Source organism: Cellulomonas timonensis (genome assembly GCF_900046455.1).
Classification (GTDB): Bacteria; Actinomycetota; Actinomycetes; order Actinomycetales; family Cellulomonadaceae; genus Cellulomonas_A; species Cellulomonas_A timonensis.
Map to the genome: position 1 here is coordinate 113811 of NZ_FCOT01000011.1, position 55866 is coordinate 169676.

Sequence of the window (55866 nt, forward strand, 5' to 3'; positions counted from 1 at the left end):
TCACTGTCCTGGAGTGAGGCCCTCGCCGAGCACGGGAGCGCCGCGCTCCTCATCCTCGCGACGGGGCAGATCGCCGCGACACTGCCCCTCGTGCGGCTGCGTCGTTGGGCTGCTGTGGCGGCACTGCTCCTGGTCCTCGACATCACTCTGACGAGCGGGGCGCTGATCCCCGGGCACATGCTGTGGCTTCCCGTGTCGGAGTCGCTGCTCCGCGCCGGGACGCTCGTGATCGGTCCACTCGCAGTGCTCGCCACACCGGCCGCAGGACGGGCATGGCACGTCGCGTTTCGTCGAACCCGGCCCGACGGCGCCCGCGAGACGCTCGCCCCGGTCTAGACCGCGACGGCTGCCCGATACGCGCGTTCAGGCGCTCAACACCACCGTCGCCGTGGCCAGCGCGCCTTGCTCCCGGGCCCGCAGCACGACGGCGCCGATGTCGGCGAGTGATCCCTCGACGAGCACCGGCTGCCCGGCGGCCGAGTCGCCGGACCAGCGCACGGCGACGGTCGGCGGTGGCGCGAACGGGACGCCGGGCGGCATCTGCACCACCCCGGCGGCGCGCACGCGAGGGTCGGATGCGGGGCGGACGACCACCGACTGCACAGCGGACAGCCGCTCGACGGTCCGCACGAGGTGCTGCTGGCGGCGCAGCGACGCGTGGAACGTCACGGCGATGCTGCCTGATCCGCCGTCCACGGCGCCGGTCGCCAGGGAGTCGAAGCTGACGCCTCGCGTGGAGAACACGCTGGTCAGCGCGGTGAGGGTGCCGGGGCGATCGGCGCCGCGCACCAGCGCGACCCAGCGCGGGTCGGCGGTCATGCGGCGCCGCCGGCGAGTGCGGAGCCGGTGACCGCAGCGCCCTCGGGAGGTGGCCCGTCGGCGGCCACGCTGCGGGTGGGCGCCACGTCGGGCGTCGGGCCGTCCGCTGATGCCATGTCTCCACCGGCGCGGCCGAACCCGACGTGGGCGAGTGTCGTGTCGATGCGGTCGCGGCAGGCCAGCAGCCGTCGTTCCTCGTCGGGCGCGAGCTCGTCCAGCAGCACACGGGTCCATCCCTCGGGTCCGAGCACGACGGGGACCCCGAGCACACCGTCGAGGGGCGCGCCGGTGACCGTCACCTCGCCGTCGAGCGCGACCTGCGCGGCGACGACCGTGTCGCGGCCGTCGAGCAGGGTGTCGACGAGGCTGACCGTCGCGTTCGCGGTGCCATTCGCCGTCTTGGCGCCACTGGTGTGCGTCATCCACGGCCGGGCCACCACGCGCAGGTCCGGGGGCCAGGAGCCGATGAGGTCGAACGCCGCGCCGGTGTCGTCGGCCGCCACCTGGGTGAGCAGCTCCTGCGCGCGGACGATCTCGTCGGAGAACGTGTCGAGCGTCCTGCCGCGCCGCAGACCCGCTAGTGCGTTGCGGCGCTCATCGGCGTCGAGCCCGCTGATCCGCACGGTCGACCACAGCGGCACCAGGTCCTCGCCGTGCTGCCCGGCCACGAATCCGCCGATGCGATGACGCCGGAGGCCCAACGACACCGCGAGCTCCCGGCGGAACCGCAGCGTGTCGAGCCAGGCGCCCATGCCGATCACCCGATGCCGGCCAAGCGCCCGCGCCATGACCGCCACCCCCAACTCCACCGGGTTGGACACCACGATCACGACCTCATGCCCCGATCCGCGCTCCGCGATCGCCCGGGCGTACGACTCGAAGACCGGCAGGTTGTCCGCCGCGAGCTGGGTGCGCGGCGTCGCGGCCCCCGGCCGCGCGGGGGTGGTCCGGCCAGCCGCGACGACGATGACATCCGCGACGACATCGTCGGGGCTCAACGCGACGTCGAGCAGCGGGGCGTGCTCGTCGTACGCGTCGATCAGGTCCGCGCGCAGGCCATGGGTCGCCCGCGCGGACTCCCCGTCAGCCCGGCCGACAAGTTGGAGGCGTGACGACGTGGGGAGCACCCGCCGCTCGATGAGCTGCGTGCACACCTGTCGCCCGACATCTCCGGCTGCCCCCAGCACCGCCACGTCCATCTTCGGAGACTAGGGGTCCCACGTGAACCCGGCGTTTCGGACGAGTGCCGATGCCCGATAGCGTCCCCCCGTGAGCACTCACCTCGACAGCCCCGGGTCCGTCCTCGCAGTGAGCCGCAGCCCACTGCACGCGTTCAGCAAGGTCAACCAGCCCGAGGTCCGGCTCGCCGCAGGCGTCGGCATCGAGGGTGACGCACATGCCGGCAAGGACGTCCAACACCTCTCTCGCCGGGCGGATGTGCCGCCGCCGAACCTCCGCCAGGTCCACCTGATCCACGCCGAGCTGTTCGACGAGCTGGCACCCGCGGGATTCACCGTCCACCCCGGCGAGCTTGGCGAGAACGTCACCACCCGCGGCGTGGACCTGCTGTCGCTGCCGCGCGGCGCCCGGCTGCACCTCGGAGAGCGTGCCGTCGTCGAGCTCACCGGCCTGCGCAATCCGTGCAAGCAGATCGACGGCTTCCAGAGCGGCCTGATGCGCCTGCTGGTCGGGCGGGCCGCCGACGGCACGATCGTCCGCAAGGCCGGCGTGATGAGCATCGTGCTGGTCAGCGGCATCGTGCGCCCCGACGACGTGATCGGCGTGGAACTGCCCCTCGGCGCCCACGAGGCACTCGCCCCGGTGTGACCTAAAGCCTCGTTCGGCGCCCCCTGTCCACAGCGAGAGACCGCACAGTGACCGAGATGTGCTGTTCTCGCTAGGTTCATCCGCATGCTCCCGCCGCTGCGCCCACTCCACGCCGCCCGCGCCATGCATCGGCGCCGACCTCGGGGCTCGTGGGCGGCGGGGATCGCACTGGTACTGACGGCATCACTCGCCCTGACCGCCTGCACTGGAAGCGGCGGCGGTGACCCGTCGCCCGGCCCCACGGCGACCGACGTCGTCGCCACCCCGAGCCCGACGCCCACACCGAGTCCCACCCGGTCACCCAAGCCCGAACGCCCTGCCGCGATGGACGATGTCAGCATCGACGGCGCGATTGCCGTCGCGACGTACTTCATTTCGCTCTACCCGTACGTCTACAGCACCGGCGACCTCGCCGAGTGGACTGCGCTCAGCCACCCCGAGTGCCTGTTCTGCACGAGCGTCATCGACGGAGTAACGCAGATGCAATCGTCAGGGCATCGCGTGGAGGGCGCATTTGCCACAGTGATCTCATCGACGGGCGTGGATATCACTCCCGGATACTGGTACAGCGTCGAGCTCGAAGTCAGACAGGGGTCAGGCGTCCGGGTTAGCGACGCGAGCTCCCCTTCGCAGAGCGAATCGACCGACAAGCAGTACGAGATCGCTTTCGTGGTGCTGCACGAAGAAGGCGCGTGGCGAATCCGGGGGGTGGAGCCCCATGAGATCAGTGAGTAAGCGGCGGTTTCTGAGGTTGACGTCCAAGGCGCTGATCATCCTGGTGACCTCTTTCGCCGCGTCCACGGGGGGCGAGGGCGCCGGTGTCGAGATCGGATCTGAAGCGAAGGACAGCGCGCTTCACTTGACGGGTACGCAACTGAACAAGGCGCTCGAGGCTCTGGCCGCCGCGAGCGCGGCCGGCGATCCGGCTGCGAAGCTGGTGGAGTACAAGCGCATGGAGCAGTGCGAGTCCGCCGCCGGGCAGGCCTACCCCGCCGAGGGCACACCCTGCCCCCCAGCAGACGGCACAGTCCCCCTACCCGACTGCGGCGGATACCCACCGCTGCTGCACCTGTGGCGCCACACACGCCCCACCGCCGACCCCAACTCGGCACCTTCACCATCACCCTCACCACCACCTGGTCAGGTCAGTACCAAATCGCCGGAACCACCACCTGGCACCCCATCACCGGCACCGCCACCACCACCACCAGCCACCCACCCGTCACCATCCACGAATCCCGCTCCCACCTCGTCGCCGACACCTGCCACGACAACCCCACAGCACCCGGCTGCTGAGGACGGCACTCTCGGGGTTCGAGAGCCCTAGAGCCGTGCCTGCCAGGCGATGATCCGGTTGACCGCCTCGTCGACGACCTCCAGGGAGGACGCGAAGGACAGTCGCACCCAGTCGTGGCCGTCGACGGCGTCGAAATCGACTCCGGGGGTGAGGGCCACGTCGGCCTCGTCGAGCAGGCGAGCGCACCAGGTGGTGGAGTCGAGCCCCGAGTCGGAGATGTCGGCGTAGAGGTAGAAGGCACCGTCGGCGGGCGCGACGCGGGTCCAGCCGAGCTCGGGCAGCCGGGAGAGCAGGAGCGATCGGGCGGCGGCGTAGCGCTCGACGTTCGACGCGGCGGCGGCGTAGCCCTCGGGGCTGAACGCGGCGATGCCGGCGTGCTGGGCGAGCGCCGGAGGGCAGAGCGAGACGTTGGAGGCGAGGGCGTCGGCGGGGGCGAGCAGGTCGTCGGGCAGCACGAGCCACCCGAGGCGCCAACCGGTCATCGCCCAGTACTTGGAGAAGGAGTTCACCACCACGGCGCCTTGGTCGCGGTACTGGGCCGCGGTGGCGACCTGCGCGTCCGCGTAGGTGATGCCGTGGTAAATCTCGTCGCTGATCAGGCGCACCCCGTGGTCGGCGCACCAGCCTGCGAGGTCCGCGAGCGCGTCGGCCTCGATCATGGTGCCGGTGGGATTGGCGGGGCTCGCGACGACGAGGCCGGCGATGGGCTCGTCCAGGGCCTCGAGTTGGGCGACGGTCGGCTGGTAGCGGGTCTCGGGCCCGCAGGGCAGTTCGACGACGTCGCAGCCCAGCGACGTGAGGATGTTCTTGTACGCGGGGTACCCGGGCCTGGCCAGGGCCACCCGGTCGCCGACGTCGAACGCGGCGAGGAACGCGACCATGAATCCGCCGGAGGATCCGGTGGTGACGGCCACCTGCCCGGGGTGGAGGTCGAGCCCATACCAACGGCCGTAATGCGTGGCGATCTCGGCGCGCAGGGCTGGCGCCCCGAGCGACTCGGTGTAGCCGAGGTCTCCGGCCTCGAGCATCCGGGCGGCGCGCTCCCGCACGACGTCAGACGCCCCGGTGGACGGCTCACCGGCACACAGGTTGAGGACAGGCCGCCCGGCGGCTCGCCGCGCGTTAGCTGCGGCGATGATCTCCATCACGGCGAACGCGGGGACCTGGGACCGGCGCGAGACCTTCATGACGCCATCCTGCCGCTCAGCGCGGCTCCGACCCAGCACTTGGGTCGGGGCGATCAGGCGCGGTCAGTCGGGTCGGCCGCTGACGGCTCGGTCGGCCACCTGGTCGCGCACGTGGGCGACGATCGTGTCGGCGGCGAGCTCGATCATCGCGAGGCACTCCTCGAATCCGCGCATGTCCCCGTACCAGGGATCGGCCACGTCGAGCTCGCGGTCTGGCGCCTGGGGTGACACGGTCGGGTCGAACTCGCGGTAGCGGTGGATACGGCGGGCAACGTCGCTGGCCCCGGCGAGCCGCCGCAGCGACCGCTCGTGCACCGAGGTCATCGCGAGCACGAGGTCGCGTTCGCGCAGGTCGGCGGCGGTCACCTGCCGAGCTCGCCGGTTAGGGACCTCGTACCCGTGGGCGGCGAGCACGGTGGCGGCGCGGCGGTCGATGGGGTTGCCGTGCTCCTCGTCGCTGATGCCCGTGGAGTCGATGACCACCCTGTCCCCGAGCCCGGCATCCTCGAAGCGCTGACGCAGCACGACCTCCGCCATCGGGGACCGGCAGATGTTGCCGGTGCAGACCGTCATGATCCGGTACGGGGTGCTCACCGATCCATCATCGCCGACGGATGACCGCTGTGCCTGAGGTTCGCTGGTGGGCGCGGGAGCCGGAACGGTGGCCTCGGCGTCCGGTCGTAGGGTGGACGTCATGGCAACTGGCAGCGGCTCGGCGGAAGAGGCCGACGCTGGCGGCGGCTGCGGGGCGCCGCGTCCGGGGTTGCGTGCTGACGCGGAGCGCAACCGGCAGGCCATCGTGTGCGCTGCGGCGTCGAGCTTCGCCGAGCAGGGGTCGGATGTGCCGATGGAGGAGGTCGCGCGCCGCGCGGGTGTCGGCGTCGCGACGTTGTATCGCCGTTTCCCCAGCCGCGACGAGCTCATCGAGGCGGTGCTCGCGGCGAAGATGCGCGAGTTCGCCGATCGGGCGGAGGCTGCTGCGGAGCGTGCGCTCGTCGATCCGTGGGGTGGGCTCAGCGCGCATGTGAGGCAGGTCATGGAGATGCAGGCCGGTGATCCTGCCCTCGCGGACGCGCTCATCGGGCCGGTGGCTGGTTCGACGTTGTTCGCGGCTGAGCACCGCCGGGCGATCGACGCCACGGTGGTGCTGGTCGACCGGGCGAAGGCCGCGGGTGTGGTGCGGCCTGATCTCGACCACTCGGACCTGTTCCTGTTGGCGGTGGCGAACGCGGGCTTGGTGCATCTCGCCCGGACGGCCGCCCCGGAGGGCTCACGCCGGCTGGGCGCCTTGTTCCTGGACGCGATCCGCCCGCTCGAGGGCCGTGAGCCCCTCCCCCGGGTCCCCGCGGAGTGGGCCCGGATCGGCGGCCCCTGCAATAACCGGAATACACCCTCCACTTAGACGGTTGGGCCTCCGGGCGCGGTGATCCGCCCCGGTCGTTGCGATCCGCAGCCTGCGGACCGGCCGCACTGAGAGGGATGTCAACCGTGAATGTCTTCCTGTGGATCGTCCAGGGCCTCCTCGCCGCCATGTTCGTCATGGCCGGCCTGATGAAGGCCAGCCAGCCGAAGGAGAAGCTGGCCGCGTCCCTCCCCTGGGTCGAGAGCTTCCCGCTCGGCGTCGTCCGCTTCATCGGCGTGGCCGAGCTGCTCGGCGGCATCGGCCTCATCCTGCCCGCCGTCACCGGCACCGCCCCGATCCTCACGCCCGTCGCCGCCGTCGGGCTCGCGGTGACGATGGCACTCGCCGCGGTGTGGCACGGGCGCCGCAAGGAGTTCAGCTCGATCGGCATCAACGCGGTGCTGCTGATCCTGTCCCTCGTCGTCGCCTGGGGCCGATTCGGGCCGCACGCGTTCTGACCGCCGCCCGCGCCTGGTCGCCGCGGCCCACCCCGGCGCGTACGTTCGGCAGATGGCGACTCTCTTCGGCATCACCGGCGCGACGGGGCTGCTCGGCGGCCGGGTCGCGGAACGGCTCGCGGCGGCGGGCGCGGAGCAGCGACTCCTGGTCCGCGACGCCGCGCACGCCCCCGCCCTGCCCGGCGCCCAGGTGGCGGCGATCCAGGGCTACGACGACGACGCGGGTATGCGCGCGGCGCTGACCGGCGTGGACACCTTGTTCCTGGTGTCCGGCCGGGAGGCGCCGAACCGCGTCGCCCAGCACCTCGCGGCTGTGGACAGCGCCGTCGCGGCCGGGTGAGCCGCATCGTGTACGTCTCGTTCGTGGGCGCCGCGCCCGACGCGACGTTCACGTTCGCGCGGGACCACTGGGCCACTGAGGAGCACATCCGTGCGACAGGGCTGCGCAGCACGTTCCTGCGGGACAACCTCTACGACGTGATGCTCCCCCGGCTCGTCGGGGACGACGGCGTCCTCCGCGGCCCGGCGGGCGAGGGCCGAGTCGGCTGCGTGGCGCATGACGACGTCGCCGACGCCGCGGCCGCCGTGCTGCTCGACACCCGCCCGGACATCGACGCCGATCAGGTCTACGACCTCACCGGGCCCGAGGCGATCTCATTGGCCGAGGCCGCCGCCCAGATGTCCCGCGCCGCCGGGCGGTCGATCGTCTACGTCCCCGAGACCATCGAGGAGGCCTATGCCTCGCGCGAGTCGTTCGGCGCGCCGCAGTTCGAGGTGGACGGGTGGGTGACGTCGTACACCGCGATTGCGAACGGGGACCTCGAGGTGGTGTCCTCCGCGGTCCATCGGCTCACCGGCCACCCCGCGCAGACCTTCGCCGAGTGGCTGGCCGCGAACCCGGCCGCGTGGGAGAGGCTTCGCGGCCTGCCGTGACCCCGGTGGCGGGCCTGCGACGTCCGGGCAAGGATGGGCGAACGGGGACGAAGCAGTTCCCGACGGCTCGGGGGGCACGAGTGATCCACGTACGCACTGTCTATGACGCACCGGCCTGGCGGAACATGGTCGACGGGCTGCAGCAGGGCATCACCTACAGCAGCTTCGTCGCCGCGAAGGCCGCGGGGCGTGCCATCGCCATCGACCTGGGCGGGTCCCACGAGGTGCAGGACACCGACGGGTCGGTGCTGGAGCACCACGTGTACGGGTCGAGCACCGACACCTTCGGGCGGGCTCCGGGCTTCTACCTGCCCTGAGCGCCGTCGCGGGCGGTCAGCACCACGGGGCCGTCCTTGGTGATGGCGATGGTGTGCTCGGCGTGCGCGGCGAGGGAGCCGTCGGCGGTGCGGATCGTCCAGCCGTCGGAGTCGATGAGGTACTCGTCGCCGCCCGCCATGAACCACGGCCCGATGGCGATGACCAGGCCCGGCTTGAGCCGCATCCCGGTGCCCGCGCGGCCCAGGTTCGGCACATGCGGGTCCTCGTGCATCGTGCGGCCAACCCCGTGCCCGCCGAAGTCGGCGTTGATGCCGTACCCCGCGGCCCGGCCCACGGCGCCGATGGCCGCCGAGATGTCACCCATCCGATTGCCCGGCCGTGCCGCCGCGATCCCGGCGGCCAGCGCCCGCTCGGTGGTCTCGATGAGCTGGGTCGCGGCCGGGCTGGGCGTGCCGACCTGGAACGTGTTCGCGGAGTCCGCGACCCACCCCTCGACCTGGGCGGCGAAGTCGATGCTCAGCACGTCCCCGTCGACGAGCACATAGTCGGACGGCAGCCCGTGCAGGGCGGCGTCGTTGACCGACGTGCACAGCACCCCCGGGTACGGGATGGCGCCGAACGACGGGTGGTAGCCGAGGTACACGGAGTGCGCGCCCGCCTCGTCGATGAGCCGGTGGGCGTGGGCGTCCAGATCACGCAGGCTCACCCCGACCTTCGCGGCGTCGCGCAGCGAGGTGAGCACGCGGGCCACGAACTTGCCGGCGGGGCGCATCGCGGTGATCTCGGCGGGGGTCTTGAGCTGAGGCATGCGTCCATCTTCCCGCCCCGCGCCGTGTGCGGGGGACCTTCCCGCCTGTGAACCGCGCCGAGGACGGGCGGCCTCCGGGCAGGGAACAGCCCGTGGGCTGGACCCCTGACAGGGGCCCTGCCGCGAAGGACGAGGTCGCGGCTCCCACGGGCTGCGGTGACTGCCGGAGATTCGCTCGCCGCCCAGCCGGGTGGACCGGCAGGCCAGCGGGCGGATCAGCAATCCGTCCGACTGATCGGGCGACTAGCGGACAGTCACCTCACGCGTCCGAAGAGAATTCACTTCAGGACCACCTCCTCTCCCGTGTGTGAGACGACGCTACGACTGTCACCTGGGGGCAGTCCAGGGGTTTATCGGCCCACGCCGGCAGCCTCGGTCACTGCCTGCGGCCACGGCGCGCGAGGTGCTGCGCGTACGTGATCCGACCCTCCGCATGGTCCGACGTCAGGTGGCCCCCCGAGCGGAACGCGGAGGCCGTCTCGCCCGGGAACGGCACCGCCCACACCGCGCCGCGCCGGCCCAGCGCGTCGTTCCGCTGCCGCGCGATGTCGGCGATGTCGAGCACTTCGGGCCCGCCCAGGTCGGGGACCCGCCCCGACGGCCCGGCGCGCACGAGCTCCACCAGGCGCGCGGCGACCTCGCGCACGTCAATCGGCTGGTCGCTGGTGCGGGCCGGGACCACTGTCACCGGGCCGAGGGTCAGCGCCCCGAGCATCATGTCCACCAGGTCGTGGAACTGCGTCGCGCGCAGGATGGTCCAGGGCACGCCGCCGTGCTCGATGAGGTCCTCGACCTGCAGTTTCGTCTTGTAGTACGGGAAGGGCACCTGGTCGACGCCGACAATGGAGATGTAGACCAGATGCGGGACCTGCGCCGTGCGGGCCGCCATCAGCAGCCGGGCGGCCGCCTCGACGTCGCGGCCCTGGCGCGGGTCGGTCGCGCAGTGCACCACCGCCGAGACGCCAGCGAACGCGTCGTCCAGGCCCTCGCCGGTGAGCAGGTCGCCGAGGGCCCACTCGACCTCCGCCGGGACATGCGGGGACGGCGGCCGACGGCTGAGCACCCGCACCGGCAGGCCGGCGTCGAGCAGCGTGTGGACGACGGCGCGCCCGAGCGTTCCGGTGCCGCCGGTGACCAGGACGGGGTGTGAGTCGGCCATGAGCCCATCCTGGCCGGGCGGCGCCGACCCGACAATCGGGACGGCGCCGCCCGCCGGGCGCGCGGGTCAGGGACGCGCGACGAGGAACTGCGTGTACGCCGGGACGGTGAGGAACGTCGGGTACTCGTCTGCGAGCGCGACCTGCTGGAACAGGTCCGCCGCGTCGTCATACCTGTCGCCCTCGAAGCGCGCGAGCTCCGCGAGCACATCGCGCAGCACCTCGGTGACGTGGCCGCGCGTGACGACGGCCCCCTCGGCGGTGACAGTCCCCTGGTGCGCCCACTGCCAGATCTGCGAGCGGGAGATCTCGGCGGTGGCGGCGTCCTCCATGAGGTTGTCGATGGCCACGGCCCCCGATCCGCGCAGCCACGCCTCGAGGTACCGCAGCCCGACGGAGACGTTCCCCCGCAGCCCGGCGTCGGTCACGGCCCCCGGCTCGCCGCCCCCGGCCGACGTGATGTCGAGCAGCTCGGCGGCGGTGACGCGGACATCCTCGCGGAGCCGGTGGCGCTGGTCCGGACGCGAGCCGAGGGCCTCGTCGAAGACCGCGCGGGCGACGGGCACCAAGTCGGGGTGGGCCACCCACGTGCCGTCGTACCCCTGCCCGGCCTCACGCTCCTTGTCGGCGCGGACCTGCTCCAGCGCGCGCTCGGTGACCTCCGGGTCGCGGCGGTTGGGGATGAACGCCGACATGCCGCCGATGGCATGCGCCCCGCGCCGGTGGCACGTCGCGACGAGCAGCTCGGTGTAGGCGCGCATGAACGGGACGGTCATGGTGACCTTCGCGCGATCGGGCAGCACGAACCGGCTACCCCGGGACCGGAAGTTCTTGATGATGCTGAAGATGTAGTCCCACCGGCCGGCGTTGAGCCCCGCGCAGTGCTCGCGCAACTCGTAGAGGATCTCCTCCATCTCGAAGGCCGCCGTGATGGTCTCGATGAGCACCGTCGCGCGGATCGTGCCGCGCGGGATGTCGAGCCGGTCCTCGGTGAACAGGAACACTTCGTTCCACAGGCGCGCCTCGAGGTAGCCCTCGATCTTCGGCAGGTACAGGTACGGCCCGCGCCCGGCGTCGATGAGCGCCTGCGCGTTGTGGAACAGGTACAGCCCGGCGTCGACCAGGCTCGCCGACGCCGATGAGCGCTGCCCGGATCCGTCGGTGAGCTGCACGTGCCGCTCGGCGAGGTGCCAGCCACGCGGCCGCATGACGATGGTCGGCGTCGTCTCCCCCACCGTGTACTCGCGGCCGTCCTCAGCGGTGAAGTCCGCGCGGCCGCGGATCGCGTTCGCCAGGCTGAGCTGGCCGCCCACGATGTTCTCCCAGGTGGGCGACGTGGCGTCCTCCAGGTCGGCGAGCCACACCTTCGCGCCGGAGTTCAGCGCGTTGACGGTCATCTTGCGGTCGGTGGGGCCGGTGATCTCCACGCGGCGGTCCTCCAGGCCCGGGCCGGGGCCGGCGACGCGCCACGTCGGGTCATCGCGGATGTGCGCGGTCTCGGGCCGGAAGTCGGGGTCCAGGCCGTTGGCGAACCGCTCGCGCCGGCGCTGGCGGGCCAGCAGCAGGTCGTGGCGGGGCCCGGCGAACCGGGTGTGCAGCGCGGCGACGAAGTCGAGGGCCTCGGGCGTGAGGACCTGCTCGCCGCCCACCACTGCGGGTCCGGTGATCTCGAGCGTCGGGTTCGCGGCCGGGGCCAGGATGGTCATGACGTGCTCCTCTCGGGGGTCGTGCTCGGGCGTCGTGCGTGGGACGTTGTTGCTGGTCAGTGCGTCGCGTGGAACTGCGCGGCCTCGGTGGACCCGGCCAGCGCGAGCGTCGCGCTGTTCGGGTTGAGCGCCGTGGCGACCTTGTCGAAGTAGCCGGTGCCGACCTCGCGCTGGTGGCGGGTGGCGGTGTACCCGGCGGCCTCGGAGGCGAACTCGGCCTCCTGCAGCTCGACGTAGGCGGTCATGCCGTGCTCGGCGTAGCCGCGGGCCAGCGTGAACATCGAGTGGTTGAGCGCGTGGAAGCCGGCCAGGGTGATGAACTGGAACGCGTAGCCCAGGCCCGCGAGCTCCCTCTGGAATCGCGCGATCTGCGCGTCGTCCAGGGCCGCGCGCCAGTTGAAGGACGGCGAGCAGTTGTAGGCCAGCAGCTTGCCGGGGTGCGTGGCGTGGATCCGCTCGGCGAACTCGGCGGCGAGGCCGAGGTCCGGGGTGGACGTCTCGACCCAGATGAGGTCCGCGTAGTCGGCGTACGCCTCGGCGCGCGCGACGACGGCGTCCAGGCCGGGCCGCACCCGGTGGTAGCCCTCGACGGTGCGCTCCCCGGTGAGGAACTCGGCGTCGCGCGGATCGGCGTCGGAGGTGAGCAGATCGGCCGCGAGCGCGTCGGTGCGGGCGATGATGATCGTCGGGATGCCCGCGACGTCCGCGGCGAGGCGCGCGGCGGACAGGGTGCGCACGTGCTGGCTGGTGGGCACCAGCACCTTGCCGCCCAGGTGGCCGCACTTCTTCTCGGCGGCAAGCTGGTCCTCCCAGTGCACTCCCGCGGCGCCCGAGGCGATCATCGAGGCCATCAGCTCGTAGGCATTGAGCGGGCCGCCGAACCCGGCCTCGGCGTCTGCGACGATCGGCGCGAGCCACTCCCGGGTGCGCTGGCCACCGTTCTCGGAGGACTCGACCTGGTCGGCGCGCAGCAGCGCGTTGTTGATGCGGCGCACCACGGCGGGCACGGAGTTCGCCGGGTAGAGGCTCTGGTCCGGGTACGTCTGGCCGGAGAGGTTGGCGTCGGCGGCCACCTGCCAGCCGGACAGGTAGATCGCCTCGAGGCCGGCCTTGACCTGCTGGACGGCCTGGTTGCCGGTGAGGGCGCCCAGCGCGGGGACCCACTCGCGGCTGTGCAGCAGCTCCCACAGACGCTCGGCCCCCCTGCGGGCGAGCGTGTGCTCCTCGCGGACCGACCCGCGCAGCGTGATGACGTCCTGCGCGGTGTGGTCGCGGCAGATGCCGGCCCAGCGCGGGTCGGTGGCCCACTCCTGCTCCAGCTCGGCGGCCGTCTGGGTCTGGTCGCCCGGCGCAAGCGCGGCCGTGGCAGTGGTCCGTGTCGTCGTCGTCTCGGTGCTCACGATGCTCCTCCGGTGGATCTGTCGGGTGCCGATGACTCCACTTTCCGGGAAGGACAACCCCTCTTCACCGCCGGACGAAGCAGAAGAATCGGGATACTTCTGCTCGACAGAAGCAATGGCGTGCTGGGACGGTGGGGCGATGACGACGACGCCTCCGCAGGCCGCCGATGACGGGCTCGACACGCTCGTCCTGGGCCGTCGCATCCGCCATCTGCGCACCGCCCGAGGGCTCACCCTCGACGAGCTCGGCGCCGCCATCGGCCGCGCCGCGTCCCAGGTGTCCATGCTGGAGAACGGCCACCGCGAGCCGAAGCTGTCCCTGCTCCAGCAGGTCGCCACCGCGCTGGGCGTCCCGCTCGCCGAGCTGCTGCGCGACGAGCCGCCCACCCGCCGCGCCGCCCTCGAGGTCGAGCTCGAGCGCGCCCAACGCGGCCCGCTGTTCGCGTCGCTGCACGTGCCGACGGTCAAGGTCGGCCGGTCGCTGCCGAGCGACGCCCTCGAGGCGCTCGTCCGCCTGCAGGCCGAGGTGCAGCGCCTCCTCACCGAGAAGGCCGCCACCCCCGAGGAGGCCCGCCGCGCCAACGCCGAGCTGCGCGACACCATGCGCGCCCAGGACAACTACTTCCCCGACCTCGAGGAGCACGCGCGAGTGCTGCTGCGCGCCATCGACCATCAGGGCGGCCCGCTGTCACAGCGCGCCACCGCGGACATCGCCGCGCACCTGGGCTTCACGCTGCACTACGTCCACGACCTGCCGCACTCCACCCGGTCCGTGACTGACCTGGCGCACGGCCGCATCTACCTGCCGCACGGCCTTACCGCCACCAGCGACCCCCGGTCCACGCTGCTGCAGGCCCTGGCCAGCCACGTGCTGGGGCACACCGAGCCGCGCGACTACGGCGATTTCCTGCGCCAGCGGGTCGAGGCGAACTACCTGGCCGCCGCGCTGATGCTCCCCGAGGAGGGCGCCGTGGCACTGCTGCGCGAGGCCAAGGCGGAGCGGCGGGTCTCCATCGAGGACCTGCGGGACGCGTTCGCCGTCACCTACGAGACGGCCGCGCACCGGTTCACGAACCTCGCGACCCGCCACCTCGACGTGCCGGTGCACTTCATGAAGGTCCACGAGGGCGGCACGCTGCACAAGGCGTACGAGAACGACGGGGTGCGGTTCCCCTCCGACCCGCTCGGCGCCATCGAGGGGCAGCCCGTCTGCAAGCAGTGGACCGCCTGGACGGTGTTCACGATCCCCGACCGGTTCAGCCCGTATTACCAGTACACGGACACATCGTCGGGCACGTACTGGTGCACCTCACGCGTGCACGGCTCACCCGAGGGCGAGTACTCGGTGTCCGTCGGGGTGCCGTTCCAGCATGTGCGCTGGTTCCGGGGACGGGAGACGTCCGAGCGCGCGGTGTCGCGATGCCCCGACCCGGCATGCTGCCGGCAGCCGCCCGAGGCGCTGACGCTGCGCTGGGCCGACAAGTCCTGGCCGAGCGCGCGCCCGCACGCGAGCATGCTCGCCGCGCTCCCGTCCGGGGCGTTCCCCGGAGTGGACTCGACCGAGGTCTACTCGTTCCTCGACCGGCACGCGCCAGCCCCCCCCGCCGCCGCCGGCACCGCCTAGAAGCCCGCCCCGACGTAGGTGCCCAGGTTCCACGCGTTGCCCTCAGGGTCGAGGAACGTGAACCCCACGGCTCCGTACCCGGTGTCCGCGGGCGGCTGGCTGATCGTCCAGCCGGCGCCCGCCACCCGTCCGGCGACATCGGCCACCGTGGCCACCGGCGCCGCCAGGTAGGCGGTGGAGGTGCCAGGCCCGCCCACGTCACCCGACCACCGGCCATCCGCCTGATCGGTGCCGAGCATGATGCCGCCGCCATACGGCCACAGCAGCTCGGCGTGCTGCACGGGCCGATCCTTGTCGCCGCGCTCCACCACGCTGACCACGAACCCCACCACGTCCACGAGGTACGAGATCGCGGCCTCGGCGTCGCGATAGCTCAGGGTGGGCCACACACCAGGGGCGGGACGGAAGTCGTCGTCGTCGACAGGGCTCTCCGTCGCCTTCGCTTCTTCGCTCATGACACAGAGTGTGCCCCGTTTTGCGGCATTCGTCCTGCACGGAGTGGCCCTTGGTCCCACATCTCGGCGGGATGGCGCGGCGATGCTGGAAGACGCCCACCGATGGGCCCCGGTCAAGCCTCGGAGGAGAGCATGCCCCCCATGTCGACGCCACTCCCGATCGTCCCGCTGGGCCGACCCGGCGACGCTCCCGCCCGTTCGGGCTGCGGAGGCGGGGGCGGAGGGGGCCGAGGCCGTGGCGGCAAGGGCTGCGGCTGCGGCCAGCAGGGCCAGTCCGCCCAGCCCGAGGCAGCCGCCCATGAGCACGGCCAGCCCGACGCCGCCTCCGGCGAGATGGTGCTCGACGTCCGCAACATCCCGCTCGGCATCCGCGCCTCCACGGCACTCGCGGTGTTCGGCTCCGTGCCCGCCGACGGGAGCCTCGTCATCGTGACGTCCGGCGAGCCCATCAACCTGCTGCACCAGCTCGACACCGAGGCGCGGGGGGCGCTCGACGTGGAGTACCTCGACGACACCCCCGGCTCCTGGCGGGTGCGCGTCACCCGGCGGTAGGCGCTCTGTGACATGTGACGCGCCAGGTCTGGCCACGGTCGTCGTCGAGCGCGGCGCCGCCGAGCTGACGGTCAGCGGCCGAGCCGACACCGTGACCGGGTCGGCCGTCACCGAGCAGTCGGTCTTCCACGCCTGCTCCATGGCCAAGACCGTCACAGCGGTCGGGGTGCTCCGGCTCGCCCAGGCGGGGATGCTCGACCTCGACGCCGAGATCGACGCGTTCGCCCCCGTCGAGAACGACGGTTTCCCCTGCCCGACGATCCGTCAGCTGCTCGCGCACCGTGGCGGAGTGGTGGACCCGCCGGGCTCCTTCACGCCCCGACCACAGCCGGCGACGCCGCTGGCCGACATCTTGGCGGGCGCGAGCCCCGACCATGACGGGCCGATCCGGGTCTCTCGCGCCCCGGGTCAGGCCTTCGAGTACTCCGATGCCGGCTACTGCCTCCTGGAGGCGGTGATCGAGTCGGTCACAGGCGCCGCGTTCGCGCGGGCGATGGACGATCTGGTCATCCGGCCGCTCGGCCTGCGGAGCACTGCGTTCTGGGCTGGCGATGCGCCTGGCCCTTTCCAGGAGCCCGTGTCGGGCCATCATGCCGACGGGTCGCGTGTCGCGGGCAAGCGCATGCACTACGGCGGCCTGGCCGCCTCCGGCTTGTGGGCGACGCCGTCCGACCTCGCGCATCTGCTCGGCGACCTGGGACGCGCCTGGTCGGGGTCAGGCCCCTCCACCCTGCTGGAGCCCGAGTTCGCGGCCCAGATGCTCGCCTCGGACGAGCCCGGCGTCGGACTTGGGGTGTTCCTGGTCGGCGACCTCTCCACTCTGTGGGTGATGACCCAGGGGTGGGGCGTCGGCTTCCAGTGCCAGGCGCGTATCGATCCGCGCACCGGGAAGACGGTCCTGGTGATGATGAACGCCGACCCGGGCGTCCCGCAGGCAGAGTCAGCCGTCGGGGCGGCCATGCGTCGTCTCGCGGCGCCCTGACCGGCGCCGTGCGAGCCGCTCGAGCGGGTCGGAGAGGAAGAGCAGGAACAGCCAGAACAGGCCCACGGCGGGCGCGACGACCACGAGCACGAGCGCGATCAGCAACAGCACGAGCGCCAGGGCGGCTCCACGGACCTCGAGCGTGCCGCGGACCTCGGCGCGCTGGAGCTGGGGGTCACGCACGGCCAGCCACTCGATGAGCAGCAGGCTGCCGGTGGTGACGATCATGGTGGAGATGTACAGGGCGTTGACCGCGGGGTCATTCGTGCCCTGCTCGGCCAGGAGCTGCGTGGTGAACGGGATGAGCACGATGCTCGCGAGCCACAGGAAGTTGGCCCACAGCATCGCCCGCGAGTAGTCGCTCAGGTGCTCGAAGACCCGGTGGTGCCCCTCCCAGAAGTTCGCGATGACGACGTAGCTGATGGCGAACGCCAAGAAGGTCTGGCCGCCGTCATTCAGGAGCGAGGAGACCGAGTGCTCCGAGCCGTCCGTGAGCAGGTCGACGAGCGGCAGCACGAGCAGCGTGATCGCGATCGCGACGGCTGCGTCGGAAAAGTTGACGAGCCGGTCCAGGCCTCGTTCCGTGCGGATCACCGCCATCGACGCCCCCCTGCATCGGTCCCAGCCTAGAAACGGGTTGGCCGTCCGGCGAGGGCTCCACCGAGCTCGGTTGAGCGGACTAGATAGACAGCCAGACTAGATAGCCCTACTGTCTAGCGCGTGTCCACGTCTCCCTGGCCCAGCGAATGGCTGCGCGGCGCTCTCGAGGTATGCGTGCTCGCCGTGCTCTCCGAGGGACCCACCTACGGCTACGCGATCACCGCGCGGCTCGAGGCGCTCGGGCTCGGCACCGTCAAGGGCGGGACGCTCTACCCGCTGCTCGCGCGCCTCGAACAGGCCGGCCACGTCAGCGTCGAATGGCGCGCCGGCGAAGGCGGCCCGGGCCGCAAGTACTTCGAGCTGACCGAGGCGGGAAGGCTCGCCCGAGCGGAGCAGGCCGAGCACTGGCGCGCGTTCACCGCCCTGACCACCGCCATCACCTCGGGCGCCGCCACGAACGAGACGACCCCGGACCGAGAGGACACACCGTGACCGCGCAGCAGCTCGTTCCGCGCCAGTGGCGAGACGACTTCATCCTGACCCTGCGGCACAGGGACGCCACCGGGGCGCAGATCGGCGACGCGCTCGCTCAGGTGGAGTCCTACTGCGCCGAGTCGAACGAGACCGCCGGCGAGGCATTCGGCGACGCCCGCGAGTACGCGCAGTCCCTCCCGTTCCCGCCCTCCACCGAGTCCGGGACGAACATGTCCCGGGCACAACTGCTGCGACTCGGCGCCTCGCTGGCCGGGATGCTGGTGACGATCACCGCGGCATCCGGCTGGGCGTCGGGCACGAACCCCAGCCTCACGCTCGGGCTCGCGGTCAGCATCCCCCTCGTGCTGGGGCTCGCGGCGGCGATCGTCCGCATGGTCGACGCGCCGCACCGCTCCACCTGGCGCTTGGCAGCCACGCTCATGGCGGCGTTCGCGGCGGTGGGCGCGGCCCAGATCGCCCTCGACCAGACGCTCGTGACCGTGCCCGCGGCGCCGCTGCTCGCCGCCGGCCTAGCGCTGCTCCTGACGCCGCCCTGCTGGGAGGCCATCCGAGGTGGGCGCGTCGAGCCCGACGTGATCACGGGCCCCTTCGACGACCCTGAGGACGTGCGCCGCAGGAATGCCCGCGCCGCCGCGCTGATCCCGTGGATCCTGCCGGCGATGACCGTTCCCGCAGTCGCGATGGCCCTGGTCGTCGCCACGCTCGGCTGACTAGCCGCCCCCGCAGGTCATGCGGAGAGGCCGCTGACGTGGTCGAGGAGCGCGATGAAGTCGTCGACGGCCCACGCGGCTCGGCCGACGAAGAGCCCGTCGACAGCGGGCACCTTCAAGGTCTGCGCGGCGTTGCCCAAGGTCACAGACCCGCCGTAGAGCAGCCCCTCGACGGCTGATCCGAACTCTGCGCGCAGGGCCGCGAAGACCTCGGCGATGTCCTCTGGCCTGGCGGACCGGCCGCCGGCCCCGATGGCCCACACCGGCTCATACGCGATGAGCACCTGGGACGGGTCCCCGACACCGGCGAGCGCGGCGCGGGCCTGGCGTCGGACATGTTCGACAGAACCGCCCGAGCGGAAGACCTGGTCGGACTCTCCAACGCACACCAACGGGCGCACGCCGTGCCGCAGCGCCGCGCGCACCTTGAGGTTGACGGTGTGGTCCGTCTCGCCGAAGTGCTCACGCCGTTCCGAATGGCCGATCTCGACCAGTCGGGCCCCCGCGTCCGCGACCTGCGGGACAGAGAGCTCCCCGGTCCACGCCCCGGCGTCCTCCCAATGCGCGTTCTGGGCGCCGAGAAGCACCTGGCTCTGATGGCCGAGCGTGTCACGCACCGCCGCGAGCGCGGTGGCCGGAGGGATGATGAACGGCTGGGTCCCCGCCCACCGCGACGAGTCCACAGCCGCGAGCGCCCGCGCGTAGGCGACCGACTCGGCCAGGGTCTTCGTCATCTTCCAACTCGTGCCCACCCACGTGGCGCCCGCCGCCACCTCAGCGCTTCCGATCGGCGTCGTAGGAGTCGATCGCCGCGACCTTGTCCGCGGACCGCGACGTGCTGTCGAAGACGTGCCCGAGCCACTCACCGGCGAGTTTGCGCGCCAGTTCGAGCCCGATCACCCGCTGTCCGAAGGTGAGCACCTGCGCATTGTTGGACAGCACGGAACGCTCGACCGAGTAGGAGTCATGCGCGGTGACGGCGCGGATCCCGGCGACCTTGTTCGCGGCGATCGCCACGCCGAGCCCGGTCCCGCACACGAGCAGCGCGCGGTCAGCCTCGCCTGCCGCGACAACGCGGGCGGCTCGCACGGCGACGTGCGGGTAGTCGGTGTCGGCGTGGGCGTCCACCCCGACGTCGAGGACTTCAGTGACTCGCGGATCGGCCTCGAGGTCCTTCTTGAGGGCTTCCTTGTACTCGAACCCCGCACTGTCCGAGCCGACGACGATGCGGAAGGTCATGGCAGTTCTCCTGTGGGTGAGTCGATGGTGAGGGCCTCGCCGATGGCTGACATGAGCAGCGCGAAGGAGGTCGCGCCCGGATCGGGGTGGCCCAGGCTGCTTGTCCCGTGGGTGCGGGCACGGCCTCGGCGTGCGGCGAGATCCGCTGTGGCCTGCGCGGCCTGGGTGGCCGAGGAGGCGGCGGCGCACCACGCGTGCGGCAGGTGGACGCCGGCCCGATGCGCTGCCTCGAGGCCCTCCACGAAGGGGAGCAGGGCGTCGACCATGGTCTTGTCGCCCCGGACGGCGCCACCCAGGCGAGTGACTGCCTGCCCGCCGGCACGGGTCGCTGCGACGACCCGCGCGCTGCTCGCCGCCGCGCTGTCATCCAGGGCTCCCCCCACGGCGGTCAACGCCGCGCCCCAGAGGGCGCCGGAGGTCCCACCCGCGGCATCCGACCAACCCGCGCCGGCCTCGATCAGCACCGTGCGGGCCCCTGCGCCGGCCGCGTGGGCCCGTCGCGCCGCGCGCAGGCCGCCGTTGGCCCCGAGGACCATCCCTTGGCCGTGGTCGCCGTCCCCTGCGATGGAGTCCAGGGCGCCGAGCTGTTCCTCATGCGCCAGGGCGCACTGCGCCATGACCTCGAGGAGGCCGACGAGTCGACCTGCCCACTCGTGCGACTCGCTCGTTCCCGGCACGGTCGCCGCGTCGGCAGCCTGCTCCACGAGCTCCCGCCGCCGCGGCTCCTGTGCGGCGACGCGACGGAGCGCCGGGGTGTCCGCCGGCGCGGTCCACCATCGCTCGAGCTCGTCGTCCAGGAACATGAGCGACAGGGACAGCCCTGCCATGTCGAGGCTGGTGACGTGCTCCCCCACCTCGGGCGCCACGACTGTCAGCCCAGCCTGTGCGAGCCGTTCGACGACTCGGCCGAAGACGACGAAGAGCTCTTCGTGCTTGGTGGCCCCCAGACCGTTGAGCAGCAACGCGACCCGCCCGTGATAGCCGCCCTCCGCCCGCGGCGGCTCCTCGGCGAGCACGGCGTCGACGAGGAGGTCCGCGGTCGCGTCCGCGGTGCCGAGCGGCACGTCGCGGATCCCGGGCTCGCCGTGGATGCCCAGCCCGAGGGCCGTGACGTCCGACGGCACGGTGAACAGGGGCGCCGTCGCGCCGGGCAAGGTGCAGCCCGAGAAGGCCGCCCCCATCGAACGGGTCCGCTCGTTCGCGCGTCGTGCAGCCTGCTCCACGGCATCGAGGTCGAGGCCGTCCGCCGCGGCAGCGCCCGCGACTTTGAAGACCAAGAGGTCGCCGGCGATCCCCCTGCGAAGCCCTGTCATGTCGGCGGGAGCCGACGCGACGTCGTCGGTGACGGGCAGGACGCGCACATCGATCCCCTCGGCCCGCAGCCGTTCGGCGGCCTGCCCGAAGTGCAGCACGTCGCCCGCATAGTTACCGAACCCGAGCAGGACGCCACCGCCGTTATCCGCCGCGCGCACCACCGAGTAGACCTGCGAGGCGGACGGCGACGCAAAGACGTTGCCGCAGACGGCGCCGTGCGCCATGCCCTCTCCCACCCAGCCCGCGAAGGCTGGATAGTGCCCGGAGCCGCCACCCAGGACGATGGCGACCTGTCCCTGGTCTCCGGCGCTCGCCCGGACGACCCCGCCCGGCGTGGCCATGACCCTGTCGGCGTGTGCCGCGACGAAGCCGTGCAACGCGTCCGCCGCGAACCGCCGTGGATCGTTGACCAGCCGCGTCATCTCAACGCTCCAGCTTGGCCCGCAGGATGCGGCGCAGGTACTCACGGTTGGTGGCAGCCACGCTCAGGCCATCGCCCCCGTAGTGCTCGACGCACAACGGGCCGCGGAAGCCCGCGTCGAGCGCCATCGCGATGGCCGTGCGGTAGTCGATGAACCCCTGCTCGAGCGGGGCGGGGGCGGAGAAGTACGCGCCGGTGGCCGGATCGTGGTCGCGCAGGTAGTTCTTCACCTGCCAGTAGTTGGTGTGCGGCAGCACCCGCTCGAGCATCGTGCGCCAGTCCTCCACAGGACGGTGCAGGCGGACGATGTTCGCGATGTCGGGGCACAGGCCCACGTTCGCCAGACCGATCTCGCGGACAAGGTCGACGGCGCCCTGGGAAGTCCCCAGATAGGTGCCCTCGTACATCTCGAGCGACACCTCGACGCCGGCCTGTGCGGCGTGCTCGCCGATCCGCGCGAACCGTTCGACCGCCAGGTCGCGCACGGCGGGGTCGTCGGGGTCCTCGGCGCCGGGCACGAGCCAGAACCAGTGGGCGTCCTTCTGCGCGGGGGTCAAGGGCTGATGCAGGCCCAGGCACAGGGTGCCGACTCCCAGCTCCGCCGCCGCGTCCACCGTGCGCAGGGCGTACTCGACGTTGCGTGCCGCGACCTCGGGATCGGGGTCGATGACGCTTTGCCGTGTCACCGAGATCGCACTGAACGCCAGGCCCTGGTCCGCTGCCACAGCGGTGAGGTCGCGCAGCCCCGCGGGAGGCAGGTCGCCCGGACGCACCCATGAGTCGGTCAGGTCGACATGCTCGAAGCCGGCCAGGGCCACCTCGCGCAGTGCGGGACGCCATGCCGATGGCCCGGCGTCGGTGACGCGGGACCCGTCGGGCATCACGCCCGGGAACTGCAGCATGGCGGCTCCCACCGGCCAACTCATCGCGTCGTAGGGCGGGGTCTGGGCAGACTCAGGTTGGGACGTCATCGTGCTCTCCTGGGGTGGGTTTCTGGGTCGGTCAGGCGACTGGGGAGGGGCCAAGGTCGTGCAGCAGCGCAGCCATGCGCGCGTAGGCCTCGCTGCGATACGCGACGAGGGCCTCGACCTCCTCGGGCGTGTAGTCACGGGTCAGGCCAGCGCCGTTCTTGGTCCCGTGCCGACCGGCGTCGACGGTCGTCCGCAAGAGCCCCGGGATCGCCATGCGGGGGCCGAAGGCCTCCTCGAACGTCGCGAAGCCGTTCGCGTAGACGTCCAGGCCCGCCATGTCGGCGATCGCGAAGGGCCCGAAGAACGGCAGCCGGAAGCCGAAGGTGGACCGGACGATCGTGTCGACGTCCCCCGGCGTTGCGACGCCCTCCTCGACGATCGACATCGCTTCCTTGAGGAGCACGTACTGGAGCCTGTTGAGGACGAACCCGGGGACGTCCGCCACCTGGGCGCTCTGCCGTCCCGCTCGCGTGAGCATGTCCTTGACCAGCGGGATGACCGCCGGGTCGGTGTCGGCGCCCGCGACGATCTCGATGCCCGGGATGAATGGCGCGGGGTTGCTCCAGTGCACCGTGAGGAAGCGCTCCGGACGGCTCACCGCCACGGCCATCACGCTCACCGGGATGGTCGAGGTGTTGCTGCCGATGATCGCGTCGGGCCGGGCGGCGGCAGCGATCCTGGCCAACACCTCGTGCTTGACGGTCGGCACCTCGCTCACGGCCTCTTCGATGAAGTCCACTCCGGCGACGGCGTCCTCGATGGAGTCGGCGGCGCGGAGGTTGCGCCGCACCTCGGCCGCGCTCCCAGGGGCGAACAGCCCTTGGGCCTCGAACTGCTCCGCCTCGCCCAGGATCCTGTCCAAGTGCGTGCGAGCAACCTCCGCCGACACGTCAGCGATCGTCACCTCGAACCCGCTCTGGGCCAGGGAATGGGCGATGCCGCCGCCCATGTACCCCGCGCCGACCACCGCAACCGTGCGAATCTGCTCGATCATGATCTGTTGCCAGCTCCTTGTGCTGTGGGACTTCGGATCAGCGCCCGCTCAGGGCGTGACGGGATGGCCCGACGGCGTGGATCGCCTTCGGTTCAGGGGGTGAGTGCGAGCCCGCCGTGTCAGTGAGAGAGGACGTCGACGCGAGGCGTCCACACGCGCATCGTGGACTTGCCGCGGTTGGCCCACCGGAAGTACGGCACGAGGGTCAGGTCCGTCGCCGTCGAGGAGGCCGGCGGCGCCTGCTCCCCATACGGCCACGTCGCGGCCGAGACGGCATGGGCGACGCCCTTGACCGTCACCGGCGTCACGCCGTCGATTCCCACGGACGCGGTGCTGTCCACCGGCGCGTGCGCGACGTCGATGGCGACGAGGTCCAGGTCCAGGCCCGGCTGGTCGACCGACTCGATCGCGTACACCAGCGGCCCCCGCTCCACGGCCACGCAGCCACGCACGTGGTCGATGCGGGGGTCGGGGTGCACGAACCGCGGGCTGACGTCGAGCTCGAGGCGCACCTCGTCGCCCACCGCCCACGCGCGGCTGATCGTGACCTCGCCGTGTGGGACGGCGCGCGCCTCGCCATCGACGATCAGCGTCGAGGCGCGGGACCATGCCGGCACCCGCAGGCTGAGGTCCCACTCGCCGCCGTCCGTCTCGTCGACGCAGACGGTGATCGCCCCGTCATGGGGGTAGGAGGTCGTGACGGACAGTCGCACCCGGCGGCCTGCGCCGAACGTCGTCTCGAGGGAGCCCTCGGCGTACTGGTGCAGGTGGACCCCCGTGGCGTCGACGGAGGCCACGTACGCGCTCAGGCTGGACATCAGGCGGGCGATGTTCGTGGGGCAGCAGGACGTCGTGAACCAGGGGGCCCGGGTGCCGTCGGTGCGCCGCAGGCTCGGGACACCCGGCTCGGGGTCGATGCCCGGCGCACGGCGCTGCAGCGCGTTGACGTAGAAGAAGCTGCGACCGTCGACCGACGGCGACGACACCACGGAGTTGTAGAGCGTCCGCTCAATCACGTCGGCGTACCGAGCGTCGCCGGTAGCTAGCAGCAAGCGCCACGCGACGTGCACCGAGGCGACCGAGGCGCACGTCTCGGCGTACGCGCGCTCGCTCGGCAGCTCGAAGTCGTCGCCGTAGGTCTCGCCGTGATGGTTCGATCCCATGGCGCCGGTCAGGTAGGTGCGACGCTCCAGGGTGCGGTCGTACTGGGCCCTCACCGCCGTGAACAGCTCGTCGTCGCCCGTCTCGACGGCCACGTCGAGCGCGCCGGCCGCGAGGTAGAGGGCGCGCACGGAGTGGCCCACGAGCACCTCGGCTGTGCGGACTGGCTCATTGTCCTGGTAGTAGTCGCGCCCCTTGTACATCGTGTCGGCGAGGATCTGATGGCCGCGCCGCTCGACGAACAACGCCGCCTGGTCGAGGTAGCGGCGCTCCCCCGTGGCCCGGTACAGCTCGACGAGCGCCGTCTCGATCTCCGGGTGCCCGCAGAGGCTCTCGTGCCGGCCCGGCCCGAACTGGTCGCAGATGTGGTCGGCCAATCGGCGGGCCACGTCGACCAGCACCTCGGGGCCGTCGGTCCGCATCACCGCGACAGCCGCCTGCAGCAGGTGGCCCGCGCAGTAGAGCTCATGGCCCCACTCCATGTCGGAGTACCTCTCGGGCCCTCCGTCGTAGCCGTAGAACGTGTTGAGGTAGCCGTCCTCGGCCTGGACGCGGGCCAGCAGGTCGGCGTGCTCCGCCAGCCGGGCGACGAGATCGGGGGCGGCCTCGCGGGCGTTCTCCCAGGCCATCGCCTCCATCGTCTTGTAGAGCTCGGAGTCGGTGAAGAGCCGGCCCACGCGCTCCGTCGCGAGTGTGCCGCGCTCGGCCGCGCGGAAGTTCCCCACCCAGCCGACCCGCTCCAGCGACTCGTCGCAGTGCGGGATGATTGCGTCCCGGTTGAGCCGCTGGAAGTCGGCCCAGAACCCGGAGGTGATCCTGTAGTCGGTCAACGAGATCGGCGCCTGGGCGCCATGCCCGGGCGAGCTGGGCCGGGGCGCCACGGGGGCGACGTGCTGCGTGGTCATCGGGGAACTCCTTCGTTCGAGGCGGGTCAGCCGCGGACCGCGCCGGCCGTGAAGCCACGCACGTAGTGCCGCTGGAGCAGGGTGAACATGAGCAGGCAGGGGATCGCCGCGACGACGATGCCGGCCTGCAGCGCGCCGAGGTCGACGGTTCCCATCTCCCCGCTGCGCAGGCTGACCAGGGCGATCGGCAACGTGAAGTTGCGGCCCTCGGTCAGGAAGATCAGTGGGGTGAGGAACTCGTTCCATGAGGCGAGGAAGGCGAACATCCCCACCGTGACCATCGCCGGGGTGACAGCGGGCAGGAGCACCCGCCGCAGGGCGCCCAGGTTGCCGCAGCCGTCGAGCAGCGCGGCCTCCTCCAACTCCTTGGGGAGGGCCTCGAACGCGTTGCGCATCATGAACAGGCCGAACGGGAGCTGGAACATCACCAGCACCAGCGCGACGCTGACGAGCGAGTTCTGCAGGCCGACCCAGTTGAGCATCGTGTACAGCGGAACCAGGATCGTCGGGTGCGGCACCATGAGGATGGCCAGCGCCCCGATGAACAGCAGGTTCTTGCCCGGGAACTGGAACCTGGCCAGCGCGTAGCCGCCGAGGACTGTGACGAGCAGCGTGCCGATCACCGTCAGCACGGTGACGACCGAGGTGTTCCAGGTGTACCGGCCCAGGCCCGCGCCGTACTCGGCCAGGCGGATGTAGTTGTCCGGGCCGAACCCGCCCTTCCCGCCTGTGGCCCGGGGGCCGTGCACCGACGAGTAGAACGACCAGACCAGGGGGCTGAGGAAGAGCACCGCGAGCACCACGTTGGTGCTGTAGAAGCTCACCCCCCGCAGCCTCTTCACCAGGTTGCCTGTCATGCCCGGGGCCCTCACTTCTTGTCCTTGTCACGGAAGGCGTACATCTGCCCGAGGTTGATCGCGACGAGGGCCACGAGGATGACCATCGCGATGGCGGCCGCGCTCCCCAGGTCGAACAGGGTGAAGGCCTCGCGGAACATCGCGATCACCATCGTCACGGTGCTGTTGCTGGGGCCGCCCGCGGTGAGCACGTAGAACGGCTCGAAGGCCAGCAGGGACCCTGTGACGCTCAGGACGAGCACCAGCAGGATCGTCGGCTTGAGCAGCGGCAGGGTGATCAGCCGCAGGGTCTGCCACCAGCTCGCGCCGTCCATCCGGGAGGCCTCGTACACCTCGACGGGAATGGCTTGCAGGCCGGTGAGCAGGACGATCATGTAGAAGCCCGCGAACCGCCACGTCACCATGAGCACGGTGGAGGCGAAGGCCGCATTCGGCGTGCCGAGGAAGTCAGCGTCACCGCTGATGAGGCCCAGCGCGCGCAGCACGTCGTCGAGCGGGCCGTAGTCGTTGTTGTACATCGCGTAGAAGAGCAGCGCGGAGGACGCAACGCCCACGGCGGCGGGCAGCAGGAAGGCCGTGCGGAACAGCCCGACGCCGGGTCGGGTGCTCTGCACGAGCAGCGCCAACCCGAGCGCCACCGCCAAGAAGATCACCGTGACCACGGCGGTGTACTTGAGCGTGAAGAGCACGGAGTCCATGAACAGCTTGTTGTTGCTGATCGCCACGTAGTTGTCGGGGGCGTTGAAGCTCGGGTCGCCGATCAGCGGCCAGTCGTTCAGCGACATCCAGGCGGCCAGGACGAGCGGCACGATGAACAGGACCACGACGAACAAGATCGCGGGCAGCGAGAACAGAAGCCCTGATGTCGCCTCGGTCCTCGCCCGTCTACGCGCGCCGTCCGATCGCCTTGATCGTGGGGCCGACGTGATGGTCGACATGGTCCGTTCTCCTCGCGGTGAGGTGGGCCCGGGTTGCCCGGGCGGGGCGTTGGCTGGGCGCGCGGGGCGCCCCGTGGGGTCCCGCCCGTCCGGGTGCGGACGGGCGGGACCGTCGGACGGCGCGGAGCCGCCCTCCTGGTGGGTCAGCCGCCGAGCGAGCTGGTGATCGCGTCGTTGCCCGCGTCGAGGGCGGTCTTCGCGTCCGCGCCGAACATCGCGTCACGCAGGACGGCGAGTGCCGGGCCGTTCGGGTCGTTGAACGTCTGGCCGTAGTTGAGCGCCTTGGGCGTGTCGCCCAGGCCGACGAGCTCGTTGAGGCGCACGACGCGCGGGTCGGCCTGGGCGAACTCGTTCTCGGCCAGGTCGCTACGGACGGTGAGCTGGTTCATCTGGGCGTAGACGCCGACCTGGGCCTCCTCGCTCAGCGTCCAGGACAGGAACTCCCAGGCCGCGTCCACGTCGCCGCAGGAGACGGTGATCCCGATGGAGTCGCCGCCCACGTAGCCGCTGACACCGCCGCCGACGCCGGGGATGCCCTGCACCCCGATCTTGAGCCCGTCGGTCTCGGGGACCGTCTGGACCACCGAGTTGCTCGCGAGCACGTAGCCGACCTTGCCCGATCCGAACACCTCGTTGCGCGTGGCGCCGCTCTCGTTCCGGACGCTCGCGGGAGAGGCCCCGGTGCTGAACATCTTGTTGAAGACGTCGAAGACGGCGACCGACTCCTTCGAGTTGAGGAGCGACTCGGTCCCATCCGCCGAGATCGCCTGGCCGCCCGATGCCCAGATCGCCGGGAAGTGCGTGAAGGAAATGGAGCCGGCGTTGTTGCCGGTGTAGTAGAGCCCGTCGATGTCGTCGCCGAGCGCCGCGACCTTCGCCGCGTTCTCGGCGAGCTCCTCGAGGCTGCCCAACTCCTTGGCGGGGTCGATCCCCGCCTGCTCCAGGAGCACGTCGTTCTGGAAGATCGCCGAGACGGACACGTTGTGCGGCACGCCGTAGACGGCGTCCCCGTCGCTCGAGAGCCTGATGTGCCCCTGGGCGAGCGTGTCAGCGAAGCCGAGGGCCTCGATGCGCTCGGCGATGTCGACGTAGAGGTTCTTGTCGAGGAAGTTCGGCATGTAGATGACGTCGGACGCCATCAAGCACGGCAGGTCGTTGGAGCCGGCGGCGACGCCGACCTTCTGGAGGTAGTTGTCGGTGGGGACCACCGTGAGCTCGACCTTGCGGTCGTTCTCTGCGTTCCAGGCGTCGACGAGGGCTTGGCTCTGCGATGCCGTGGCTGCGCGCGCCCACATGGTGATGGGCTGCTGCGCGCCTCCCGTCGGAGTCTCTGAGGACTCGGCGGGGTCGGCGCTGCAGGCGGTCAGCGCGAGTGCGCCGAGCATCAGGCCCACCAGGTAGGTGCTGGGCCTGCGGGAAGGGTTACGCATCACGTCTCCGGTCCTCCGACGCGGCGACGTTGCCGGGTCGGGTCGCTGTGAGGCCGTCGCTTCGACATTGACGGCGAGTGGCCTCGGTCTGGCTGGTGAAGGTTTGCGGTTACTGCTGAGCGGTGACAGGAACGTACCTCTCATCTGATGAGTTGGGCAAGCACCATTGCCCTCGGTGTTCGCTTCTTCGAGCGAGAAGCGCGGAATAATGGGGATCTGCCGCGCGATCCCTCCGAAAACTCCGGATATGCGCCAGCAAACTCACCAGATGAATTGCGTGAGCGAGCGCTTCACATGCGACGAGAGGTCTGCCATGCTTCGCGTCATGGGCACCGTGGATCTTGAGGCCGAGCCAGGCGACGGCGGCGGCGACGGCGACGGCACACCGACGCGCGCCACCGGCGCCCGCGGACGCGACCGGCTCGCGACCGACACCGTGGTGCGGCATCTCGAGCAGATCATCTTCGGCGGCGAGGTCGAGCCCGGCGACTCGCTGCCCTCAGAGAGCGAGCTCTCCGCGGACCTCGGCGTCAGCCGACTCACCGTGCGCGAGGGCGTGCGGACGCTCCAGGCCCGCGCGCTGATCGAGGTCAGTCACGGCCGACGCCCCGTGGTGGCCCACCCCAACGCGGCGCCGCTCCATGACTTCTTCTCAGCGGCAGTGCGGCGCGACCCGCGCGGCCTCCTCGAGCTGCTAGAGGTCCGGCTCGCCATCGAGGTTCACACCGCCCAGCTCGCCGCACGGAACGCCACTCGGGCCGACATCTCCGCGCTCGAGGCAGCCCTGGAGGGCATGCGCCTCGGCGTTGACGACGAGGTGGCCTTCAACGCCGCAGACGTCCGCTTCCACGCGGCCATCGCCGCCGCCAGCGGGAACCGGATGCTCAGCTTCATCGTCGAGGGGATGGAGGAGCCCCTCCACACCAGCCGCATCGCGAGTATCCGCGGCTACCGGGCGCAATCCGCTGACCTCGGCGCGCTCATCCAACTGCACCAGGCGATCTTCGACTGCATCTCCGAGCGCGACACCGCAGGCGCCGCGGCGAGCATGCGCAAACACTTGATCGGCACGCGCAACGACCTGCGGGCCGCGTTCGCGCTCCAGCCGACGCCGATGGGACTGACCGACCCCTCGTGACCTGCCGGCGCTTGCGGACGTTCTGGGCGCGCCACCATTGACCCGGGCCAGGCCGTCGAAGTGTGCGTGCTCGCCGTGCTGGCCGAGGGACCCACCTACGGCTACACGATCACCGCGCGGCTCGCGCACCTCGACGTCCACCTCCGCTGATCGAGAGATGAGCCCGCGCCGGGGTTCACCCGGATGCCTCGGCCCAGTTCCTTGTCGCACGTCTCCGCAGCTGATGAGCTCACACCGTGAGCCCACGTCCCCGCACCGGCGGCCCCAGAGCATTGCGGTGAGCCGGTCCATCTGGAGCTGCCACTCCCGCGTCGCAGCCACGCCTGAGGACAGCTTGTACGGCGACGTCTTCGGCGGGCGGTACGAGTACGACTCCCATGTCATCAACCACCGCCAGGTCTCGGTGGGTGACTTGTTGGTGATCCGCGACCGCCACCTCATCCACGGGTACGGCGTCGTGGAGGACATCGCCATCCGGCCGGAAATCAAGCTCATGCAGCGATGTGTGAACGCGGAGTGCCGGTCGGCGGCGATTCAGCCCCGGAAGTCGCGCCTCCCCCGATTCCGCTGCAATGACTGCCACGCGGAGTTCGACGAGCCGGTCATCGAAGAGAAGGACGTCACGCTCTACTCGGCCTCGTACGAGACGTGGTGGCTGCCATTCGCGTCACCGGCACCCGTGCGCGCGCTCGACGGTGTCTACGCGGGACGTGACCGGCAGAACGCGATCCGCCGGCTCGACACGGCAGAGGCGCATGCAATGCTCCGGTTCCATGCCGGCCTCGACGCGGAGTTGCACCTGCAGCTCCTCGACCGGGCACAGCCCATCGTGGGTGGTCACGTCGACGCCTTGGTCAAGCGGCGAATCGGGCAGCAGCGCTTCCGCGAGCGCCTGCTCGACCGTTACGGGGCGACGTGCGCGGTGACGGGCAGCCAGCCGGATGCCGTGCTCGACGCCGCGCACCTCTACACGTATGCCGAGCGCCCGGTGCATGAGGAGGACGGCGGCCTGCTGCTCCGCGCCGACGTGCACCGGATGTTCGACCGTCTCCTGATCACCTTCGATCCGGCGACGTGGCGCTCCCGCGTGGCTCCCGGGCTCCTTGCCCGGCATGACCGGCTTCAGGTGATGGAAGACCAGCCCATCGTGGTGCCGGATCGGCTCCGGCCCTCCGTAGCGCTCGTCGAGCGGCATCATCGTGCCGCACGGGAGCGGTGGCGCGAGGACCGCTGACAGGGCGCAGGCGCAGTCCGGCGCCGAGGTCTCATGCGAAGGCGGCCACTCCGAGGATGGTCAGCGCGATGGACACCCAGGCGGCGGCTGGGATCCGCTCGGTCGTCGTCCAGGACCGCACCAGTGCGACGGTGGAGACGAGGAGCGCGACGCAGCCCGTGACGAGCGCGGTGGGCGCAACGCCAGGGCGGTACGAGGTCCAGGCCGCCAGCACCAAGAGCAGGCCGCCGAGGTCGCAGAAGAACGCGGCGGTCCGCCAGCGTTTGCCTCGGGTCGATGACCCCTTCACCGAGTTGATGTACTCCAGCGTCTGAGGCGTCGGAAGAGGAAGCGGGCCGACCGGACCTGACATGCTCACCCCCGAGGCGCATGCGTTCGTCGCTGACATCGAGCCTAATTCCGCTCGAGGACTGTCGTCCAGGGGGCCTAGAGCACCGGCAGGTACTCGAAGCGCTCCACGTGGGCGGTGGTCGACGTCGGGCGGGCGTTGCTGGTGGCGAAGACGCCGAGCCACAGCCCCAGGAACCCGCCGGTGGCGACGCTGTCGAGGGTGCGGCCGTCGGCCACGGCGACGGTGACGGGCTCCTCGCCGGGGGCGCCGACGAGGAGGCGGTAGTCCTGGCCGCGTGCGCTGACGGTCAGGGTGACGGGGCCCTGGTCGTCGAGCAGCCGCGCCTCGCCGAGCACGGTGTCGACGCCGCCCTGCCGGTGGACGGCGACGACTCGCCGGGCGCCGCCGGCGGCGGGGGCGTCGCGGGTGACGAACACCCGGACGTGGTCCTGCTCGGACTGCCGCACGGTGAGCCCGACGTCCTCGCCGACGCCAAGGTCGGCCTGAAAAGTGACGCGCACGTCGACGTCCATGTGCTGCTGCCGCACGCCGAGGAACGCGGGGGCGCCCGTGTCGGCGAGGGTGTCGGGTCGCAGCGGGAGGTCCCACCCGTCGCCGCGCGGGGTCGCGAGCTCTGCGGGGAGATGGCGCAGCGCCGTCCAGCGCGGGTCGTCGGGGCGGATGACGCCGCTCTCGTGGCCCTGGGCGATGCCGGGCTGCGCGTCCCCACGGGTCGGCACCTCGATCTGCGACGGGACGCGACCCTGCCCGGGGGCGAACACCGGCCACCCGTCTTCCCAGGTCACGGGCACCAGGAACGTCTCACGCCCGAGGTTGTAGTGGTAGCCGCCGTAGGGGCGCATGGCGAGCAGCACGGCCCACCAGGCGCCGTCGGCGTCCTGCACAAGGTCGGCGTGGCCGACGCCGACGACGTCGACCCCACGGCCCAGGTGCCGGTGCGTGAGGATCGGGTTGCCCTTGTTGCCGACGTAGGGGCCGGTGACGGACTCGGCGCGCGCCACGGAGATGGCGTGGTGGATCTCGGTGCCGCCCTCGGCGGCGAGCAGGTAGTAGGCGCCGTCCACCTTGTACAGGTGCGGCCCCTCCGCCCACACGGCGCCACGCACGGCGCCCGTCCACAGGATGTGCTCGGGCCCGGTCAGGGCCTTGGTCTGCGGGTCGAGCTCGCGCAGCCACACCTCGGTCTGGTGGAACCACTCGGGGTCGCGGGCCAGGCGCGTGCCATGCACCCACACCCGGCCGTCGTCGTCGAAAAAGATCGACGGGTCGATGCCGTCCACGTCGAGCCACACCGGGTCGGACCACGGCCCGGCAGGGTCCGTCGCCGTCATCAGGAAGTTCCCGCCACGCGACTCGTCCCGCTGGTCCACCAGCGTGCAGACCAGCCAGAACACCCCGTCGTGGTGCCGCAGCGTCGGGGCGTACAGCCCGCCCGACGACGCGATGCCGCTGTAGTCGAGCTGTCCGGCGCGGTCCACGACGTGGCCGATCTGCTCCCAGTGCGCCAGGTCCTTGCTGCGGAACACGGGCAGCCCGGGGAGGTACTCGAACGTCGAGGTCACCAGGTAGAAGTCGTCGCCGACCCGGCAGATCGACGGGTCCGGGTAGCAGCCGGGCAGCACCGGGTTCCGCACCACAGTCATGCCGTCACAACCTCCACATCGACGATGCGCGCGTCGGCGATCGTCACCGGGTGCACGTCGCCGACGATGCGGACCGTCGCGCGCGGGGTCGCGGCGCCGGGGATCTCCGTCTTCTCGATCGGCTTCTCGCTGACGATCGCGCCGCCCGTGGACTCCTCGACGGCGACGTCCGCCGCGGAGGCCGCCGCGTGCGAGCCGACCCACACCTCGACGTCGCCGGGCTCGACGACCTTGACCATGCGGCGGTCGGTGAACGCGAATCGGGTGGTGGGCACGCTGAACGTCACGCGCGCGGACTCGCCGGCCGCGAGCTCGACGCGCGTGTAGCCGAGGAGCTGGACGACCGGACGGGCGATCGAGCCCAGCACGTCATGCCCGTACAGCTGCACGACGTCCGATCCGGCCACCGAGCCGGTGTTGGACACCGTCACCGACGCTGCGAACGTGCCGTCGGACACGACCTCGCCGTCGACGGCCAGGTCGGAGTACTGGAACGACGTGTACGACAGGCCGAAGCCGAAGGGCCGCAACGGCGTCGGGTCGGTGGCCGTCACGTCGGACGGGCCGCCCAGGATCGGGTGCAGGTAGGAGTACGGCTGCGCGCCCGTGGAGCGCGGCATCGACACGGGCAGGCGCCCGGACGGGTTGACGGCGCCGGTGACGACGTCGGCGATGGCCAGGCCACCGCCCTCGCCGGGGAAGAACGCCTGCAGCACGGCGGCCGGGCGGGGCTGGTCGCCGTCGAGCGCCCAGCCGATGGCGTACGGGCGGCCGGTGAGCAGCACCATCACCACGGGCTTGCCGGTGGCGACCAGCGCCTCGACGAGCTCGCGCTGCACACCCGGCAGCTCGAGCGACTCCGAGTCGTTGCCCTCGCCCACGGTGCCGCGCCCGAACAGCCCGGCCTGGTCGCCGACCACCACGACCGTCACATCGGACCTCTGCGCGGCGTCGATCGCCGCCTGGAATCCGGAGGTGTCGGCGCCCTCGACGGTGCAGCCCTCGGCGAAGACGACCTCCGGCTGCGCGATCCCGGCGCCCGCGAAGGCGCCGCCCTGGAACGCCTCGAGCACCGTCGGGATGGAGAACCCGATCTCGTGGTCCGGGTACTGCCCGAGCACGTGGTTCGCGAACGAGTAGCAGCCCTGCAGGGCCTCGCTGCGATGGGCGTTGGGGCCGACGACCGCGACGCGCAGCGGCGCCGACTCCCGCCGGTTCAGGGGCAGCACGCCGTCGTTCGCGACCAGCACCACGGACTCCTCCGCGAGTCGGCGCGCGATGGCCTGGTGTCGCGGGGAGTCGAGGTCGATCTGCGTGGGGGGCTCGTCCTCGAACGCGTCGGCGTCGAGCAGGCCCAGCTCCTCCTTCTGCCGCAGCGCGCGCAGCACGGCCCGGTCCACGTAGGCCTCGTCGAACTCGCCGGCGCGGATGCGCTCCGCGAGCGGCTCGAGGTACGCGTCGCCGGTGGGCAGCTCGATGTCGATGCCGGCCTCGAGCGCCTGCGCGGCGGCCTCCCCGCGATCGGCGGCGATGGCGTGCATGACCTGCAGGAACGCGACGGCGAAGTAGTCAGCGACCACGACCCCGTCGAAGCCGAGCCGGCCGCGCAAGATGTCGGTGAGGTACTCGGCGCTGGACGCGATGGGCACGCCGTCCACGTCGGTGTACGAGTTCATGACGGACTTCGCGCCGCCGTCGACGATCGCCATCTCGAAGGGAGGCATGAGGATGTCGGCGATCTCACGGGGCCCGGCGGACACGGGCGCGTGGTTGCGGCCGGCCTTCGAGTCGGAGTAGCCGATGAAGTGCTTCAGGGTGGCGTGCACGCCGGACTCCTGGAGGCCGCGCACGTAGGCGGTGCCCACCGTGCCGACCAGGTAGGGGTCCTCGCCGATGCACTCCTCCACCCGGCCCCAGCGGGGGTCGCGGACCACGTCGAGCACCGGGGCCAGGCCCTGGTGGACGCCGAGCTGGCGCATGGACTCGCCGATCACCGCGCCCATCTCGTAGACGAGCTCGGGGTCGAACGCCGCGCCCCACGCGAGGGGCGTCGGGAAGGTCGCCGCCTTCCACGCGGCGAGGCCCGTCAGGCACTCCTCGTGGACCAGCGCGGGGATACCCAGGCGGGTCTCGCGCTTGAGCCGGCGCTGCTCGTTCCACAGCCAGGCCGCGCGCTCGACGGGCTCCACCGGGCGGGTGCCGTAGACCCGCGTGTAGTGGCCGAGCCCATGCTCGGTGATCTCGGCGACCGCGTCGGAGCCCTTCTGGCTGGCCCCCATCTCGCCCTGCATCGGGGCCACCACGTTGCCACCCTGGTCGAGCCAGTAGCCCACGATCTGGGCGAGCTTCTCCTCGAGGGTCATCTGGGCGTGCAGGGCGCGCACGCGCTCCGACACCTCGGGCATCGACGGGATGGATGCGGGGTTCGCGGTCACGGGGTCACTCCTAGTTACGCGGGTGTCATCGGGCAGCCCTGCCGCGAGGCTGCGGCAGGGCTGCCGAGGTGGTGCAGGGGGCGGGCTGCGGTCAGCCCTTGACGGCGCCTGTCAGGCCGCCGACGATCCGCCGCTCGAAGAGCGAGAAGAAGATCAGCGCGGGGATCATCGACAACGCCGTGAACGCGAGGACCCGGGCCGTGTCGACCGAGTACTGCGACGCGAACGACTGGACCCCGAGGGGCAGCGTGTACGACGACTCGTTGTTGAGCACGAACAGCGGCAGCATGTAGCTGTTCCAGGCGGAGATGAACGCCAGGATGCCCGTGGTCACGACACCCGGCATCGACAGCGGGACGACCATCCGGAAGAAGAACCCAAGGCGGCTCGTGCCGTCGATGGACGCCGCCTCCTCGAGCTCCTTGGGGATCGCCTGCAGGAACGGCACCAGGATGATGATCGTGGTCGGCAGGGCGAAGGCGATCTGCGGCAGGATGATGCCCGCCAGGTTGTTCGTCAGGCCCAGGTTCTTGATGAGGATGTACAGCGGCGTGATGGCCACCGTCATCGGGAACATCAGGCCAGCCGCGAACAGCGAGTACATCGCGCCACGGCCCACGAAGTTGTAGCGAGCGAGCACGTAGCTGGCCATCACGCCCAGGGTCACGACGCCCAGAGTCGTGCAGATCGCGGAGATCGCCGAGTTGCCGATCTGCTGCCAGAACACCGAGCTGCGCAGCACGTCGACGTAGTTGCCGATCTGCCACGGGCTGGGGAAGCCCGACGGGTCGGCGGTGATCTGCGCGTTCGTCCGGAAGCCGCCGATGATGATGTAGAGGACCGGGGCGATGCACAGGCCCACGAACGCGTACGCGATGACGTAGGTCATCGGGCCGGCGCGGCCGATCCTCGACTTCTTGACGTTGCCCGACTTCTTGCCCGACCGGCGGGCGGTCGCGGTGGCCGGGGCGGTGATCGTCGTCATCACTTCTTCCCTTCGGTGAGCGCGCCCTCGGTGTCCCGCCGGAGCACGTACCGCTGGTACACCAGCGCGATGATGAGCGAGATCAGGAACAGCACGACGGCGACCGCGTTGCCGTAGCCGTAGTTGCCGGCGTTACGGCCGTTGGCGACCATGTACGTCGCCATCGTCGAGGTGCCGGCCGTGGAGGCCACGTACTGGCCCCAGATGATGTAGACGAGGTCGAAGAGCTGCAACGAGCCGATGATCGACAAGAACGCCCAGATCCGCATGGTCGGGCCGAGCAGCGGCAGCGTGATGCTGCGCTGCATCTGCCAGTAGGAGGCGCCGTCGATCGACGCGGCCTCGTACAGCTCCTCGGGGATGGACTGCAGCCCTGCGAGGAAGAGGATCACGGCGAAGCCGACGTACTTCCAGCTGATGATGATCAGCAGCGACCAGATGGCCACATCCGGGTCGGAGAGCCAGTCGACCGCCCAGGTGGGCAACCCGATCTTGGCCAGCAGGTCGTTCACCGCGCCGGTGGTCTGGAGCATGAGGCCCCAGCCGGTGCCGACGATGACCTCGGAGACCACGTACGGCACGAAGATCATCACGCGGATGAACGAGCGCCCACGCATCTTCTGGTTGAGCAGCAGCGCCAGCACGATGGCGGCGGGGCCCTGGATCACCAGGGACATCACGACGATGAAGCCGTTGTGCATCAGGGCTTCGTGGAACGCGGTGTCCTTGAAGATGACCAGGTAGTTCTCGAATCCGACGAAGTCCGTCGGGACCCCGTAGCCCTTCCACTTGAAGAAGCCGTAGTACGCGGCCATCACCACGGGGAAGATCACGAACATCAGGAACATGACGATCGCGGGCCCGGAGAGGAGCGCGATCTCCATGCGCTTGCGCCAGTCAGCGCCTCCGCGTCGTCCGGTCCGGCGGGCCGGGGACGGCGCCGTGATGGCGCCGCCCCCTGCCGCCGAGCGACCCCGGGGCGGAGTCTGGGTGGCTAGCGAGCTCTCGCCCTGGGAGTCACTCATGGTTCCGCTACTCCTTGGCCGCGGCGTCAGCCAGTGACTTGACGATGCCGGCGGCGTCGCCCTTGCCCGCGAGCATGTCGACGACACCGGAGTTGAGGGCGTTGCCGATGTTCTGGCCGAACGTGGTGTCCATCCAGATCTCGACGTACGGCGCCTCGTTGTAGGCCTCGAGGATCGACTGGAGGGCCGGGTCGGTCACGACACCCTGGGCCTCCTTGCTAGCCGGCAGCGTGTGGAACGCCGTCGCGTAGCCCTCCTGGTACTCCTTCTGCATGAAGAAGTTGAGGAAGTCGGCGCACTCCTTGGGAGCGTCGGCCGAGCAGGAGAAGCCGTCGACGCCGCCCATCATCGCGCCGGGCTCACCCTCGCCGCCCTCGAGCTCGGGGAACGGGAACCAGCCGAGGTCGGCCAGCGGCTGCTCGTCCGGGGTGAGGGAGGCGATGACGCCGGTGTTCCAGGCGCCCATGAGCTCCATGCCCGCCTTGTGGTTGGCGATGAGGCCAGCGGACGAGCCAGCGCCCTGCTGAGCGGAGGTCGTGAGGAAGCCGTTGTTGAACGGGTTCGTCCCGGCGAACTCCTCGAGGTCCTCGCCAGCCTTGCTCCAGCACTCGTCGTCGAAGGACTTGGTGGTCCCGGCCTCGGTGATGGTGTCCTGCGAGCACTCGCGCAGCGCGAAGAAGTAGTACCAGTGCGCTGCGGGCCACGCGTCCTTGGCGCCGAGGGCGATCGGGTCGACGCCCGAGGCCTTGAGCGCGGTCACCGCGTCGTTGAGCTCGTCCATGGTCGTGGGGGTCGACGTGATGCCGGCCGCCGCGAACAGGTCCTTGCTGTAGTAGATGCCGCCGGGGAGGACCGCCGTCGGCATGCCGTAGATCTTGCCGTCGACGGTGAACGCGCTGAACGCGCCCTCGCCACCGAGGGCCGACATCGTCGCGTCGTCGATGGCGTCGGTGAGGTCCATGACCTGGCCGGCCTCGACCACGTCGGCGAGCTTGCCGCCACCGCGGGCCATGAAGATGTCCGGGGCGTCGCCAGAGTTGAGGGCGGTCTGGAGCTTGCCGTCCATGTCCTCGTTCTGGATGGCCTGGATCTCGATGGTGACGCCGGGGTTCGCCGCCTCGAAGTCGGCGACGGTGTCCTCCCAGAAGGCCTTGCCCTCACCGGTGGTGGAGTTGTGCCAGAAGGTCATGGCGGTGGAGCCGTCACTGGACCCGCCAGCGTCGCCGCCGGCACAGCCGGCGGCCAGGAGCGCGATCGTGGCGCTCAGCGCGACAGTGCCCGCCGCGCCGCGAAACTTCCTCGTCATCGTGGATTCCTTGTCATCTTTGACTACTCGACAGTTCGCCTGCCGCGCTCAGTTGTACGCGCGCACCCTGTGAGTGTCAAACGATATCGATACCGTTATCGAAATCGTGACCTGCGGGCATGCATCCGCTCCAGGGGTCGGTTTTGCCCATGACAAAGGGGTTGTTGCGACATGAACCGGGCTCGCCAGAATGTGCCCAAGTTGGAGGAAGTCCACAAACGTGAGGTAACGGGTCAACCACATCTCCCTGGGAGCCGCCTACCTCCCGCCTGGGGCCGTGACGGCCGGAATGAGAGCGGGGTGCGGGCCCGGCCATCGGCCAGTCCCGCACCCCGCTCACCTGCTCCCACCTGATGTCAGGGTCTCCACCGCTGCACCTGCCACCAAGGTCCTGCGCTCTGTCGCGGCTAGGCCGCCACCACGCTGACGGCGCGCCCGGCGAGCCAGCCCGCCAACCGGTCCGGGCGGTCCGTGATGATCGCGTCAACCCCCGCGGCCGTCGCCGCAGCCCACTGCTCGGGCTCGTTGAGCGTCCACACCATGACCACCACGCCCGCCTCGCGCAGCTCGTCCACCAGGCCCGGGTGGTCGCGCAGCAGCTGCCCATGCGGGTTGCACGCCACCACATCAAGTCCGCGGCACAGCCCGATCACGTCGTCATGGAGCTCCGCGATCAGGAGCCCCCGTCGCAGCGACGGGGCCGCCTCCCGCAAGGCCGCCACCGTGCCCGGCCAGAAGCTCTGCGCGATGGTGCGCGAGCCCAGGCCTGCGGCGGCCACGGCCTGCGTCACCGGGCGGACCTGCTCGGCCGTCCACTCCCCCTTGACCTCCAGCAGCAGGTCGAGGCCCGGGCGCTCGAGCATCAGGCCCAGCACCTCGTCGAACGTCGGCACCCGGTGCCCCGCGAACACCGGCGAGAACCACGAGCCGGCGTCCAGCCCGCGCACCTCGTCCCCCGTCATCGAGCGCACCTCGCCCGAGCCATCGGTGGTCGCGTCGACGGTGTCGTCGTGGATCACCACGACCTGGCCGTCGGCAGTGAGCTGCACGTCGATCTCGATCGCGTGGGCGCCCGCCCGCCACGCCGCCTCGAAGGCCGCGAGCGTGTTCTGAGGCGCCACCGAGGAGTTGCCCCGGTGCCCGATCACGACCGTCACAGGTATGGCTCCACATTCTCGCGGTACGCCGTCTCGAGCTGCGGGGTGATGCCCTCGAACGCCGTCTGCGGGTCCACGCCCTTGAGCACGATCTGCTCGATCGCCTCGGTGAGGATCTGGTCCGCGCCCGGCACGAACACCCGGATCCAGTCCTGCGAGCGGGCGCGGTCGGCGAGCTGGTCCACCGCCGTGCGGAACTGCGGGGTCGCCGCGTAGACCGCCTTCATGTCGTCGGACTCCACCGCCGACGTCCGCACCGGCATGTACCCGGTGTTCTGCGAGAAGTACGCCGTGGAGTCCGTGGACGTCAGGAACTTCAGGAACGTCGCCGCCGCGAGCTGGTTCTCCACCGGGCGCGACGACGGGATCGCCAGGCCGGTGCCGCCGGTGGGCGTGCCACCGCCATCCGGGCCCTGGGGCAGGTACGCCGTGCCGACCTCGAAGGACGCCGCGTCGAGGATGCCCTTGAGGCTGCCCGTCGAGCCGATCGTCGCGGCCACCACCCCCGCCGAGAAGTCCGCGTTCGCATCCGTCGAGACCGTCGCGACCTTGCTCCCGTGGAACAGGTCCCGCAGGAACTCACCGGCCTCCAGCGCCTCCGGGGAGGTCAGCGTCGTGTCCCACCCGTCGGAGTACTCGCCGCCGTGGCCCCAGATCATGTTCTCGAACCACCACGCCGCCCAGGACGTGCCGGTCGCCAGGCCCAGCGGCGCGCTGTCAGCGGGGACCTGCGCGTCGAGCTGGGCGCCCCACTGCGCGAACTCGGCCCACGTCTCCGGGCCACGATCGGGCAGCCCGGCGGCCGCCCACATGTCCTTGTTGTAGTAGAAGAGCGGTGTCGAGCGCGCGTACGGGGCCGCCCAGTGGGCGCCGTCGTACTCGTAGTCGCCGTACAGCGCCGGGTTGAAGTCCGCCGCGTCGGCGTCGATCGCCTCGAAGACCTCGTCGAGCGCCAGGATCTGGTCGTTCAGGTGGTACCGGAACCACCACACGTCCGACGCGATGACCAGGTCCGGCAGCTCGGAGGTCTGCGAGGCGGCCTGGAAGCGCTGCGCCACCTCGTCGTAGTTGGCGCCCGCCGTCACGAGCTTGACGGTGATGTCGGGGTTCTCCGCCTCGAACCGGCGGATGAGCTCCTCCTCGACCTTCTGGGAGGAGCCAGGGTGGTTGCTCCACCACGTGATCTCGCTGGCGGGGGTGACGCCGGACCAGTCGACCGCGTCGGCCGACGTCGTCCCGGCCGCCTCAGCCTGGATGCCCACGGTCGGCGTGGAGCAGGCCGCGGTCAGCGTCAGGGCGCCGGCAGCCGCCAGCGCGCCGAGGATGAGGGCAGGCCGACGACGCCGGCGCGCGAGGGGTTCGAACACGGGATTCTCCTAGGGGTGGGAGGTCGCACGGTGCTGCGGTCGCAGCCCGGACGTGTGAGGGGGCGCGTCACGTCAGCCGGTGACGGCGCCGGCGGTGAGGCCGGCCACGAGGCGGCGCTGCAACACCAGGAAGAGCAGCAGGACGGGCAGCGTCACCACGACGGTGGCCGCCAGCAGCACGCCCCAGTTGCTCATCCCGTCGATGTTCTGCAGCAGGGTCAGGCCCACGGGCAGCGTCATCTTCTGCGCGTCGTCGACCACCAGGAACGGCCACAGGTAGTCGTTCCACTCGGTGACCACGGACACCAGCCCGACAGCCGCCAGCGTGGGCGTGGACATCGGCAGCACCACCTGCCAGAGCCGCCGCAGATGCCCGGCGCCATCGAGCTCGGCCGCCTCGAGCACCGACGCGGGCAGCGACAGGAAGTGCTGGCGGAACAGGAACGTCCCGAACGCGCTGGCCAGGCCCGGCACGAGGATGCCCTGGTACGTGTTCAGCCAGCCCAGGCTCGCGACGAACGTGTAGTTGGGGATGATCGTGATCTGCGGCGGGATCATCAGCGTCGCCAGCACCAGCAGGAACACCGCCCGCTTGAACGGCACGTCGAGGAAGACGAGCGCGTACGCGCAGCACAGCCCGAGCAGCACCTTGAGCCCGGCGCCGGCGATCGTCAGGCCCACGCTGTTGAGCAGCAGCCGGCCCAGCGGGATCGTCTCGGCGGCCTGCGCGTAGTTCGACAGGTCGAACGAGCCGGGCAGCCACTGCAACGGCAGCCGGTACAGCTCGTCGGGCATCTTCAGGCTGGCCAGGCCCATCCACAGCAGCGGGGCGCCGATCACGACGGTCGCGGCGATCATCGCCAGGTAGCCGCCCGCGTCGAGCAGGCGCGGGCCGGAGGAGCGGCGGCCGGGCGGGGTCGGCTTGATGGCCGATGGCGTGCGGCGGGGTGGAACCCGGGTGGCGTCCGGGTCGATCACCGGGGCGGCATCGGGGCGCGTGTCGCGCACCACGACGTCGGCGACTGGGCGAGGGGCGATCGTGGTCATGCGTAGTGCACCTTCCGCTCGACGTAACGCATCTGGACCGCTGTGACGGCGAGCAGGACGAGGAAGAGGATCGTGGCCCCCGCCGACGCGTAGCCGGCCCGGCCGTTGACGAAGCCCTCCTGGTAGATCTGGTACATCAGCGTGGTGGTGCTGCCCAGCGGGCCGCCCTGCGTCATCGCCTTGATCACGTCGAAGGACTGCAACGAGCTGAGCATCATCGTCACGACCAGGAAGAACGTGGTCGGGGTGAGCAGCGGCAGCACCACCGAGCGCAGCGTCCGCGTCCGCGAGGCGCCATCGAGTGACGCCGCGTCGCGCAGGTCCTGCGGGATGGCCTGCAGGCCGGCCAAGTAGATGAGCGCGACGTACCCGACGTGCTTCCACAGGTAGACCACGGTGATCATCACCAACGGCCACGGCTCCGCGGTGTACCACTGCGGCGAGGACAGCCCCACCATGCGCAGCAGCGCGCCGATCAGCCCGTAGCGCGGATCGAACATGAACAGCCACAGCACGCCGACGGCGAACCCCGACAGCACGTACGGCGCGAAGGCCACGGTCCGCGCGAAGCCCCGGCCAGCCATCTTCCGGTTCAGCAGCAGCGCCAAGCCCAGGCCCAGCACCAGCGAGCCACCCACCGTCGCGACCGTGAACACCGCAGTGGTGGTGAGCACCTGCGCGGTGCCCGGGTCGGTGAACCACTCGCGGTAGTTGCCCAACCCCACGAACCGGGCCACCGGCGACCCGAGGTTCCACTGCATCGTCGAGAGGTAGAAGCTCTCCAGCAGCGGCCGGTACACGAACAGCAGCAGCAGGGCGATGTTGGGACCGGCCAGCAGCGCGAATGCCACCAGGTCACGTCGGCGGCGCCGGCTCGCGCGACGCTTCGGCCCGGGGGTGATCACCGTGGGCGGCGGGTGCAGGACTGTCGTCGACATGGCACTTCTCTTCGTGGGACTGGCGCTCCGAAGAGCTCGGCCACGACGAAGTTAAGGAGCCCTGTAGGGTGCCTGGCGCCAAAGCACAGAGAGTTGCCGGGCAGTTGGCGGAAGGTTCATATGCCGTCTCCCCAGTTCGCCGTCAGGCCTGGTTCTCGACACCCGCCGACTCCGGCGTTCGATGGCACTCCAGCGCAGGTCGGTACGATCGGGGCCGGTCAGCGCCGGGGGACGAGCCCCCAGCCATCGGACAACGGAGCGCGCAGCACGATGCAGCGGGGAAGTGTGGCGGCCGTTCTGGCCTGCTCAGCGGCGGCCCAGACGCCCGCCCAGCACGCCTGACACCCCTCATCGGGGGCGGTTGGCGGTGCTCGGCGGAGCGTGCCCTCCCGCCGCGGACAGCCGCCGGCGGGACCTGCCACCCGCGCCGTCACCCGAGAGCTGAGAACCATGAACCCCCTGACCGAGCAGCAGATCCGCGCGTCCTTCGTGAACTGCTCCCGTGGCGAGGCCACCCGCCTCAACCTCCCGCCCGACCTGGCCGACCTCGACTGGGACCGCCTCGACTACCTCGGCTGGATCGACCGCAAGGCCCCGCAGCGCGCGTGCGTCGTCCTCCCCGTCGACGACACGGTGGTGGGGCTGCTGCTCCGCTCCCCCGAGGGCGGCGCCAAGCGCCGACGCGCCCTGTGCGCCTGGTGCGAGGACGTCTACTCCAAGGACGAGGTGTCCCTCTACGTCGCTCGTCGCTCCGGCGCCGCGGGCCGCAACCTCAACTCGATCGGCACGCTGATCTGCACGCGGTTCGGGTGCTCGCGCAACGTGCGGCGACGGCCCACGATCATCGAGGCCGGCCAGGACCCCGAGGGCCTGGTGCAGCGCCGCATTGAGGGGCTGCGCGAGCGGTCCCAGCGCTTCGCCCGCGAGGTGCTGCAGGACGTGTGACCTCAGGCCCCGGGCGAGCACCACGTCTGTGCTGGCCCGGGGCCTCGTGTCCGTGCCCGGCGATGATATTCCTTGACAGGAATATTCACTGTGGAGAATCCTCGCGGGATGGATGCTCGCTTCGCCGCGCTGGCCGACCCCGTCCGATGGCGGCTCGTCACGCTCCTCGCCGAGCGGCCCCGGCCGGTCGGAGTGCTCGCCCGGCTCGCCGGCGCACGGCAACCCCAGACCACCAAGCACCTGCAGACCCTCGAGCGAGCCGGGGTGGTCGTGTCCCAGCGCTCCGGCCAGCGCCGGATCTACGCGCTGAACCCGGAGGCGCTGCGGGAGGCGTCGGCAGCACTGAGCGGCTTGGCGGACGACGCCGACCGAGCGGGCTCGCGCGAGGCCTTCGAGCGCTACGGGGTGGACCTCTCGCGGGAGCGGCTCGCCGCCCAGGAGCCAGGCTGGGCCGACGGGCGCTCCTTCGAGTTCTCTCGATCGCTCGCCGCGCGGCCCGAGGTGGCCTGGCGACACCTCACCGAGGCCCCCCTGCTCGCCCAGTGGTGGACGCCGGAGGAGCTACGCGTGTCCGAGCTCGTCTTCGAGGCACGCCCCGGCGGCAGGATCCTCCACGAGTACCGCGACGTCGAGGACGTGGACGGCTCGGACCCCGTCGCCGGGCGCGCACGGGGAGAGGTGGTCGAGGTGCGCCCCGGAGAGCGCTTGGCCTATCGGCTCTCCCCCGTCCTTCCCGACGACCAGGTCGCCTTCACCGCGCACGTCCGACTCGACCTGCGCGCCAGCGAGACCGGCGCCGACCTCGACGTCCATTTCCGGGTCGCCGACAGCACGGTCGAGTCTGCCGATTTCATCGCGGGCGTCGAGCTCGGCTTCGGGCAGAGCCTCGACAAGCTCGTGACGATCCTCTCCGCATCCCCCGACAGCGCCGACTCCCACCCGAGGAGCACCACATGACCGACCGCATCGTGACCGCGAACCTCGCCCTCACCCTCGACGGGCGCTACCACGGCCCCGGCGGCCGCGGAGACTTCGGCGCCTTCGCGCCCTACGTCGCCACCGACACCGCGCGCGACCACATGACCCGCATCTGGGAGAACGCGACAACGGCGGTCCTCGGCCGCGTCAACGCCGAGGGCTTCATGGGCTACTGGCCGTCCGTCGCCGACGACGAGAGCGCAGATCCTCGGGACCGCGGATACGCGAGGTGGCTGGTCACCACGGAGAAGGTCGTCTTCTCGACCACGTTGGCCGATGCGCCGTGGGAACGCACGCGCGTGGTGAACGCCCCCGCCGCTGACACCATCGCGGCGCTCAAGCACGCCGGTGACGGCGAGATCCTCGTCAACAGCAGCGCGAGCGTCATCACGTCGCTCCTGTCCGTCGACATGATCGACCGCCTCTACCTCATGATCGTGCCGGAGATCGCAGGCGGCGGACCGCGCCTGCTCGACGACGGCCTGCCCGGCACCCGATGGACGTTGACCCGGCACGAGGCCGGGGCATCCGGCGAGCTCGCGATGATCTACGACCGAGCCCGCTGAGGCAGCCGCGCCTGGTTGAGTGCCGCGCCCATCTCCGCGCCCGGCTAGCGAGAGTCGGCCATCATCTTCTGGGTGCCGATGGTCCCGAGGAACGCGAGCTTGCTCTCGGACTCGCTGCCCGGCTCAGCGGTGCACATCATGATCCGCAGGTCGTGGCGTTGCGTGATGAGGATGTCGCAGTCCAGGTCGAGGGTCCCGACCTCGGAGTGGACCACCCTTTTGATGGTCGGTCCGTGCTCGTCGATCTCGTGACGCGCCCACAATTCGCGGAACTGCGCGCTGGCCTGGTCCAGCCGTGCGACGAGCTGTCGCAGCTGGGGGTCGTCGGGGTAGCGCCCGGCGCTGCGTCGCAGGTCGGCGACGAGGGACGCGTCGAGGGACTCGGCACTTCCAGGGCCGTGCAGATGGCAGTCCGAAGCACCGGTGAAATGCAGCCAGACCAGGTTGCGATCGGATTCCCGCGAGGACGCGGGATCACCCATCAATGCCGCCCACATGGGGTTCCAGAGTAGAATGTTCCACATAGCGTCAAAAACCGCCTGAGGCCTTTCCCCGGTGCGTTCCACCAATCGGCGAATATTCGCCGGCACCATGCGGCTAATGCGCCCACCGCCGGTCGCGTGCCCGGCAAGCCGGAACAGATGCTCCTGCTCGGTGTCGCTGAGCTGCAACGCCTGGGCGAGCGCGACGCACACCTGCACCGACGGCGCCGCCGAGCGCCCCTGCTCCAGACGGACGATGTAGTCGACAGACACCGAGGCCAGCACCGCGAGCTCCTCACGCCGAAGGCCTGCGGTGCGCCTGGCGGCGCCCGACGGCAGCCCGGCCATGTGCGGAGCCAGGCGCTCGCGCCACACCCTCAGGATCGTTGCCAGCTCTCCTGGTTCACTCATGGCATTCACGACGCTCATCGTCGCAGTGAACCCTGGGAGACGGCCTGAATCCCCGAAGAATAGCCTGGTACTCCACTTCCTAGGATGCGTTTCCCCTGGCCCGGGCCGCTAGGAACGAGCCTCTCTGGATCGATCCCGTGATGCGCCATACGTTCATTCCATGGCCATCAGCCATGACCCGTGATCAGAAGGAACAGATTCATGATTGTCGTCACCGGAGCCACCGGTCAGCTCGGCCGCCAGGTCGTCCACCACCTGCTCGCCCAGGGCGTCCCCGCCGCCCAGATCATCGCCGTCGACCGCGATTCCGCCGACGCCAACGAGCTGTCCACCCTGGGTGTCGAGGTCCGCTTCGCCGACTACGACCTCCCCGAGACCCTGGCGCCCGCCTTCGCCGGCGCCGACAAGGTGCTGCTGGTGTCCTCCCCCGCAGGCACCGACGCCACGCGCGTCAAGCAGCACCAAGCCGTCATCGGCGCCGCCCTCGAGTCCGGTGTGCAGCTCCTCGCCTACACCTCGGTCACGCACGCACCGACCAACACGATGGGACTGGCGCCGGTGCACCGCGCCACCGAGCAGGCCATCGCCGCCTCCGGCCTGCCCGCTGTCATCCTGCGCAACGGCTGGTACGCGGAGAACCACACGGCAGCACTGCGCGGCGCCGTCACGTACGGCGCCCTCACCGGCAGCGCAGGCAATGGCCGGATGGCCGCGGTCAGCCGCGCAGACCTCGCCGAGGCCGCCGCCGTCGTGCTGACCCGCGAGGACCAGGCCGGAAAGACCTACGACCTGACCGGCGACACCACGTGGACCTTGTCCGATCTCGCAGCCGAGGCCGCCGCGCAGTCGGGCACGACGCTCACCTACACGGACCTTCCCGCCGAGCAGTACCGGCAAGTCCTGCAGCAGGCAGGGCTGCCCGAGCACATCGTCGAGCTCATCGTCGATGCTGATGTCGCGATCGCCGGTGGCACGCTGGACCACGTCACGAGCGACCTGAGCACGCTCCTGGGTCGCCCCACCACGCCGATGTCCGCCATCGTCGCCCAGGCTCTGCGCGCCTGAGGCCGCACCACGCGCCTCAGCCACTCGTGGTGCCGGAACACCTCAAGGGCGAACGCGTCGCCGGCGACGACTGCGCCGTGGAGGCCGCCGGGGACGGCGAAGTCCTCGTCAATAGCAGCGCCAGCGTCAGCGGACCCACGGATTCTGCCTCCGATGGGTCGATGTCTCCTCGTCCCTCGAGAGCGCGAGCCTCAGGCGCGAGACTCCATCGATCGCCCCGTCGATCGACTTCCACGACGCGTCCTTCGTCATGAGGCCGAGCATGTTGTTCAGATGCTCGCGATCCCGGGGCCCGGCGGTGTCGATGCGGTCGGACGGCCGGATCAAGGTGGTGAGCGTCGCGAAGTCATGCAGATGTCGAGAACTTCGCGGGTCGACCAGAATCCGCATCGCGGCTGCCTTCCCGACGAGCGCTCCCAGCAAGGTCGGGCGACGTACGCGGCCTTCCCGAGGCTCGACCGTGACACCGACCCCCTCGGCTCGGTCGACAGCCTTGCTGCGCGCCGAAGGTCTCAATGGTCGTTGCCCCGGTGACAGTCAGCCGCGCGGGACTGGCCTCTCGAAGGCCACGTGGAATGAGCACGTCGATCGCGGCGCGCTGTCGCACCCATCGATGCTGGTAGCCCTGTGGAGATGTCCCTGCTGGCTCGAATCCCAGTTCTCGAAGCACAGACGTGAAGGTGGCCAGTGCGCGGGGGTCGGCGCGAACGTCCACCGCCGTGTCAGCGTCGTTCGTCGGGCGGGTCGGCGCCACACCTCGTTCAGCGCAATGCAGGTGCACCATCTGGCCGCCTACGAGTGCCCAGCCGGTCGGCATCCTGTCGTGCAGGTCCATCAACGCATGCCAGGCGTCGCGCTGCGGGTCGGGCATCGGTGGGAGGACGATCACGGCGCAACCCGCCCCACGACGTCGTGGACCAACTCCCTCGCCCGCGACCGTTCGCGTGCCGAGCCGTGCTCGGCGAGGTCAGCCGCGACCTGCAGCCGCGTCGACGCCGCTGGCAGGTGCTCGGTCACGTGCAGCCAGACGTTCGGTCGGTTATCCGCCGGCTCGACGAGCAGGTGCCGGCGCATGACCTTGCGGAGGTCGTCGACGTGCACGTAGCCCTCAAATGAGGAGCCTGCCGAGAGGCCCGAGCGCTCGTCGCTGAGGCCTGAGACGACGACCTCGTCGTCTGCCGAGAGGCCTTGGGGCTCCGCGCCGTGAAGCGCGATCCGGTCGGCGCGGTTGACGACCAGTGCCTGGAGCAGAACCTCGGGCTCCGGGTCGACTCGCAGTCGCGCGAGGTGCTGGCGCAGCCGCGATCGCTCTGTGGGCGCCACCCACTCGACGGGCCTGCCGTCCGCGAAGAGGAGCAGGGCCCACGCCATGCGTGTGCTCATCGGCCGGCCGGATCGGCGTGGCAGCGCGGACAGCTCGGAGAGGTCGTCGATCACATGCTGGTGGCCGATGCGCCGCGACCGCACGCGGCCTGACCGCACGAGCGCGTCGACCCGCGACCGACTCAGCCCTAAAGCGTCCGCCGCTTGGGCCAGGCTCATGGCCGGCCCGACTCGCTCGGATGCGCTCATACACACAACCGTAGCGATGTAGCGATGATTGTGTATAGGGCTACAGGGAAGGCTCTAGGCCCCGAGCCCTGCCACCTGCGCCGCGGCCTCTGAGAGCAGCCGGTGGGCGCCGGAGCCCTCGGGCACGACCAGTTCGATGCGGGTGGCGCCGGCGCTCAGCGTGACCACCATGACGCCCAGGTAGTCGGGGTGTGGTGCGACGTCGATCCGGTCCGGGGCGTTGAGCGGGATGACCAGGCGCGACGCGGAGTGCATGGGCTTCTTGCCGCGCATCAGCCACTCGTGGCGCCCGAACACCTCCAGGGCGAACGAGTCGCCGGCGACGACGGCGCCGTGGAGGGTTGCCGGCGAGAGCGCGTGCCCGATGGCCTTGACCGGATCGGCGCCGCGCAGCGCGACCTGTCGTCGTCCGTGCCCCGACCACAAGGTCAGGCCGGGCAGGTGGCGGGACACGTCCTGGAAGTCCCCGAGCAGGGAGGCGTCCACTCGGCCGAGGTCCGGTGTGGCGCTGGCGTGCTGGGCGCCCGATTCGATCAGGGCGAACGCCAGGGGACGCGGGTAGCCCTCCGACGCGCTGGCCCGGAGCTCGTCGACGAGCGTCCTCATCGTGCTCCGGCCTGAGCCGTTGTACCGGACGGTGAGGTCGGAGCCGGTGCGCGTGTGCAGCGTCAGCGTGCCGTCGAGCAGGTTCATGACGTCACGGACCGCCACCACGTCCTCGAACGGGACGTCGCGCACGTCGAAGACGCCCGGCCCTGGCGCTCGCCGGGTCGCGTGGTCGTGCTCGGTGCGCCGTGACAGAACGGTGAGCCCGTCGTCGTCGAGCACGAGGAGGTGGTCGTACAGGTCCATGTCCGCCGTGGCGTCGCGGCGGGCGATGTTCCGGGGGACCTTGAGCACGAGGCGCGCGGCGTCGAGGTCGACCGGGTGTCCGCGGAACAGGCGGGGGATGTCCTCCGGGAGCCGTACCTCGTCGATCCACGGCCCGAAGCGGTCGTACTCGCTGGTTCCGGCCGCTGTGGTGTCCATGTCTCTCCGTCTGCCTCTCGGCGGGTCGCCCACTGCTGTGTGCTCAGACGGTGACGGCGCCCTCGCTCATCGTGGGGGGAATCTACTGGACCTCAGGGCGCGGCCTTGACCTTGACACCATGACAAGGTCTTGGCTGGGCTGCGGAGGTGGTGGAGATGGACACGCAGGTGATCGAGGCACTCGCGGCCGGGAACTCGTCCACGCGACTGCAGGCGGCACTCGCCGCAGGGACGCGGCCCGACCCGCGCCTTGTCGACGTGCTCGTGGAGCGCTGCGCCGTCGAGCCGGACTTCTACGTGCGGGACATGCTGACCTGGGCGCTCACCCGGGCGCCCGCCGAGCACACCGTGCCGCTGCTGCGCGCCGAGCTCCGGTCCGACCGGCCGCAGGCGAGGAGCCAGGCGCTGCACACGCTGTCCAAGATCGGCGACAGGTCCGTGTGGCCATCCGTCACCCGGTCCCTGCTGCACGACCCGGACGACGAGGTCGCCCGCAGTGCCTGGCGCGCCGCCGTCCTGCTCGTGCCCGCCGACGAGGAGGCCGCACTCGCCGCCGACCTCGTGACGCAACTCGGTCGAGGCGACCGCGAGGTGCAACTCAGCCTCAGCCGCGCCCTCGAAGCCCTCGGAGACGTCACCCGACCCGCCCTCGAGGCAGCGCGCACACATGCAGACGCGAGGGTGCGCGCCCACGCACGGGCCACCGAGCGGCTCCTCGACGACCCCGACGCGGGCTTCGACCTGGCGGTCAACGAGGCGAATCGGGCCTACGCGCTCGGCCCCGACCGGGCGCGCTGACGCATGCTCATCGGTGAGGCTGCCCGCCGCTCAGGGGTGAGCGCCCGCATGCTCCGGCACTACGACACCCTCGGCCTGGTCCGGCCGACGGGACGGACCGTCGGCGGCTACCGCGAGTACTCACCGCAGGACATCCGCAGAATCTTCCACGTCGAGAGCCTGCGGTCGCTCGGCCTGTCGCTGCGGGACATCGGACGGGCCCTCGACGACCCCGGCTTCACCCCGACCGCGCTCGTCGCCGATCTGGTCCAGCGCTCGGAGGAGCGCCTGCGACGCGAGCGGGAGCTCCTGGAGCGGCTGCGCGCCGTCGACTCCTCCGGGCCCGCCGAATGGGAGGACGTCCACCGGCTCGTCGAGCTGCTGCACGGCCTCGCGTCGCCCAGCCCTGCCCGCCGACAGCAGACGGCGCTGTCGTCGGAGGACACCCCCGCGACGGCCCGGATGCTCGCTGAGGCGCTCCTCGCCGAACCGGACACGAACGTCGCCGGGGCGCTGCGCTGGGCCCTTGCGCGTGCCGGTGGCGAGGGAGTGGCGGCGGGGGCCGCCGGGCTGGACTCCGACGACGTCGAAGTGCGCCGCCGTGCGGTCTTCACCCTCGCTGGAACCACAGGGGACGACGCTGCGGCGTCCCTCCTGCGGGCACTCGACGACCCCGACGTGGCGGTCCGCGAACACGCCGCCCTCGCATTGGGCGGCCGTGGCGAGCCGGCAGCCGTGCCAGTGCTCATCGCGATGGTGGTGGCGGGGACGAAGGACGTCGAGGCAGGCGAGGCGCTGGGCGTCGTGGCCCAGAAGACTGACGACACGGCGATCGTCGGCACGCTCGTCGACACCCTCGCCGCCCACACCGCCGACCCCGCGGTGCGGCTGCGTGTGGCGCAGGCCCTCGCCGAGGTGCCCGGCGCCGACGCCGCTGGGGTGCTCGCCGACCTCATGCGCGACCCCGATCGGGCGGTATCCCTCACGGCCACCGCTATCTCGCGAATGCGCGACCGCACCGGGCGCACCTCAGCCAACAATGCCAATGACCGGCTGGCACCCGGCCACTAGAGTCCCGCCTATGGGCTCCTGACCTGCGAAAACCCAGTGTGCCGCACCACCGCTGCGGCGCCTCCGCACGTCCTCTCGCACCAGGAGCACCCCATGCCCTCAGCCCTGCCCCGACCCGAGCCCTTCAGCGCCTTCACCACCCCCGAGTTCTGGGACGACGCGCACATCTCCGCCCGAATGCTGGCCCTGCATCTCGACCCCGAGGCGGCGCCGGCCTCCCGTCCCCACGCCTTCATCGATCGCTCAGTGGAGTGGCTGGTCGAGGCCCTAGTACTGCGCCGCGGAAGCCGGGTGCTCGACCTCGGGTGCGGGCCCGGCCTGTACGCCTGCCGCCTCGCCCGCCAGGGCATCGAGGTCACCGGGCTCGACGTGTCGCGTCGGTCGATCGCCCACGCCCGCTCGATTGCAGACGCCGAAGGGCTGCCCGCCGAGTTCCGCCGGGCCGACTACCTGCGAGACGACCTGGGCCACGGGTTCGACGCCGCGATCCTCATCTACGAGGACTTCTGCACCCTCAGCCCGGATCAGCGAGCGGGCCTGCTGCGTCGAACCCGGGAGGCGCTACGTCCTGGGGGCGCCCTCGTGATGGACGTGACCGCTGCCCCGCGCTTCGACCTCGAGAGCGCGGGAGTCGTGCGCGAACCCGACCTGATGGGAGGTTTCTGGGCTCGGTCGCCTTACATGGGAACTCATGAGACCTGGACGTACCCCGAGCTCCGGCTGGTGCTCGACCGCTACACAATCGACACCGGGTCCGAGGTCCGGCAGTTCTGGAACTGGCTGCACTGCCTGACACCAGCCCAGGTCACCGCGGAACTCACCGCCGCGGCCCTGACAGCGCCAGACCTGTTCGGCGACGTGACCGGCGCCCCGTTCGACCCGACCGCGCCGACGTTCGCCGTCCTCACTCGGGCTGCGCCACCCCAGCCCTGACTGCGATCAGGGCGCTCATCGACTCCCCCGCCCGACGGCGTCGAGCGAGCCCGTCGGGTGGTCAGCCGAGCGCTCGCTCCACCTGCTGCACCAGGTACAACGACCGCAGCAGCGACTCCGCCGGATCGATGCTCGGGTCCGGCTCGGCGAACACGGACAGGCCGACCGCTCGGGCGGCGGCATGGGCCCGCGCCAGCCGACGGTGGACCTCCCCCGGCACGGTCCCGCCGCACCCGCGCTGTGCGGCCTGCTCGACGACGGATCGCAAGGCCGCCACCGGGGCGGGGACCAGCCCGGCATCGTCGACCGGCGCGTCCGGTGGGGTCGGCCGGTCCGCGGCGCCGGCGGCCAGTAGTCCGGCCACGAGCGCAGACTCCGCGGTGGACCCGGGGTCGGGGTCGGGGTCGAAGTGCAGCGCGTCGATCGCACCCCGCTCGGGCAGCACAAGGCTGAGCGGCTCACCCACCAGCTGACCCCGCACTCGTTGGACACGTGCCACCACACCCGCGCCCTGCGGGAATGCCCCACCGAGCGCCTCGATGCGGCTGATCGCATGCGCGTGCAGCCGGGACCACGGCACCTCGAGCGTCAGGACGTCGCCGTCGCCGTCCAGCAGCGGCCAGCGCAGCGTCTGTGCCACGCCATCCCACTGCGCCGGCAGCGAGCCAGCCGCCCGCAGGACGGTCCACATCGAGGACTGATCGGCCGGGTCGCGCAGACCGGTGGCCCGGCGGACGGCCAGCTCGCCCCAGGACTCCCGCACCGGCAGCGCATCCAACAGGGCCGCTCCGCGCAGCTCGGTGACTGCGGCTGTCGTGGCCTCCACCCCGGACAGCCGCCCGTCCGGGCTGACCTGCGCATGCGTCAGGACGATCCGCCGGCCGGTCGCCGCCGCGGGTGTGGACAGGCCGGTCCACGGGCCAGGCTGCGTCCACCGCGCACGCGGGGCGAACCCCGGCAACGTGTCGGGGCGCGCGTCGGTCCACGTGAGCATCCGGGACCCCGCCGCATCCCAGAAGAGGCACGTCAGCCCTTGGTAGCCCGAGCCTGTGCGCCACGGACGCCCGCCAAGCCCCACCAGGTCGAGCCGGCGCACCTGGTCGTATGACGTGCGGGCCCTGCCGAGCAGGGCGGGCGGCTCCTCCCCGGCGGCGTTGTCGAGGGCGGCCACGAGGGCGTGCGCGACGGCCACCTCGTCGAGCAGGGCCAGGTCGTCCGCACGCGCCGAGCGGGCCAGCAGCAGTTCGACCTCGTCGGCGATCCGGCGCATCAGCAGGGCGAGCCGGTGGTACTCGACGCCCTGCGCCCACACGGCAGATGTCACCAGGCGCTCATGGATCGCGGGCGACAAGTGGGAGATGCCGACGCGGACCGTGTCGTGGAGAACGGCGGTGGCCGTGCCTCGCAGGCGCTGCCGGGACTCCACGCGCGACAGCGACTCCTCACTCGGCCGCGACTTCGGCGGTGGGGGTGGTGCCAGGACCAGGCCGTGCGCCCGCTGCCACGCGAGGACCACTGCCACCCGGAAGCGCTCGACGTGGGGCACCGCCTCGTCGAGCAGCAGGGCGTCGAGGCCCCCGCCCAGGTAGCGGGCCGTCAGGCCGCGGCGCGGGAACGTGACGCTCAGGTAGCCGTCACGCGTCAGCTCGGGTGGCTCGTCCGCGTCGTCCAGCGCCTGGCACGCCCACCGGTATCCGGGCAGCCCGGCGTACGCCGTCAGGGTCTCGACGTCGAACCCCATGAGCTCCGCGTGCAGGGCGTCCGTGGCGCCGCTCACTGACTCGTCCGTGTCCGGCGCGGCCGGCGCCACGGCTCCGGCGGCGAGCCACAGGCCGGCGGTGAGGATGTGCTGGCAGGTCACAGCGCTCGGGCAGGAGCACGTGGCCTGGCCAGGACCGGCCACCCCGATGCGCACCGTCGCCTCCCCGACGCCGACCTCGACGTCGGAGCCATGCTCCGCGACGACCCGCACGGTCGACGACTCGAGGTCCTTGCGGGCGCGCCGCAGCAGTCCACGGTTCGCCAGGGCCACCCACGCGTCCTCGTCGTACCGGGCCAGCACCGCTGCGACGTCGGCACTCCCACTCATCGTGCGGTCACCTCCGCGAGCCACTCGGCGAGCCGCCCCGGGGTCAGCGCGGAGACCGGCATCCCGACATCGGCGAGGTCCTGGGCCATCCGCTTGTCATAGGCCGGGTGCGCGGTCCCGTCGAGGGAGGCCAGGCCGATCGTCGTCACCCGCGCCTCGACGAGACGGCGGACGGCCGCGACAAGGTGGGACGGTGGCCCGCCCTCGCAGAAGTCGCTGACGAGCACCACGACGGCCTTGGCCGGGTTCTCGATGATCTGCTCGGCGTACGTGACCGCCTGGGCGATGTCGGTGCCGCCCCCGAGCTGAACTGTCATGAGGAGCTCGACGGGATCGCCGGCGAGGTCGGTCAGGTCGACGACGCTGGTGTCGAAGACGACCAGGCGCAATCGGTAGGCCG

General features: G+C 71.1%; 57 protein-coding genes (2 of these 57 running past the window's edge). 22 read left to right on the forward strand and 35 right to left on the reverse strand.

The window, feature by feature from the left end; all coding sequences use genetic code 11:
• A protein-coding gene (locus tag BN3788_RS06040; protein ID WP_066583076.1) for a hypothetical protein crosses the window boundary here: on the forward strand, positions 1-336 show its 3' portion. 636 nt of this gene lie to the left of the window's left edge; 336 of the gene's 972 nt are visible here — the last part of the coding sequence; the start codon falls outside the window, past its left edge; its stop codon occupies positions 334-336.
• A 27-nt stretch (positions 337-363) separates the two neighbouring features.
• Here BN3788_RS06040 and BN3788_RS06045 read toward each other — a convergent pair whose 3' ends face one another.
• Positions 364-819, reverse strand: coding sequence for an ACT domain-containing protein (locus BN3788_RS06045; RefSeq protein ID WP_066583079.1), 456 nt, complete (start codon positions 817-819; stop codon positions 364-366).
• Positions 816-2018, reverse strand: coding sequence for a lactate/malate family dehydrogenase (locus tag BN3788_RS06050; RefSeq protein ID WP_082812643.1), 1203 nt, complete (start codon positions 2016-2018; stop codon positions 816-818). Before BN3788_RS06050 ends, BN3788_RS06045 begins: the two co-directional genes overlap by 4 nt.
• A gap of 70 nt (positions 2019-2088) precedes the next feature.
• Between BN3788_RS06050 and BN3788_RS06055 the strand changes: the two genes are divergently transcribed.
• Positions 2089-2646, forward strand: a complete 558-nt coding sequence (locus tag BN3788_RS06055; RefSeq protein ID WP_066583081.1) for an MOSC domain-containing protein — start codon at positions 2089-2091, stop codon at positions 2644-2646.
• Between the two features lie 123 nt (positions 2647-2769).
• On the forward strand, positions 2770-3381 hold the full coding sequence (locus BN3788_RS06060) for a DUF6318 family protein (protein ID WP_261797909.1): 612 nt from the start codon (positions 2770-2772) through the stop codon (positions 3379-3381).
• Positions 3382-3969: 588 nt separating this feature from the next.
• Here BN3788_RS06060 and BN3788_RS06065 read toward each other — a convergent pair.
• Entirely contained in the window at positions 3970-5130 is a 1161-nt protein-coding gene (locus tag BN3788_RS06065) for an aminotransferase class I/II-fold pyridoxal phosphate-dependent enzyme (RefSeq protein ID WP_066583086.1), read from the reverse strand.
• 63 nt (positions 5131-5193) lie between these two features.
• The gene (locus BN3788_RS06070) at positions 5194-5724 is read right to left on the reverse strand and encodes a low molecular weight protein-tyrosine-phosphatase (protein ID WP_234346511.1); all 531 of its coding nucleotides are present in this window, start codon (positions 5722-5724) and stop codon (positions 5194-5196) included.
• A gap of 100 nt (positions 5725-5824) precedes the next feature.
• Here BN3788_RS06070 and BN3788_RS06075 point away from each other — a divergent pair, with 100 nt between their 5' ends.
• The 5 genes from BN3788_RS06075 (at position 5825) to BN3788_RS06090 (ending at position 8240) form a co-directional block, all read left to right on the forward strand.
• Positions 5825-6532, forward strand: a complete 708-nt coding sequence (locus tag BN3788_RS06075; protein ID WP_066583087.1) for a TetR/AcrR family transcriptional regulator — start codon at positions 5825-5827, stop codon at positions 6530-6532.
• A 77-nt stretch (positions 6533-6609) separates the two neighbouring features.
• Entirely contained in the window at positions 6610-6990 is a 381-nt protein-coding gene (locus BN3788_RS06080) for a DoxX family protein (protein WP_234346512.1), read from the forward strand.
• 52 nt (positions 6991-7042) lie between these two features.
• On the forward strand, positions 7043-7330 hold the full coding sequence (locus tag BN3788_RS20060; RefSeq protein WP_315969741.1) for an NmrA family NAD(P)-binding protein: 288 nt from the start codon (positions 7043-7045) through the stop codon (positions 7328-7330).
• On the forward strand, positions 7327-7923 hold the full coding sequence (locus BN3788_RS06085; RefSeq protein ID WP_315969742.1) for a Rossmann-fold NAD(P)-binding domain-containing protein: 597 nt from the start codon (positions 7327-7329) through the stop codon (positions 7921-7923). Before BN3788_RS20060 ends, BN3788_RS06085 begins: the two co-directional genes overlap by 4 nt.
• A 125-nt stretch (positions 7924-8048) precedes the next feature.
• Entirely contained in the window at positions 8049-8240 is a 192-nt protein-coding gene (locus BN3788_RS06090) for a hypothetical protein (RefSeq protein WP_066583090.1), read from the forward strand.
• On the opposite strand, the gene map is transcribed toward BN3788_RS06090, so the two are convergent.
• The 4 genes from map to aceA all read right to left on the reverse strand — a co-directional run bounded on the left by map (position 8228) and on the right by aceA (position 13273).
• Positions 8228-9010, reverse strand: a complete 783-nt coding sequence (gene map, locus BN3788_RS06095; RefSeq protein ID WP_066583091.1) for a type I methionyl aminopeptidase — start codon at positions 9008-9010, stop codon at positions 8228-8230. The genes BN3788_RS06090 and map overlap by 13 nt on opposite strands.
• A gap of 376 nt (positions 9011-9386) precedes the next feature.
• Entirely contained in the window at positions 9387-10169 is a 783-nt protein-coding gene (locus BN3788_RS06100) for an SDR family oxidoreductase (protein ID WP_066583092.1), read from the reverse strand.
• Between the two features lie 66 nt (positions 10170-10235).
• The gene (gene aceB, locus BN3788_RS06105) at positions 10236-11873 is read right to left on the reverse strand and encodes a malate synthase A (RefSeq protein ID WP_066583095.1); all 1638 of its coding nucleotides are present in this window, start codon (positions 11871-11873) and stop codon (positions 10236-10238) included.
• A 56-nt stretch (positions 11874-11929) separates the two neighbouring features.
• A complete protein-coding gene (aceA, locus tag BN3788_RS06110) occupies positions 11930-13273 on the reverse strand; it encodes an isocitrate lyase (protein ID WP_066583096.1) in 1344 nt (447 codons plus the stop codon).
• 139 nt (positions 13274-13412) lie between these two features.
• On the opposite strand from aceA, the gene BN3788_RS06115 reads away from it, so the two are divergent.
• Positions 13413-14897: an XRE family transcriptional regulator gene (locus BN3788_RS06115; RefSeq protein WP_066583097.1), complete on the forward strand. Its 1485-nt coding sequence runs from the start codon at positions 13413-13415 to the stop codon at positions 14895-14897.
• Here the strand turns inward: BN3788_RS06115 and BN3788_RS06120 are convergent.
• Positions 14894-15352 carry a VOC family protein gene (locus BN3788_RS06120; RefSeq protein ID WP_199824745.1) on the reverse strand — a complete coding sequence of 153 codons (459 nt, stop codon included), beginning with the start codon at positions 15350-15352 and terminating at the stop codon, positions 14894-14896. The genes BN3788_RS06115 and BN3788_RS06120 overlap by 4 nt on opposite strands.
• Positions 15353-15493: 141 nt before the next feature.
• On the opposite strand from BN3788_RS06120, the gene BN3788_RS06125 reads away from it, so the two are divergent.
• Positions 15494-15904: a DUF2249 domain-containing protein gene (locus BN3788_RS06125; RefSeq protein ID WP_066583098.1), complete on the forward strand. Its 411-nt coding sequence runs from the start codon at positions 15494-15496 to the stop codon at positions 15902-15904.
• 7 nt (positions 15905-15911) lie between these two features.
• Positions 15912-16886: a serine hydrolase domain-containing protein gene (locus BN3788_RS06130; RefSeq protein WP_066583099.1), complete on the forward strand. Its 975-nt coding sequence runs from the start codon at positions 15912-15914 to the stop codon at positions 16884-16886.
• Here BN3788_RS06130 and BN3788_RS06135 read toward each other — a convergent pair.
• On the reverse strand, positions 16845-17486 hold the full coding sequence (locus tag BN3788_RS06135) for a TMEM175 family protein (RefSeq protein WP_066583100.1): 642 nt from the start codon (positions 17484-17486) through the stop codon (positions 16845-16847). The genes BN3788_RS06130 and BN3788_RS06135 overlap by 42 nt on opposite strands.
• A gap of 120 nt (positions 17487-17606) precedes the next feature.
• On the opposite strand from BN3788_RS06135, the gene BN3788_RS06140 reads away from it, so the two are divergent.
• Both BN3788_RS06140 and BN3788_RS06145 read left to right on the forward strand, forming a co-directional pair.
• Positions 17607-17978 carry a PadR family transcriptional regulator gene (locus BN3788_RS06140; protein ID WP_066583102.1) on the forward strand — a complete coding sequence of 124 codons (372 nt, stop codon included), beginning with the start codon at positions 17607-17609 and terminating at the stop codon, positions 17976-17978.
• Entirely contained in the window at positions 17975-18691 is a 717-nt protein-coding gene (locus tag BN3788_RS06145; RefSeq protein WP_066583104.1) for a hypothetical protein, read from the forward strand. The genes BN3788_RS06140 and BN3788_RS06145 overlap by 4 nt, the downstream gene beginning before the upstream one ends.
• A gap of 17 nt (positions 18692-18708) precedes the next feature.
• Here the strand turns inward: BN3788_RS06145 and BN3788_RS06150 are convergent, their stop codons facing one another.
• The 9 genes from BN3788_RS06150 to BN3788_RS06190 all read right to left on the reverse strand — a co-directional run bounded on the left by BN3788_RS06150 (position 18709) and on the right by BN3788_RS06190 (position 28921).
• A complete protein-coding gene (locus tag BN3788_RS06150) occupies positions 18709-19464 on the reverse strand; it encodes a triose-phosphate isomerase (protein ID WP_315969743.1) in 756 nt (251 codons plus the stop codon).
• Position 19465: 1 nt separating this feature from the next.
• Positions 19466-19930: a ribose-5-phosphate isomerase gene (locus tag BN3788_RS06155; protein ID WP_066583107.1), complete on the reverse strand. Its 465-nt coding sequence runs from the start codon at positions 19928-19930 to the stop codon at positions 19466-19468.
• Positions 19927-21666: a dihydroxyacetone kinase family protein gene (locus BN3788_RS06160; protein WP_066583109.1), complete on the reverse strand. Its 1740-nt coding sequence runs from the start codon at positions 21664-21666 to the stop codon at positions 19927-19929. Before BN3788_RS06160 ends, BN3788_RS06155 begins: the two co-directional genes overlap by 4 nt.
• A 1-nt stretch (position 21667) precedes the next feature.
• A complete protein-coding gene (locus tag BN3788_RS06165) occupies positions 21668-22636 on the reverse strand; it encodes a sugar phosphate isomerase/epimerase family protein (protein ID WP_066583112.1) in 969 nt (322 codons plus the stop codon).
• A 31-nt stretch (positions 22637-22667) separates the two neighbouring features.
• The gene (locus BN3788_RS06170; protein WP_108723793.1) at positions 22668-23630 is read right to left on the reverse strand and encodes a 3-hydroxyacyl-CoA dehydrogenase family protein; all 963 of its coding nucleotides are present in this window, start codon (positions 23628-23630) and stop codon (positions 22668-22670) included.
• Positions 23631-23749: 119 nt separating this feature from the next.
• The gene (locus BN3788_RS06175; RefSeq protein WP_066583117.1) at positions 23750-25696 is read right to left on the reverse strand and encodes a glycoside hydrolase family 127 protein; all 1947 of its coding nucleotides are present in this window, start codon (positions 25694-25696) and stop codon (positions 23750-23752) included.
• Between the two features lie 26 nt (positions 25697-25722).
• Positions 25723-26553, reverse strand: a complete 831-nt coding sequence (locus BN3788_RS06180) for a carbohydrate ABC transporter permease (protein WP_066583120.1) — start codon at positions 26551-26553, stop codon at positions 25723-25725.
• An 11-nt stretch (positions 26554-26564) separates the two neighbouring features.
• Complete coding sequence (locus BN3788_RS06185; RefSeq protein ID WP_234346513.1) at positions 26565-27377, reverse strand: carbohydrate ABC transporter permease; 813 nt, start codon at positions 27375-27377, stop codon at positions 26565-26567.
• Between the two features lie 257 nt (positions 27378-27634).
• On the reverse strand, positions 27635-28921 hold the full coding sequence (locus tag BN3788_RS06190) for an extracellular solute-binding protein (RefSeq protein ID WP_234346552.1): 1287 nt from the start codon (positions 28919-28921) through the stop codon (positions 27635-27637).
• Positions 28922-29246: 325 nt separating this feature from the next.
• Between BN3788_RS06190 and BN3788_RS06195 the strand changes: the two genes are divergently transcribed.
• Positions 29247-30059, forward strand: coding sequence for a FadR/GntR family transcriptional regulator (locus BN3788_RS06195; protein WP_159066861.1), 813 nt, complete (start codon positions 29247-29249; stop codon positions 30057-30059).
• Between the two features lie 418 nt (positions 30060-30477).
• Positions 30478-31293 (forward strand): HNH endonuclease, encoded by an 816-nt coding sequence (locus BN3788_RS06200; protein WP_159066862.1) that lies wholly within the window; start codon positions 30478-30480, stop codon positions 31291-31293.
• 31 nt (positions 31294-31324) lie between these two features.
• On the opposite strand, the gene BN3788_RS06205 is transcribed toward BN3788_RS06200, so the two are convergent.
• The 10 genes from BN3788_RS06205 to BN3788_RS06250 all read right to left on the reverse strand — a co-directional run bounded on the left by BN3788_RS06205 (position 31325) and on the right by BN3788_RS06250 (position 43548).
• A complete protein-coding gene (locus BN3788_RS06205; protein WP_066583135.1) occupies positions 31325-31582 on the reverse strand; it encodes a hypothetical protein in 258 nt (85 codons plus the stop codon).
• A 137-nt stretch (positions 31583-31719) separates the two neighbouring features.
• Complete coding sequence (locus tag BN3788_RS06210; RefSeq protein WP_066583138.1) at positions 31720-33288, reverse strand: glycoside hydrolase family 43 protein; 1569 nt, start codon at positions 33286-33288, stop codon at positions 31720-31722.
• A complete protein-coding gene (locus tag BN3788_RS06215) occupies positions 33285-35693 on the reverse strand; it encodes a beta-xylosidase/alpha-l-arabinosidase (RefSeq protein ID WP_082812722.1) in 2409 nt (802 codons plus the stop codon). The genes BN3788_RS06210 and BN3788_RS06215 overlap by 4 nt, the downstream gene beginning before the upstream one ends.
• A 121-nt stretch (positions 35694-35814) precedes the next feature.
• Complete coding sequence (locus BN3788_RS06220) at positions 35815-36708, reverse strand: carbohydrate ABC transporter permease (RefSeq protein ID WP_066583148.1); 894 nt, start codon at positions 36706-36708, stop codon at positions 35815-35817.
• Positions 36708-37733: a carbohydrate ABC transporter permease gene (locus tag BN3788_RS06225; protein WP_066583152.1), complete on the reverse strand. Its 1026-nt coding sequence runs from the start codon at positions 37731-37733 to the stop codon at positions 36708-36710. The genes BN3788_RS06220 and BN3788_RS06225 overlap by 1 nt, the downstream gene beginning before the upstream one ends.
• A 7-nt stretch (positions 37734-37740) precedes the next feature.
• Entirely contained in the window at positions 37741-39039 is a 1299-nt protein-coding gene (locus BN3788_RS06230) for an extracellular solute-binding protein (protein ID WP_066583155.1), read from the reverse strand.
• Between the two features lie 407 nt (positions 39040-39446).
• A complete protein-coding gene (locus tag BN3788_RS06235) occupies positions 39447-40196 on the reverse strand; it encodes a glycerophosphodiester phosphodiesterase (RefSeq protein ID WP_066583158.1) in 750 nt (249 codons plus the stop codon).
• On the reverse strand, positions 40193-41563 hold the full coding sequence (locus tag BN3788_RS06240; protein WP_066583161.1) for an ABC transporter substrate-binding protein: 1371 nt from the start codon (positions 41561-41563) through the stop codon (positions 40193-40195). Before BN3788_RS06240 ends, BN3788_RS06235 begins: the two co-directional genes overlap by 4 nt.
• Before the next feature lie 72 nt (positions 41564-41635).
• Complete coding sequence (locus BN3788_RS06245) at positions 41636-42610, reverse strand: carbohydrate ABC transporter permease (RefSeq protein ID WP_082812648.1); 975 nt, start codon at positions 42608-42610, stop codon at positions 41636-41638.
• On the reverse strand, positions 42607-43548 hold the full coding sequence (locus BN3788_RS06250) for a carbohydrate ABC transporter permease (RefSeq protein WP_066583166.1): 942 nt from the start codon (positions 43546-43548) through the stop codon (positions 42607-42609). Before BN3788_RS06250 ends, BN3788_RS06245 begins: the two co-directional genes overlap by 4 nt.
• 450 nt (positions 43549-43998) lie before the next feature.
• On the opposite strand from BN3788_RS06250, the gene BN3788_RS06255 reads away from it, so the two are divergent.
• The 3 genes from BN3788_RS06255 (at position 43999) to BN3788_RS06265 (ending at position 46037) form a co-directional block, all read left to right on the forward strand.
• Complete coding sequence (locus BN3788_RS06255; RefSeq protein WP_066583173.1) at positions 43999-44493, forward strand: FBP domain-containing protein; 495 nt, start codon at positions 43999-44001, stop codon at positions 44491-44493.
• A 108-nt stretch (positions 44494-44601) separates the two neighbouring features.
• Positions 44602-45450: a metalloregulator ArsR/SmtB family transcription factor gene (locus BN3788_RS06260; RefSeq protein ID WP_066583180.1), complete on the forward strand. Its 849-nt coding sequence runs from the start codon at positions 44602-44604 to the stop codon at positions 45448-45450.
• On the forward strand, positions 45447-46037 hold the full coding sequence (locus BN3788_RS06265) for a dihydrofolate reductase family protein (RefSeq protein WP_066583182.1): 591 nt from the start codon (positions 45447-45449) through the stop codon (positions 46035-46037). Before BN3788_RS06260 ends, BN3788_RS06265 begins: the two co-directional genes overlap by 4 nt.
• Positions 46038-46081: 44 nt before the next feature.
• On the opposite strand, the gene BN3788_RS06270 is transcribed toward BN3788_RS06265, so the two are convergent.
• Entirely contained in the window at positions 46082-46948 is an 867-nt protein-coding gene (locus tag BN3788_RS06270) for a helix-turn-helix transcriptional regulator (RefSeq protein ID WP_234346515.1), read from the reverse strand.
• 183 nt (positions 46949-47131) lie between these two features.
• Here BN3788_RS06270 and BN3788_RS06275 point away from each other — a divergent pair, with 183 nt between their 5' ends.
• Entirely contained in the window at positions 47132-47995 is an 864-nt protein-coding gene (locus tag BN3788_RS06275; protein ID WP_066583186.1) for an SDR family oxidoreductase, read from the forward strand.
• Positions 47996-48121: 126 nt separating this feature from the next.
• Here BN3788_RS06275 and BN3788_RS06280 read toward each other — a convergent pair whose 3' ends face one another.
• The 3 genes from BN3788_RS06280 to BN3788_RS06290 form a co-directional block, all read right to left on the reverse strand.
• Positions 48122-48385 carry a hypothetical protein gene (locus BN3788_RS06280; RefSeq protein ID WP_066583189.1) on the reverse strand — a complete coding sequence of 88 codons (264 nt, stop codon included), beginning with the start codon at positions 48383-48385 and terminating at the stop codon, positions 48122-48124.
• 495 nt (positions 48386-48880) lie between these two features.
• Positions 48881-49567: a hypothetical protein gene (locus BN3788_RS06285; RefSeq protein WP_147525068.1), complete on the reverse strand. Its 687-nt coding sequence runs from the start codon at positions 49565-49567 to the stop codon at positions 48881-48883.
• 54 nt (positions 49568-49621) lie between these two features.
• Positions 49622-50596, reverse strand: a complete 975-nt coding sequence (locus BN3788_RS06290) for a hypothetical protein (protein WP_066583193.1) — start codon at positions 50594-50596, stop codon at positions 49622-49624.
• A 156-nt stretch (positions 50597-50752) separates the two neighbouring features.
• On the opposite strand from BN3788_RS06290, the gene BN3788_RS06295 reads away from it, so the two are divergent.
• The 3 genes from BN3788_RS06295 to BN3788_RS18950 all read left to right on the forward strand — a co-directional run bounded on the left by BN3788_RS06295 (position 50753) and on the right by BN3788_RS18950 (position 53377).
• Positions 50753-51394, forward strand: a complete 642-nt coding sequence (locus BN3788_RS06295; protein WP_066584305.1) for a HEAT repeat domain-containing protein — start codon at positions 50753-50755, stop codon at positions 51392-51394.
• Positions 51395-51397: 3 nt separating this feature from the next.
• Positions 51398-52444 carry a HEAT repeat domain-containing protein gene (locus tag BN3788_RS06300; protein ID WP_066583196.1) on the forward strand — a complete coding sequence of 349 codons (1047 nt, stop codon included), beginning with the start codon at positions 51398-51400 and terminating at the stop codon, positions 52442-52444.
• Between the two features lie 93 nt (positions 52445-52537).
• Entirely contained in the window at positions 52538-53377 is an 840-nt protein-coding gene (locus BN3788_RS18950) for an SAM-dependent methyltransferase (protein ID WP_066583197.1), read from the forward strand.
• Positions 53378-53438: 61 nt separating this feature from the next.
• Here BN3788_RS18950 and BN3788_RS18955 read toward each other — a convergent pair whose 3' ends face one another.
• Together BN3788_RS18955 and BN3788_RS06315 are read right to left on the reverse strand one after the other, a co-directional pair.
• A complete protein-coding gene (locus BN3788_RS18955; RefSeq protein WP_108723794.1) occupies positions 53439-55466 on the reverse strand; it encodes an SWIM zinc finger family protein in 2028 nt (675 codons plus the stop codon).
• Positions 55463-55866, reverse strand: the final stretch of a protein-coding gene (locus BN3788_RS06315) for a VWA domain-containing protein (protein WP_066583205.1). The gene runs 739 nt beyond the window's last position; only the last 404 of its 1143 coding nucleotides appear in the window; its start codon lies beyond the right edge, outside the window — the gene reads right to left on this strand; its stop codon occupies positions 55463-55465. Before BN3788_RS06315 ends, BN3788_RS18955 begins: the two co-directional genes overlap by 4 nt.

What these genes read in the sequence shown, in the direction of transcription:
- BN3788_RS06295 (WP_066584305.1), top strand. Translation starts at nt 50,753, where the DNA reads ATGGACACGCAGGTGATCGAGGCACTCGCGGCCGGGAACTCGTCCACG.
- BN3788_RS06275 (WP_066583186.1), top strand. Translation starts at nt 47,132, where the DNA reads ATGATTGTCGTCACCGGAGCCACCGGTCAGCTCGGCCGCCAGGTCGTC.
- BN3788_RS06260 (WP_066583180.1), top strand. Translation starts at nt 44,602, where the DNA reads ATGGATGCTCGCTTCGCCGCGCTGGCCGACCCCGTCCGATGGCGGCTC.
- BN3788_RS06300 (WP_066583196.1), top strand. Translation starts at nt 51,398, where the DNA reads ATGCTCATCGGTGAGGCTGCCCGCCGCTCAGGGGTGAGCGCCCGCATG.
- aceB (WP_066583095.1), bottom strand. Translation starts at nt 11,873, where the DNA reads ATGACCATCCTGGCCCCGGCCGCGAACCCGACGCTCGAGATCACCGGA.
- BN3788_RS06245 (WP_082812648.1), bottom strand. Translation starts at nt 42,610, where the DNA reads ATGACCACGATCGCCCCTCGCCCAGTCGCCGACGTCGTGGTGCGCGAC.
- BN3788_RS06285 (WP_147525068.1), bottom strand. Translation starts at nt 49,567, where the DNA reads ATGAGCGCATCCGAGCGAGTCGGGCCGGCCATGAGCCTGGCCCAAGCG.
- BN3788_RS18955 (WP_108723794.1), bottom strand. Translation starts at nt 55,466, where the DNA reads ATGAGTGGGAGTGCCGACGTCGCAGCGGTGCTGGCCCGGTACGACGAG.
- BN3788_RS06160 (WP_066583109.1), bottom strand. Translation starts at nt 21,666, where the DNA reads ATGACGCGGCTGGTCAACGATCCACGGCGGTTCGCGGCGGACGCGTTG.
- BN3788_RS06135 (WP_066583100.1), bottom strand. Translation starts at nt 17,486, where the DNA reads ATGGCGGTGATCCGCACGGAACGAGGCCTGGACCGGCTCGTCAACTTT.
- BN3788_RS06220 (WP_066583148.1), bottom strand. Translation starts at nt 36,708, where the DNA reads ATGACGACGATCACCGCCCCGGCCACCGCGACCGCCCGCCGGTCGGGC.
- BN3788_RS06215 (WP_082812722.1), bottom strand. Translation starts at nt 35,693, where the DNA reads ATGCCCGAGGTGTCGGAGCGCGTGCGCGCCCTGCACGCCCAGATGACC.
- BN3788_RS06175 (WP_066583117.1), bottom strand. Translation starts at nt 25,696, where the DNA reads ATGACCACGCAGCACGTCGCCCCCGTGGCGCCCCGGCCCAGCTCGCCC.
- BN3788_RS06080 (WP_234346512.1), top strand. Translation starts at nt 6,610, where the DNA reads ATGTCAACCGTGAATGTCTTCCTGTGGATCGTCCAGGGCCTCCTCGCC.
- BN3788_RS06270 (WP_234346515.1), bottom strand. Translation starts at nt 46,948, where the DNA reads ATGAGCGTCGTGAATGCCATGAGTGAACCAGGAGAGCTGGCAACGATC.
- BN3788_RS06120 (WP_199824745.1), bottom strand. Translation starts at nt 15,352, where the DNA reads ATGAGCGAAGAAGCGAAGGCGACGGAGAGCCCTGTCGACGACGACGAC.
- map (WP_066583091.1), bottom strand. Translation starts at nt 9,010, where the DNA reads ATGCCTCAGCTCAAGACCCCCGCCGAGATCACCGCGATGCGCCCCGCC.
- BN3788_RS06230 (WP_066583155.1), bottom strand. Translation starts at nt 39,039, where the DNA reads ATGACGAGGAAGTTTCGCGGCGCGGCGGGCACTGTCGCGCTGAGCGCC.
- BN3788_RS06195 (WP_159066861.1), top strand. Translation starts at nt 29,247, where the DNA reads ATGGGCACCGTGGATCTTGAGGCCGAGCCAGGCGACGGCGGCGGCGAC.
- BN3788_RS06250 (WP_066583166.1), bottom strand. Translation starts at nt 43,548, where the DNA reads ATGTCGACGACAGTCCTGCACCCGCCGCCCACGGTGATCACCCCCGGG.
- BN3788_RS06155 (WP_066583107.1), bottom strand. Translation starts at nt 19,930, where the DNA reads ATGACCTTCCGCATCGTCGTCGGCTCGGACAGTGCGGGGTTCGAGTAC.
- BN3788_RS06125 (WP_066583098.1), top strand. Translation starts at nt 15,494, where the DNA reads ATGTCGACGCCACTCCCGATCGTCCCGCTGGGCCGACCCGGCGACGCT.
- BN3788_RS06190 (WP_234346552.1), bottom strand. Translation starts at nt 28,921, where the DNA reads ATGCGTAACCCTTCCCGCAGGCCCAGCACCTACCTGGTGGGCCTGATG.
- BN3788_RS06280 (WP_066583189.1), bottom strand. Translation starts at nt 48,385, where the DNA reads ATGCGGATTCTGGTCGACCCGCGAAGTTCTCGACATCTGCATGACTTC.
- BN3788_RS06255 (WP_066583173.1), top strand. Translation starts at nt 43,999, where the DNA reads ATGAACCCCCTGACCGAGCAGCAGATCCGCGCGTCCTTCGTGAACTGC.
- BN3788_RS06115 (WP_066583097.1), top strand. Translation starts at nt 13,413, where the DNA reads ATGACGACGACGCCTCCGCAGGCCGCCGATGACGGGCTCGACACGCTC.
- BN3788_RS06045 (WP_066583079.1), bottom strand. Translation starts at nt 819, where the DNA reads ATGACCGCCGACCCGCGCTGGGTCGCGCTGGTGCGCGGCGCCGATCGC.
- BN3788_RS06060 (WP_261797909.1), top strand. Translation starts at nt 2,770, where the DNA reads ATGCATCGGCGCCGACCTCGGGGCTCGTGGGCGGCGGGGATCGCACTG.
- BN3788_RS06170 (WP_108723793.1), bottom strand. Translation starts at nt 23,630, where the DNA reads ATGATCGAGCAGATTCGCACGGTTGCGGTGGTCGGCGCGGGGTACATG.
- BN3788_RS06165 (WP_066583112.1), bottom strand. Translation starts at nt 22,636, where the DNA reads ATGACGTCCCAACCTGAGTCTGCCCAGACCCCGCCCTACGACGCGATG.
- BN3788_RS06065 (WP_066583086.1), bottom strand. Translation starts at nt 5,130, where the DNA reads ATGAAGGTCTCGCGCCGGTCCCAGGTCCCCGCGTTCGCCGTGATGGAG.
- BN3788_RS06290 (WP_066583193.1), bottom strand. Translation starts at nt 50,596, where the DNA reads ATGGACACCACAGCGGCCGGAACCAGCGAGTACGACCGCTTCGGGCCG.
- BN3788_RS06225 (WP_066583152.1), bottom strand. Translation starts at nt 37,733, where the DNA reads ATGAGTGACTCCCAGGGCGAGAGCTCGCTAGCCACCCAGACTCCGCCC.
- BN3788_RS06210 (WP_066583138.1), bottom strand. Translation starts at nt 33,288, where the DNA reads ATGACTGTGGTGCGGAACCCGGTGCTGCCCGGCTGCTACCCGGACCCG.
- BN3788_RS06265 (WP_066583182.1), top strand. Translation starts at nt 45,447, where the DNA reads ATGACCGACCGCATCGTGACCGCGAACCTCGCCCTCACCCTCGACGGG.
- BN3788_RS06090 (WP_066583090.1), top strand. Translation starts at nt 8,049, where the DNA reads ATGGTCGACGGGCTGCAGCAGGGCATCACCTACAGCAGCTTCGTCGCC.
- BN3788_RS20060 (WP_315969741.1), top strand. Translation starts at nt 7,043, where the DNA reads ATGGCGACTCTCTTCGGCATCACCGGCGCGACGGGGCTGCTCGGCGGC.
- BN3788_RS06180 (WP_066583120.1), bottom strand. Translation starts at nt 26,553, where the DNA reads ATGACAGGCAACCTGGTGAAGAGGCTGCGGGGGGTGAGCTTCTACAGC.
- BN3788_RS06050 (WP_082812643.1), bottom strand. Translation starts at nt 2,018, where the DNA reads ATGGACGTGGCGGTGCTGGGGGCAGCCGGAGATGTCGGGCGACAGGTG.
- BN3788_RS18950 (WP_066583197.1), top strand. Translation starts at nt 52,538, where the DNA reads ATGCCCTCAGCCCTGCCCCGACCCGAGCCCTTCAGCGCCTTCACCACC.
- BN3788_RS06075 (WP_066583087.1), top strand. Translation starts at nt 5,825, where the DNA reads ATGGCAACTGGCAGCGGCTCGGCGGAAGAGGCCGACGCTGGCGGCGGC.
- BN3788_RS06100 (WP_066583092.1), bottom strand. Translation starts at nt 10,169, where the DNA reads ATGGCCGACTCACACCCCGTCCTGGTCACCGGCGGCACCGGAACGCTC.